41 protein-coding genes and 1 pseudogene (2 of these 42 only partly in view) are annotated in these 57,671 nt (G+C 61.3%); 25 read left to right on the top strand and 17 right to left on the bottom strand.

Translation table 11 applies throughout. From position 1 onward, the window contains the following. From mscK to JFT66_RS30145, 4 genes and pseudogenes are all read right to left on the bottom strand, one after another. Positions 1-2,638, bottom strand: the 5' portion of a protein-coding gene (mscK, locus tag JFT66_RS06610) for a mechanosensitive channel MscK (protein WP_198859007.1). The gene continues 746 nt to the left of window position 1, outside the view; 2,638 of the gene's 3,384 nt are visible here — the first part of the coding sequence; it begins with the start codon at positions 2,636-2,638; its stop codon lies beyond the left edge, outside the window. A gap of 49 nt (positions 2,639-2,687) precedes the next feature. Continuing rightward, a complete protein-coding gene (locus JFT66_RS06605; protein ID WP_005784108.1) occupies positions 2,688-4,430 on the bottom strand; it encodes a potassium/proton antiporter in 1,743 nt (580 codons plus the stop codon). A 257-nt stretch (positions 4,431-4,687) separates the two neighbouring features. Then, on the bottom strand, positions 4,688-5,551 hold the full coding sequence (locus JFT66_RS30150) for a methyl-accepting chemotaxis protein (protein WP_411829016.1): 864 nt from the start codon (positions 5,549-5,551) through the stop codon (positions 4,688-4,690). Beyond that, positions 5,543-6,298 (bottom strand): annotated as a pseudogene (locus JFT66_RS30145) (MCP four helix bundle domain-containing protein); the annotation flags it as partial. The gene JFT66_RS30150 and the pseudogene JFT66_RS30145, both read right to left, overlap by 9 nt. Positions 6,299-6,580: 282 nt before the next feature. Between JFT66_RS30145 and JFT66_RS06595 the strand changes: the two are divergent. Together JFT66_RS06595 and JFT66_RS06590 are read left to right on the top strand one after the other, a co-directional pair. Beyond that, complete coding sequence (locus JFT66_RS06595) at positions 6,581-6,811, top strand: hypothetical protein (RefSeq protein WP_003187970.1); 231 nt, start codon at positions 6,581-6,583, stop codon at positions 6,809-6,811. Next, entirely contained in the window at positions 6,808-7,101 is a 294-nt protein-coding gene (locus JFT66_RS06590) for a cell division protein ZapA (RefSeq protein WP_043047201.1), read from the top strand. Before JFT66_RS06595 ends, JFT66_RS06590 begins: the two co-directional genes overlap by 4 nt. On the opposite strand, the gene JFT66_RS06585 is transcribed toward JFT66_RS06590, so the two are convergent. Further along, positions 7,098-8,900, bottom strand: a complete 1,803-nt coding sequence (locus JFT66_RS06585; protein ID WP_198859006.1) for an acyl-CoA dehydrogenase — start codon at positions 8,898-8,900, stop codon at positions 7,098-7,100. The genes JFT66_RS06590 and JFT66_RS06585 overlap by 4 nt on opposite strands. 212 nt (positions 8,901-9,112) lie before the next feature. Next, positions 9,113-13,066, bottom strand: coding sequence for a trifunctional transcriptional regulator/proline dehydrogenase/L-glutamate gamma-semialdehyde dehydrogenase (gene putA / locus JFT66_RS06580; protein ID WP_198859005.1), 3,954 nt, complete (start codon positions 13,064-13,066; stop codon positions 9,113-9,115). A 461-nt stretch (positions 13,067-13,527) separates the two neighbouring features. Here putA and putP point away from each other — a divergent pair, with 461 nt between their 5' ends. Next, positions 13,528-15,012, top strand: coding sequence for a sodium/proline symporter PutP (gene putP / locus JFT66_RS06575; RefSeq protein WP_034117383.1), 1,485 nt, complete (start codon positions 13,528-13,530; stop codon positions 15,010-15,012). Between the two features lie 82 nt (positions 15,013-15,094). Here putP and JFT66_RS06570 read toward each other — a convergent pair whose 3' ends face one another. Then, positions 15,095-15,583 (bottom strand): DUF2165 family protein, encoded by a 489-nt coding sequence (locus tag JFT66_RS06570; RefSeq protein WP_034117384.1) that lies wholly within the window; start codon positions 15,581-15,583, stop codon positions 15,095-15,097. A 178-nt stretch (positions 15,584-15,761) separates the two neighbouring features. On the opposite strand from JFT66_RS06570, the gene JFT66_RS06565 reads away from it, so the two are divergent. The 3 genes from JFT66_RS06565 to JFT66_RS06555 all read left to right on the top strand — a co-directional run bounded on the left by JFT66_RS06565 (position 15,762) and on the right by JFT66_RS06555 (position 19,442). After that, positions 15,762-17,783, top strand: coding sequence for a type VI secretion system Vgr family protein (locus JFT66_RS06565; protein ID WP_198859004.1), 2,022 nt, complete (start codon positions 15,762-15,764; stop codon positions 17,781-17,783). Continuing rightward, entirely contained in the window at positions 17,783-18,508 is a 726-nt protein-coding gene (locus tag JFT66_RS06560) for a DUF4123 domain-containing protein (protein WP_198859003.1), read from the top strand. Before JFT66_RS06565 ends, JFT66_RS06560 begins: the two co-directional genes overlap by 1 nt. Before the next feature lie 97 nt (positions 18,509-18,605). After that, positions 18,606-19,442: a 23S rRNA (adenine(2030)-N(6))-methyltransferase RlmJ gene (locus tag JFT66_RS06555; protein ID WP_034117387.1), complete on the top strand. Its 837-nt coding sequence runs from the start codon at positions 18,606-18,608 to the stop codon at positions 19,440-19,442. A gap of 71 nt (positions 19,443-19,513) precedes the next feature. Here the strand turns inward: JFT66_RS06555 and msrA are convergent, their stop codons facing one another. From msrA to aceE, 4 genes are all read right to left on the bottom strand, one after another. Beyond that, positions 19,514-20,161 carry a peptide-methionine (S)-S-oxide reductase MsrA gene (gene msrA, locus JFT66_RS06550; RefSeq protein ID WP_198859002.1) on the bottom strand — a complete coding sequence of 216 codons (648 nt, stop codon included), beginning with the start codon at positions 20,159-20,161 and terminating at the stop codon, positions 19,514-19,516. A 72-nt stretch (positions 20,162-20,233) separates the two neighbouring features. Further along, entirely contained in the window at positions 20,234-22,927 is a 2,694-nt protein-coding gene (locus tag JFT66_RS06545; protein ID WP_034117389.1) for a putative bifunctional diguanylate cyclase/phosphodiesterase, read from the bottom strand. Positions 22,928-23,258: 331 nt separating this feature from the next. After that, the gene (gene aceF, locus JFT66_RS06540) at positions 23,259-24,899 is read right to left on the bottom strand and encodes a dihydrolipoyllysine-residue acetyltransferase (protein ID WP_162524895.1); all 1,641 of its coding nucleotides are present in this window, start codon (positions 24,897-24,899) and stop codon (positions 23,259-23,261) included. A gap of 11 nt (positions 24,900-24,910) precedes the next feature. Beyond that, a complete protein-coding gene (aceE, locus tag JFT66_RS06535; RefSeq protein ID WP_198859001.1) occupies positions 24,911-27,556 on the bottom strand; it encodes a pyruvate dehydrogenase (acetyl-transferring), homodimeric type in 2,646 nt (881 codons plus the stop codon). A 383-nt stretch (positions 27,557-27,939) separates the two neighbouring features. Between aceE and glnE the strand changes: the two genes are divergently transcribed. From glnE to JFT66_RS06495, 8 genes are read left to right on the top strand one after another with little or no spacing between them, the layout of a single operon-like run. Next, the gene (gene glnE / locus JFT66_RS06530) at positions 27,940-30,879 is read left to right on the top strand and encodes a bifunctional [glutamate--ammonia ligase]-adenylyl-L-tyrosine phosphorylase/[glutamate--ammonia-ligase] adenylyltransferase (RefSeq protein ID WP_198859000.1); all 2,940 of its coding nucleotides are present in this window, start codon (positions 27,940-27,942) and stop codon (positions 30,877-30,879) included. A 54-nt stretch (positions 30,880-30,933) separates the two neighbouring features. Continuing rightward, positions 30,934-31,968 carry a lipopolysaccharide heptosyltransferase II gene (waaF, locus tag JFT66_RS06525; protein WP_198858999.1) on the top strand — a complete coding sequence of 345 codons (1,035 nt, stop codon included), beginning with the start codon at positions 30,934-30,936 and terminating at the stop codon, positions 31,966-31,968. A 1-nt stretch (position 31,969) separates the two neighbouring features. Further along, positions 31,970-33,031, top strand: coding sequence for a lipopolysaccharide heptosyltransferase I (gene waaC, locus JFT66_RS06520; RefSeq protein ID WP_198858998.1), 1,062 nt, complete (start codon positions 31,970-31,972; stop codon positions 33,029-33,031). Beyond that, positions 33,031-34,155: a glycosyltransferase family 4 protein gene (locus tag JFT66_RS06515; protein WP_198858997.1), complete on the top strand. Its 1,125-nt coding sequence runs from the start codon at positions 33,031-33,033 to the stop codon at positions 34,153-34,155. The genes waaC and JFT66_RS06515 overlap by 1 nt, the downstream gene beginning before the upstream one ends. Beyond that, positions 34,152-34,958, top strand: a complete 807-nt coding sequence (gene rfaP, locus JFT66_RS06510; RefSeq protein ID WP_034117396.1) for a lipopolysaccharide core heptose(I) kinase RfaP — start codon at positions 34,152-34,154, stop codon at positions 34,956-34,958. Before JFT66_RS06515 ends, rfaP begins: the two co-directional genes overlap by 4 nt. Beyond that, positions 34,958-35,692 (top strand): lipopolysaccharide kinase InaA family protein, encoded by a 735-nt coding sequence (locus JFT66_RS06505; protein ID WP_034117397.1) that lies wholly within the window; start codon positions 34,958-34,960, stop codon positions 35,690-35,692. The genes rfaP and JFT66_RS06505 overlap by 1 nt, the downstream gene beginning before the upstream one ends. Then, positions 35,689-36,441, top strand: coding sequence for a lipopolysaccharide kinase InaA family protein (locus JFT66_RS06500; protein WP_153838718.1), 753 nt, complete (start codon positions 35,689-35,691; stop codon positions 36,439-36,441). The genes JFT66_RS06505 and JFT66_RS06500 overlap by 4 nt, the downstream gene beginning before the upstream one ends. Further along, positions 36,441-37,907: a lipopolysaccharide kinase InaA family protein gene (locus JFT66_RS06495; RefSeq protein ID WP_198858996.1), complete on the top strand. Its 1,467-nt coding sequence runs from the start codon at positions 36,441-36,443 to the stop codon at positions 37,905-37,907. Before JFT66_RS06500 ends, JFT66_RS06495 begins: the two co-directional genes overlap by 1 nt. A gap of 23 nt (positions 37,908-37,930) precedes the next feature. On the opposite strand, the gene JFT66_RS06490 is transcribed toward JFT66_RS06495, so the two are convergent. Further along, positions 37,931-39,985: a TonB-dependent receptor family protein gene (locus JFT66_RS06490; protein ID WP_198858995.1), complete on the bottom strand. Its 2,055-nt coding sequence runs from the start codon at positions 39,983-39,985 to the stop codon at positions 37,931-37,933. Between the two features lie 176 nt (positions 39,986-40,161). On the opposite strand from JFT66_RS06490, the gene JFT66_RS06485 reads away from it, so the two are divergent. The 7 genes from JFT66_RS06485 to JFT66_RS06455 all read left to right on the top strand — a co-directional run bounded on the left by JFT66_RS06485 (position 40,162) and on the right by JFT66_RS06455 (position 47,226). Continuing rightward, on the top strand, positions 40,162-40,503 hold the full coding sequence (locus JFT66_RS06485) for a YceK/YidQ family lipoprotein (RefSeq protein WP_198858994.1): 342 nt from the start codon (positions 40,162-40,164) through the stop codon (positions 40,501-40,503). 54 nt (positions 40,504-40,557) lie between these two features. Beyond that, entirely contained in the window at positions 40,558-40,914 is a 357-nt protein-coding gene (locus JFT66_RS06480) for a YceK/YidQ family lipoprotein (protein WP_034117402.1), read from the top strand. A gap of 142 nt (positions 40,915-41,056) precedes the next feature. Then, entirely contained in the window at positions 41,057-42,814 is a 1,758-nt protein-coding gene (locus JFT66_RS06475; protein ID WP_124365589.1) for a carbamoyltransferase family protein, read from the top strand. Next, positions 42,815-43,711 (top strand): GNAT family N-acetyltransferase, encoded by an 897-nt coding sequence (locus JFT66_RS06470; RefSeq protein WP_153838723.1) that lies wholly within the window; start codon positions 42,815-42,817, stop codon positions 43,709-43,711. Continuing rightward, the gene (locus JFT66_RS06465; protein WP_198858993.1) at positions 43,708-45,114 is read left to right on the top strand and encodes a PIG-L deacetylase family protein; all 1,407 of its coding nucleotides are present in this window, start codon (positions 43,708-43,710) and stop codon (positions 45,112-45,114) included. The genes JFT66_RS06470 and JFT66_RS06465 overlap by 4 nt, the downstream gene beginning before the upstream one ends. 85 nt (positions 45,115-45,199) lie before the next feature. Then, positions 45,200-46,348: a glycosyltransferase family 4 protein gene (locus JFT66_RS06460; protein ID WP_034117406.1), complete on the top strand. Its 1,149-nt coding sequence runs from the start codon at positions 45,200-45,202 to the stop codon at positions 46,346-46,348. Continuing rightward, the gene (locus tag JFT66_RS06455) at positions 46,345-47,226 is read left to right on the top strand and encodes a glycosyltransferase (RefSeq protein ID WP_034117407.1); all 882 of its coding nucleotides are present in this window, start codon (positions 46,345-46,347) and stop codon (positions 47,224-47,226) included. The genes JFT66_RS06460 and JFT66_RS06455 overlap by 4 nt, the downstream gene beginning before the upstream one ends. A gap of 48 nt (positions 47,227-47,274) precedes the next feature. Here JFT66_RS06455 and JFT66_RS06450 read toward each other — a convergent pair whose 3' ends face one another. Beyond that, positions 47,275-49,116, bottom strand: coding sequence for an O-antigen ligase family protein (locus JFT66_RS06450; RefSeq protein ID WP_198858992.1), 1,842 nt, complete (start codon positions 49,114-49,116; stop codon positions 47,275-47,277). Positions 49,117-49,274: 158 nt separating this feature from the next. Between JFT66_RS06450 and msbA the strand changes: the two genes are divergently transcribed. Together msbA and hldE are read left to right on the top strand one after the other, a co-directional pair. Beyond that, positions 49,275-51,080 (top strand): lipid A export permease/ATP-binding protein MsbA, encoded by a 1,806-nt coding sequence (msbA, locus tag JFT66_RS06445; RefSeq protein ID WP_034117910.1) that lies wholly within the window; start codon positions 49,275-49,277, stop codon positions 51,078-51,080. A gap of 210 nt (positions 51,081-51,290) precedes the next feature. Then, positions 51,291-52,712: a bifunctional D-glycero-beta-D-manno-heptose-7-phosphate kinase/D-glycero-beta-D-manno-heptose 1-phosphate adenylyltransferase HldE gene (gene hldE / locus JFT66_RS06440; protein WP_034117409.1), complete on the top strand. Its 1,422-nt coding sequence runs from the start codon at positions 51,291-51,293 to the stop codon at positions 52,710-52,712. 33 nt (positions 52,713-52,745) lie between these two features. Here hldE and JFT66_RS06435 read toward each other — a convergent pair whose 3' ends face one another. From JFT66_RS06435 to JFT66_RS06420, 4 genes are read right to left on the bottom strand one after another with little or no spacing between them, the layout of a single operon-like run. Then, positions 52,746-53,705 carry a hypothetical protein gene (locus JFT66_RS06435; RefSeq protein ID WP_034117410.1) on the bottom strand — a complete coding sequence of 320 codons (960 nt, stop codon included), beginning with the start codon at positions 53,703-53,705 and terminating at the stop codon, positions 52,746-52,748. Between the two features lie 41 nt (positions 53,706-53,746). Then, on the bottom strand, positions 53,747-54,559 hold the full coding sequence (locus JFT66_RS06430) for an aldo/keto reductase (protein ID WP_034117411.1): 813 nt from the start codon (positions 54,557-54,559) through the stop codon (positions 53,747-53,749). Then, positions 54,556-55,731 carry an NAD(P)/FAD-dependent oxidoreductase gene (locus tag JFT66_RS06425; protein ID WP_034117412.1) on the bottom strand — a complete coding sequence of 392 codons (1,176 nt, stop codon included), beginning with the start codon at positions 55,729-55,731 and terminating at the stop codon, positions 54,556-54,558. Before JFT66_RS06425 ends, JFT66_RS06430 begins: the two co-directional genes overlap by 4 nt. Before the next feature lie 55 nt (positions 55,732-55,786). Next, the gene (locus JFT66_RS06420) at positions 55,787-56,122 is read right to left on the bottom strand and encodes a DMT family transporter (RefSeq protein ID WP_034117413.1); all 336 of its coding nucleotides are present in this window, start codon (positions 56,120-56,122) and stop codon (positions 55,787-55,789) included. A gap of 104 nt (positions 56,123-56,226) precedes the next feature. Here JFT66_RS06420 and JFT66_RS06415 point away from each other — a divergent pair, with 104 nt between their 5' ends. Beyond that, a complete protein-coding gene (locus tag JFT66_RS06415; protein WP_198858991.1) occupies positions 56,227-57,117 on the top strand; it encodes a LysR family transcriptional regulator in 891 nt (296 codons plus the stop codon). Between the two features lie 23 nt (positions 57,118-57,140). Then, a protein-coding gene (waaA, locus tag JFT66_RS06410; protein ID WP_198858990.1) for a lipid IV(A) 3-deoxy-D-manno-octulosonic acid transferase crosses the window boundary here: on the top strand, positions 57,141-57,671 show its beginning. Its footprint extends 747 nt past the window's final position; the window shows 531 of its 1,278 coding nt (coding positions 1-531); its start codon is at positions 57,141-57,143; the stop codon falls past the right edge of the window.

Raw genomic sequence — 57,671 nt, 5'->3', positions numbered from 1 at the left:
CCACGCCGGCAATGATGTAGGACAGCAAGGTGGTGGTGGCGTAGGCGCTGCCTTGGGCCAGGTCCAGCTTGGACAGCACCAGTACCTCAAGCAGGCCGGGCAGGTTGCGCGCCAGGGCGAAGGTGATGCCGATGATGATCGACGCGCCGAGCAGGTCGCCGATGCTGATGGGCACCATGCTGATATTCGCACCTGTGCCGCTGGTGTATTCGTACAGGGTGACGTTATCCAGGTACGAAAACACCGAGATCAGGTCCGACCACACCCAGTACAGCGCCGCGATAAAGCCGCCGAGCAAGGCCAGGCGGATCAGGCGCATCGACTGTTCGTTGACCTGCTCGATGTCCAGGGTCGGCTCTTCGATAACCGCTTCGCCATCACCGGCTTCCTTGGCGGCCTGGCGTTTGGCCAGGGCGCGGGAATAGGCCAGGCGCCGGGCGGCAACCCCTAGGCCACGCACAAAGGTGGCCTCAATCACCAGCCAGAACATCAGCAGGTACAGGGTGTTGATCAGTCGGTCGCTGAGTTTCAGTGCGGTGTAGTAGTAGCCAAAGCACACGGCAATAAACAGCGCGACCGGCAGGGCGGTGAACAGCAGCCCGATAGCCTTGCGAAACAGCGAGGCTTTCTCGTGGGTCGGGCTGTTCAGCAGCAGGCGGCCCAGCAGCCAGGCCATCAGCGCGTAGCAGGTCAGCACCACGCCAATGCCCAGCACGTCGTCGGCCAGCGCCGCCGGCTGATGTTCGGCAATCGCTACGACTGCCACCAACGCCAGCACTACCAGGCCAAGCTTGCGCACCCAGCCTTGCAGGAATTCGACCTGAGGCTTTTCCCAGCGGAAGTGCAGTTCCGCCACGCCGCCCGGCGCGAGGATGCGGTAGGCGGTGTAGAACACCAGCCAGGCCTGGGCGATCTGCAACAAGGCTGCGCCCAGGTTGGCGTTTTGCCCACGGGCATCGATCTGTAGGGCATAGCCGCACAGCGCCAGGCCCAGGGCTACCGGCATGGCCAGCAGGACATTGATCAGGATGGCCTGGGGCGTGTGCCACTGGCTGTCGCGCTTGAAGTGGCCGATGTCCAGGTGAACCTTTTTCAGGCGCACATAGAGCGCATTACGGCGCCACAGCAGCGCGCCGATCAACAGCAGTAACGGCAGGAACAGCAGCGGGCGTTGGGTCAGGCCGTCATACAACTCGCTGACGCTGGAAGCCCAGGGCAGGGTGGTGACTTGCTTGCTCAGGTGCGCCGGCACGGTTTCCAGCCATTCGGTGTCCAGCGGCTTGTTGCTCGGGATCCAGAACATCTGCTCGTCGAGCGTTGCACGCAGGGTAGTGGCGGTGCTCAGCAGTTGTTTCTGGTTCAGTTGCAGGGTGATGGATTCGTTGAGCAGTGCGCTCAATTCGCGGCTCAGGCGCTCCAGCAGGTCGCTGCGGGTGATCGCCAGTTCCAACAGGGTGCGGCGCAGTTGCGGGGTGACCTCATCCGGCGGCTGGTCCGCCAGCAGTTTATCCACATAGGCGCTGGGAGAGCTGATCAGCTCGCGCTGCTGGTTGACCTCGAACTGGTACAGGCGAATGTTGGCAATATCGTCGGCCAGGTCTTTGTCCACGGTGAGGCGTGGCAGAGCTTGTTTCTGTTTATAGAGAATCTTGGACAGCAGCAGGCTGCCCTTGAGTACATTGATCTGCTCGTCCAGGGCCGAATCGCTTTGGGTCACGGTGTCCAGTTGCTGCTTGGTCTGCAGGTTTTTCTGGGTCAGGTCGTTAAGACGGTCGGTGCTTTTGAGCAGGTAGTCGGAGAGCTTCAGGTTCGCTGCGCTTTCCGTGGCCAGCAGGCTGCTGCCGCCGGCTTTCTGTGCTTCGATGGATTGCTGGGTGACCGTTTGTTGCGACTGGGCCAGGCGTTTCTGGTTGATCAGGGTTTGCAGGTCCTGGATTTCCTGCTCCAGGCGCGCGGTTTTTTCCTGGATCAGGTCATGCTGGCTGTTGCCCAGGTCTTGCAACTGGCTGTTGCCGGCCAACTCCTGTCGGCGCAGCGGGATCAACGCATTCAGGGCCGCCAGTTCGGCGTTCAACTGGTTGCGCTGGTCGCCGCTGAGGGCCTTGCCATTGTCCTTGCCGAGCTTGAGCGTCGCGTTGATCTGCTGGATGCGCGTCTGGCTGCTGCTGATTTCGGTCTGGGCGCGTTCGGGGCGGGTCTGGGCGGCGATGGTCAGGCTGTTGGCCTCGGCCAGCTCTTTTTGCAGGTCGCCTTGCTGGGTGGTGCGTTGCACCAGCAGTTGCTCGAGTTGCGGTACTGGTAGCGTGGCGTAGCGCTGGGCCACCGGAATGACCTTGGTGGCCTTGAGCCGGGTGAGCTCGCGCTGGTTGTCAGTGGTCTGGCGTGGCGCCTCTTCCAACTGGCGCTTGAGGTCCGCCAGGCGCTGCTCGTAATCCTGCTTGTTGCCCAGGTAGGTCAGGGTCTGTTGCAGGATCGCCTGCAGCGCCTTCATGTCGGCGTCAGGCAACTTGCGATCGGGCAGTTTATCCAGGGTTTGCTGGATGGCGTCGGCGCTGGGCGGGTCGGCGGCGTGTACGCTGCCGACACAAAGGGTCAGGCCCAGCAGGGCAGTGGCGAGAAAAGTGCGCAGAGTTGGCATAGAGACCGGTCTTGCAAGGTGAAGAATCGGGGCGTCATCGCCCCGCAGTTTAGAGGAAGAGCCCGGGGCCCGGGCGACTTCCTTCGGGGAATCTGACGCCGACTTTGCCAATCTTGTTCCCGTCCATGACCGCGACGGTCCAGATAGTGTTGTTCCACTCTACCTGGTCGCCCACTACCGGGGCGCCGCCGACTTTCTGGGTGATGAAGCGGCTCAATGGCATGTCCGGGTCGATGCCCTCCAGCTTGAGCCCGTACAGGGCCGAAACCGCGCCCAGTTGGGCGTCGCCTTCAAGCACGAAGTCGCCGAAGAAGCGCAGGTCGAGGCCCCGTTGCGGTGCCTGGCTGAACAGTTTGCCCAGGGCCGGCAGGTTGTGTTCATGGCCGATCACGCAGAGCAAATCGTCGACTTCCAGCACCGTACTACCCGACGGATGGAGCAGTTGCTGGCCACGAAACAGCGCAGCGATACGCGTGCCTTCGGGCATTTTCAGCTCGCGCAGGGCCGCACCGATGCACCATTTTTCCGCACCCAGGCGGTAGACGAACAGCTCCCACTCGCTGGTGACGTGTACTTCCAGGGCGGCGCGGGAGATTGGCGCGGGGTCTGGCGGTACGGTGACTTTCAGCAGCTTGGCCACCCACGGCAGGCTCGTGCCCTGCACCAGCAGCGACACCAGCACGATAAAGAACGCCAGGTTGAAGTACAGCTGCGCATGGGGCAGGCCGGCCATCAGCGGGAACACCGCGAGGATGATCGGCACCGCGCCGCGCAGGCCGACCCAGGCGATAAAGGCTTTTTCGCGACCGTGGAACGCTTTGAATGGCAGCAGGCCAACCATCACCGACAGCGGCCGTGCAAACAGGATCATCCACAGCGCCAGGCCCAGGGCCGGCAGGGCAATCGGTAGCAGGTCATGGGGCGTGACCAGCAGGCCCAGCACCAGGAACATGCCGATCTGCGCCAGCCAGGCCATACCGTCGAGCATATGCAGGATGCCATGGCGGCTGCGCACCGGGCGGTTGCCGATCACCAGGCCGCACAGGTACACGGCGAGGAAGCCGCTGCCGTGCAGGGCGTTGGTCAGGGCGAAGACGAACAGGCCGCCGGCGATCACCAGGATCGGGTACAGGCCGTTGGCCAGGTTGATGCGATTGACCAGTTGCAGCATCAGCCAGCCGCCGCCGAGGCCCACCAGGCCACCGATGCCGAATTCGCGGATAAGGTGCGTCAGCAGGCTCCAGTGCAGGCCGGTCTGGCCGCTGGCGAGCATGTCGATCAGGGTGACGGTGAGGAACACCGCCATCGGGTCATTGCTGCCGGATTCGATTTCTAGGCTGGCGCTGACCCGCTCGTTGAGTCCCTTGCCGCCAAGCAGCGAGAACACCGCTGCGGCGTCCGTGGAGCCGACAATGGCGCCGATCAGCAAACCTTGAATGATGTTGAGGTCAAACAGCCAGGCTGCGGCCATGCCCGTCAGGCCGGTGGTAATCAACACCCCCACTGTAGCCAGGGACAAGGCCGGCCACAGCGCCACGCGAAAGCTCGCCACTCGTGTACGCAAGCCGCCGTCGAGCAGGATCACGGCCAGCGCAAGGTTGCCCACCAGGTAGGCGGTCGGATAATTATCGAAAATGATGCCGCCGCCATCGACACCGGCGGTCATGCCCACGGCCAGGATGATCACCAGGATCGGGATGCCCAGGCGGGACGAAAGGGAGCTCACCAGAATGCTCGCACTCACCAGCAACGCGCCGATCAAGAACAGGCTGTTGATGGTCGTCGCATTCAAAGGCAGTACTCCAAAGCAGGGAAGACGGGGCGCAAGCTGACCATGCAGTCTGCGTGCCAGGGATTCTAACCTGTTGAATTGCTGCGCTGTCAAAAAGCTTTTTCTGATTTTTCCACAAGCAGCAGAGGCAAATGTGGGAGGGGGCTTGCTCCCGATAGCGGTGGGTCAGTTACTGATGAGCTGACTGACAGACCGCTATCGGGAGCAAGTCGAATCGTCGCACCGCCCCTCCCACATTTTTAAACCAGTGCAGTCAGTTAGAGGCGGAAGCGCCCTACCATCCCGTTCAGATCCACCGCCAGGCGCGACAATTCGCTGCTCGCGGCGCTGGTCTGGCTGGCGCCGGTGGCCGATTGCACCGACAAATCACGGATATTCACCAGGTTGCGGTCCACTTCCCGCGCTACCTGGGCCTGTTCTTCTGCAGCGCTGGCGATCACCAGGTTGCGCTCGTTGATCTCGACAATCGCGGTGTTGATGGTATCGAGCGACATGCCCGCGCCTTTGGCGATATTCAGCGTCGATTCGGCCCGCTCGGTGCTGTTGCGCATCGAATCCACTGCGTGCTCGGTACCCGTCTGGATACTGCCGATCATGCGCTCGATCTCGCTGGTGGACTGCTGGGTGCGATGGGCCAGCGCCCGCACTTCATCGGCCACCACGGCGAAACCACGCCCGGCTTCCCCGGCCCGCGCGGCTTCAATTGCCGCGTTCAAGGCCAGCAGGTTGGTCTGGTCGGCCAGGCCGCGAATCACGTCCAGCACCTTGCCGATATCCCGCGATTCATTGGCCAGGTCGCCAATCAGGGAGGCGGTGGCTTGCACGTCGGCGCTCATGCGTTCGATGGCGCTGACGGTTTCCTGCACCAGGTCACGGCCGTCACCGGCAGAGGTGGTGGCGTTGCGCGAGGCTTCGGAGGTGCTCACCGCATTGCGGGCGACTTCTTCGACCGCACTGGTCATCTCGTTGACCGCGGTGGCGGCTTGTTCGATTTCGTTGTTTTGCTGGGTCAGGCCACGGGCGCTTTCGTCGGTGACGGCATTCAGCTCTTCGGCGGCGGACGCTAGCTGGGTGGCGGAGCCGGCGATGCGTTGCAGGGTGTCGCGCAGTTTGGTTTGCATCTTGGCCATGGCGGCGAGCAGGCGGCCGGCTTCATCGTTGCCGTCTACGGTGATCGGGCGCGTCAGGTTGCCTTCGGCCACTTCTTCCGCAGCTTCGAGGGCGCGGGCGATGGGCAGGGTGATGCTGCGGGTCAGCAACCAGGCGAACAATAAGGTCAGTGCCGTGGCAACCACCAGCAGGCCCACCACCAGGTTAAAGGCCATGTCGTATTGGTCTTTGGCTTGCTGGTTGGTGGCGTTGGCGTCGTCGTTGTTGATATCCAGCAAACGGGTCAATACGGCGTTGACCTGCTCGGAGTTGTTCAGCAACTCGGTGTTCAGCAGGTTGCGCAGCTCGTCGATTTGATTGGCGCGCGACAGACTCTTCATGCGCTCTTCAATCTGGTGGTACTGGCCCAGCAGGCGCACGTACTCGTCGTAGGCATTGCGTTCTTGCGTACTGGTGATCAGTTTTTCGTAGATACCCTGGGCCGTGCGAATCTGCTGATTACGCAGCTCAAAGGCTTCCAGGGTATTTTGCTGTACATCCGGCTCGCGGTTGGTCAGCAAGCGGTACGACAGCACGCGCAGGCGCAGGGTCAACTGGGTGAAATCGTCGAGGGCACGAATGCTGGGCACGCTGGCCGAGGTGATGTCTTCGGTGGCTGCGCGAATCTTGCTCATCTGGTTCAGGGCGAACACACCCAGCAACAACATCAGGGCGCCAATAAACGCGAAGCCGAGGAAGGCCCTCGGGGCGATATTCATATTACGAAGAGACATGCTGGAATCCTGGGGGAGAGCGCGACCCATGCGGTCATGAGACGAGGTATACATCCGCTATCGGCCATGGGACGAAAGTCTTAAGGGGCCGTGCGTTTTTGTCGCATCTGACGAGGGGTTGGGCGGATTCAGGAACCAGATCGGGTAAATGCAGTCACTAAGTGCGGCCCGGCCCTGAGTAATCGGGCTGCGCGCCGGGGATAACCCTGGCATCCGAGGTGAATTTTCTTTATCGTCACCGCCCTTTTAAAAGCCCGAGAAATCAAAATGTTAGAAGCATCCCTCAGCCAACTGGAACAACTGGTCAGCGACCTCGTACAGCAGAATCAAGAGCTGCTGGGCAGCAACGAATCCCTCAAGGCCGAACTGGCCCGTGCCAAGGATGAAAACGACAGCCTGCAACTGAACCTGATGGAGCAGGAAGAAAAGCACGGCGCCACCGCCGCCCGCATCCAGGCACTGGTTGAGCGTGTGAGTGCAGGGCCTGTCAGCGCATGAACGAGGGGATAAAGGTCGTTTCGATTCTCGGAGAGGATTACTCGATCAAGGCACCGGCCGGCGAAGATCAGACCCTGATGCATGCCGTGACCATGCTCAAGGCCTCCCTGGCGGTTACCAAGAAAAAGTACCCGACCCTGATCGGTGACAAATTATTGGTATTGGCCGCGCTGAACCTGTGCGCCGAGCAGATCGAAATGCAGCAGGCGCACCAGCAGGAACTCGACCGTTACCAAGAGCAAGTCAGCGCCACGGTCGATGTGATTTCCAAGGTGATCGGGCAGCCCTAGAACCAGTCGTCTTGCATCCCCAGGCACGTATCATCCCGTGCCTCCAGAATCGCCAGTTCATGATGGCAACCCGGTACTTCCCACGTCAGGAAATACCGGGCGGCCTGGAGCTTGCCCTTATAGAAGGCCACGTCGGCCGCGTCACCCTTGGCCAGCCCTTCTTCAGCGCGGATTGCCTGTTCCAGCCAGCGCCAGCCAATCACCGTATGCCCGAACACTTTCAAGTACAGCGCCGAGTTCGCCAGGCTGCTGTTGACCTTGCCCTGGGCGAGATCGGTCAGCAGGCCAATGGTGACGCTTTGCAGGCGATTGACCAATTGCTCCAATGGCTCTCGTAGTGCCGTGAGTGACGGGTACTGCTGTGCCCGTGCGCCTGTCTCGGCGATCAAGCGAATCAGCTGTTTCAAGCCGGCGCCACCGTTCTGCGCCAATTTGCGCCCGAGCAAGTCCAGGGACTGGATACCGTGGGTGCCTTCATGGATCGGGTTGAGTCGGTTGTCGCGGTAGTACTGCTCCACCGGGTATTCACGGGTGTAGCCGTGGCCGCCGAGGATCTGGATCGCCAGTTCGTTGGCCTTGAGGCAGAACTCCGACGGCCAGGATTTGACGATAGGCGTGAGCAGGTCCAGCAGTTCTTGGGCTTGCTTTCGCTCGGCGTCGGTGTGCAGGGTGGTGGTGTCGTCGAATAGCCGCGCCGCGTACAGGCCGAGGTCGAAGGCGCCTTCCACATAGGCTTTCTGGGTCAGTAGCATGCGCTTGATGTCGGCGTGCTGGATGATCGCCACCGGTGCGGTGCTTGGGTCCTTACTGTCGGGCAGGCGGCCCTGGGGGCGTTCCCGGGCGTAGTCTAGCGAGTAGAGGTAGCCGGCGTAACCGAGCATCACCGCCCCCATGCCCACGCCAATGCGTGCCTCGTTCATCATCTGGAACATGCAGCTCAAGCCCTGGTGCGGCTTGCCCACCAGATAGCCGACACAGTTACCGCTATCGCCGAAGTTAAGCGCCGTTGACGTGGTGCCGCGCCAGCCCATCTTGTGAAACAGTCCGGCCAGCAACACATCGTTGCGAGCGCCGAGGCTACCGTCATCGTTGACCAGGAACTTCGGCACGATAAACAGCGAAATGCCCTTCACCCCAGCGGGAGCGTCCGGCAATTTGGCCAGCACCATGTGCACGATGTTTTCCGACAACGAGTGATCGCCACCGGAGATGAAGATCTTGTTGCCCTTGAGTCGATAACTGCCGTCAGCAGCCGGTTCGGCGCGGGTACGAATATCCGACAAGGAGGAGCCAGCATGGGGCTCGGTCAGGGCCATGGTGCCGAAGAAACGCCCGTCGATCATCGGTTGCAGGAAGCGCTGTTTCTGCTCCTCGGTGCCGAAGTTTTCGATTAGATTGGCGGCGCCCATGGTCAGGAACGGGTAGGACGTTGATGCGGCGTTGGCCGATTGAAAGTGCGCGAAACACGCCTGCGACAACAGCGTCGGCAGCTGCATGCCACCGGCTTCGAAACTGCGCGCAGCGTTGAGAAAGCCGGCTTCCAGGAAGGCGTCCACGGCCGGTTTGACGTCCGGAATCAGGATCGCCTGGCCGTCTTCATAGCGCGGTTCGTTTTCATCATTCTTGCGGTTGTGGGGGGCGAAGTACTTCTCTGCGATGCTGCGCGCCGTGCTGATGGCTGCATCGAAGGTTTCGCGATTGTGTTCGGCAAACCGCTCGCGCTGGGTCAGACCCTCGGCATCGAGGACTTCGTACAGCTCGAAAGCCAGATTGCGGGAACTGAGCAGCGACTCGGACATGGCGGCTTACCTTTGGAGGGATTGGCCTGAGTCTAAGTGTGCGAATAGAGGCTGGATAGCAAGATTGATCTGGGTGATGGAAGGGCAAAACGCAGGCAGGGAATTGAAATGCAATCAAATGTGGGAGGGGGCTTGCTCCCGATAGCAGTGTGTCAGCGTCCAATGTGCTGACTGACACTCCGCTATCGGGAGCAAGCCCCCTCCCACAGGTTTTAGCCGATAGTCATCAGGCTGGCGTTACCGCCTGCCGCAGCGGTGTTGACGCTCAGGGCACGCTCGATCACCAAACGCTCCAGGGCAATGGCCGTCTCACCCTGAGACATCCCATGCACCCCAACGATCGCCCCGCCACGTTGTGCCACTTGCTGGCACACCGCACGCAGTTGGTCGGAATCACCGTGGTGCAGGACGGCGTCGAACACCACGTCGTCCTTGGTCCAGTCAGCCACACGCTTGATCTTCGCCTGAACATCCTTCGGCAGGCGTGGGAACAACGCCTTGGTCAGCTCGGTTTCCGGCCATACCGCCGAACCGCCTACTGCCAGTACCGCCGCCAGTTGAGTCAGCAGGTCGCCTTCTACTTCAGCCAGGCACAGTACGTGCTCGCGAGGCAGGATGGCATAGCTGTTGCGCTCACCGGTCGGGCCGGCCAGTTGGCGGGTGATACCGCTCTGGGACTGCGCGGCGAATTGGGTGCACAGGGCGCTCAGTTCACTGAACTTGTTGCTGTCGGCCCAGGTTTTCAGGGCGGTCAGCGGTTGGCTCATGGCATCACGCAGGCGCACATCGGGTGCAGCCAACTTGTCGCCGCGTACGAAGGATTGCTCGATCGCGTCGGTAGGACGAGTCGACAGCAGGCGGTACAGGTACAGCGGGCCACCGGCTTTCGGGCCAGTGCCCGACAGGCCTTCGCCGCCGAACGGTTGCACGCCGACCACGGCACCCACGATGTTGCGGTTGACGTAGACGTTGCCGGCATTGACGTTGTCGATCACCTTGGCGATGGTCTCGTCGATACGGGTGTGCACGCCCAGGGTCAGGCCATAGCCCGACGCGTTGATCTGGCCGATCAACTGGTCGATTTCTTTACGCTTGTAGCGCACCACGTGCAGCACCGGGCCGAAGATCTCCCGTTGCAGCTCGTCGAAGCTTTCCAGCTCGATCAGGGTTGGCGTCACGAAGGTGCCGCGCTTGATCTCTTCGCCGTCGGCAATCGCCACCTGGTACACGGTGCGGCCTTTGTCACGCATGGCCTGGATGTGTTTCTCGATGCCAGCCTTGGCTTCGGCATCGATCACCGGGCCGATATCCACCGACAGACGCTCCGGATTGCCCAGGCGACATTCAGCCATGGCGCCCTTGAGCATTTCGATCACGCGGTCTGCCGAATCTTCCTGCAGGCACAAGACGCGCAAGGCCGAGCAACGTTGGCCGGCGCTGTCGAAGGCCGAGGACACCACGTCGATCACCACCTGTTCGGTGAGCGCCGACGAGTCAACGATCATCGCGTTCTGGCCACCGGTTTCGGCGATCAGTGGGATTGGGCGGCCCTGGGCGTCCAGGCGACCGGCGACGTTGCGTTGCAACAAACGCGCGACTTCGGTGGAACCGGTGAACATCACGCCTTTGACGCGATCATCACCCACCAGGCGGGCACCGACGCTTTCGCCCTGGCCCGGCAGCAGTTGCAGCACGCCTTCCGGAATGCCGGCTTCGAGCAGGATGCGCACAGCTTGGGCGGCGACCAGCGGAGTTTGTTCGGCAGGCTTGGCCAATACCGGGTTACCGGCGGCCAATGCTGCAGCGACCTGACCGCTGAAAATGGCGAGCGGGAAGTTCCACGGGCTGATGCACACCACCGGGCCAAGTGGGCGGTGGGCGTCGTTGGTGAAATCGTTGCGTGCCTGCACCGCGTAATAACGCAGGAAGTCCACGGCTTCACGCACTTCGGCGATAGCGTTGGCGAAGGTCTTGCCGGCTTCACGGGCCAGCAGGCCCATCAGCGGCTGGATCTCGCCCTCCATCAGGTCGGCGGCACGCTCCAGGATGGCGGCGCGTTCGGCGGGCGGGGTGGCCTGCCAGATCGGCGCGGCGCTGATGGCGCACTGGATCGCGTTGTCGACGTCTTCGACGGTGGCTTCCTGCACGTGGCCGACCACGTCACGCAGGTCGGACGGGTTCAGCACCGGTTGTGCCGCTTCCTGGCTGGAGGCGCAACCGAGCATCGGCGCGGCTTTCCAGTTGTTGTGGGCGGTAGCCAGCAAGGCGCAGGACAGCGACGCCAGACGGTGTTCGTTGGCCAGGTCGATACCGGCCGAGTTGGCGCGGTCGCTACCATATAGGTCACGCGGCAGCGGGATACGCGGGTGCGGCAGGCCGAAGCCGCCTTCCAGCGTCGCCATTTGTTCGATGCTGGCCACTGGATCGGCCACCAGCTCCTGGATCGAGATGGATTGGTCGGCGATACGGTTGACGAACGAGGTATTGGCGCCGTTTTCCAGCAGGCGGCGTACCAGGTAGGCCAGCAGTGTTTCGTGGGTGCCGACCGGTGCGTACACACGGCACGGACGGTTCAGCTTGCCTTCGGAAACCTTGCCTACTACCTGTTCGTACAACGGTTCACCCATGCCGTGCAGGCATTGGAACTCGTACTGGCCGGGGTAATAGTTCTGGCCGGCGATATGGTAGATGGCCGACAGGGTGTGGGCGTTGTGCGTGGCGAACTGCGGGTAGATGGCTTCCGGCACCGACAGCAGTTTGCGTGCACAGGCGATGTAGGAAACGTCGGTGTACACCTTGCGGGTGTAGACCGGGTAGCCTTCCAGGCCCTCGACCTGGGCGCGCTTGATCTCGCTGTCCCAGTACGCGCCTTTTACCAGGCGGATCATCAGGCGATGGCGGCTGCGGCGTGCCAGGTCGATGACGTAGTCGATCACATACGGGCAACGCTTCTGGTAGGCCTGGATCACAAAGCCGATGCCGTTCCAGCCGGTCAATTGCGGCTCGAAGCACAGGCGCTCGAGCAGGTCCAGGGACAGCTCCAGGCGGTCGGCTTCTTCGGCGTCGATATTCAGGCCGATGTCGTATTGCTTGGCCAGCAAGGTCAGCGACAGCAAGCGCGGGTACAGTTCATCCATCACGCGTTCGTACTGCGCACGGCTGTAGCGCGGGTGCAGGGCGGAGAGCTTGATGGAGATGCCCGGGCCTTCATAGATCCCACGACCGTGGGAGGCTTTGCCGATTGAGTGAATGGCTTGTTCGTACGAGGCCAGGTACTTCTGCGCATCGTGTTCGGTGAGTGCGGCTTCACCGAGCATGTCGTAGGAATAGCGGAAGCCCTTGGCTTCGAATTTGCTCGCGTTGGCCAGGGCTTCGGCGATGGTCTCGCCGGTGACGAACTGCTCGCCCATCAGGCGCATGGCCATGTCGACGCCCTTGCGGATCATCGGCTCGCCGCTCTTGCCGATGATGCGGCTCAGGGACGAGGTCAAGCCCGCCTCGTTATGGGTGGCGACCAGCTTGCCGGTCAGCAGTAGGCCCCAGGTGGCGGCGTTGACGAACAGCGAGGGGCTGTTGCCCAGGTGCGGCTGCCAGTTGCCGGTGCTGATCTTGTCGCGGATCAGCGCGTCACGGGTGCCTTTGTCCGGGATGCGCAGCAGCGCTTCGGCCAGGCACATCAGTGCCACGCCTTCCTGGGACGACAGGGAGAATTCTTGCAGCAGGCCCTGGACGATACCGGCACGGCCACCGGCGCTCTTCTGGTTGCGCAGTTTTTCGGCAATCGAGGCGGCGAGCTTGTTGGTAGCTTCGGCCATTTCAACCGGCAGGCGCGCCTGCTCGATCAGCATTGGCACCACTTCCGGCTCTGGGCGGCGGTAAGCGGCGGTGATCGAGGCGCGCAGTACCGATTGCGGCAGGATGCTCTCGGCGAACTCCAGGAAGCACTGGTGGGCGTGGTCGGCCTGAATTTCGCCAGCGTCTTCGGCGTCCTTGCTGCTCAAGCCATTGAGCTCGGACAGGGTTGCACCACCCTCAAGTTTCTCCAGGTAATTGAAAATCGCCTGCTTGATCAGCCAGTGCGGCGTGCGATCAATGGAGGTCGCGGCTGCCTTCAGGCGTTCGCGGGTCGGGTCGTCGAGTTTGACCCCAAGGGTGGTCGTTGCCATCTTTTTATCCTCATGGGTGCCACTACCGAGTGGCATCTGCTGGCGGCAAGATTAGCTTTGCCCATGCGCAGGTGCAACCGGGTGCAACCCTTTTGTTCAGGAAATTTTCGACGGTTGATCGGAAAAAAATTGGCCCTCGACAGAATCTGCTTCGCCTTGGTGCATTTGCTTCTGAGATCGGCTGTTCTTGCTCCGAAAAGGAGCAAAAACGCGGTGTTTGTCTTAAAACACACCTGGGTGCAACTTATTCGCAAGAAACTGGTTGCACCTTATTTGCTTTGTTGAATAGCATTCGCCAACCAAGGTGCAACCACCTCTACGGTTTGGTTCATCGGCTGGCGGCTTTCCTGGGGAAACGCCAGTCATAAATGCGCGGCATGCAGGCTCGTCTATCCGGTAATCCACGGGTGGCTGTCCAAATGACCGTCGCTACATAAAAACAAAGCCAGGGCGTCACTCCTATGAGCGTTAGTAATCCAACCCTGATCACGTTCGTGATCTACATCGCAGCAATGGTGCTGATCGGCTTGATGGCCTATCGCTCCACCAATAACCTTTCCGATTACATCCTCGGCGGTCGCAGCCTCGGTAGCGTGGTGACAGCCTTGTCGGCCGGTGCTTCCGATATGAGCGGCTGGTTGTTGATGGGCTTGCCGGGCGCGATCTACATGTCCGGCCTGTCGGAAAGCTGGATTGCCATCGGCCTGATCGTCGGTGCTTACCTCAACTGGTTGTTCGTGGCCGGCCGCCTGCGGGTGCAGACCGAACACAACGGCGACGCCCTGACCCTGCCGGATTACTTCTCCAGCCGCTTTGAAGATAAAAGCGGCCTGCTGCGGATCATCTCCGCCGTGGTGATCCTGGTGTTCTTCACCATCTACTGCGCCTCCGGCATCGTTGCCGGGGCCCGCCTGTTTGAAAGCACCTTCGGCATGCCCTACGAGACTGCGCTGTGGGCCGGTGCTGCGGCGACTATTGCCTACACCTTTATCGGTGGTTTCCTGGCAGTCAGCTGGACCGACACCGTACAAGCCACGCTGATGATCTTCGCGTTGATCCTGACGCCGATCATCGTGCTGCTGGCGACCGGCGGTGTGGACACCACGTTCCTGGCCATTGAAGCCAAGGACCCGACCAACTTCGACATGCTCAAAAACACCACCTTCATCGGCGTTATCTCGCTGATGGGCTGGGGCCTGGGTTACTTCGGCCAGCCGCACATCCTCGCGCGTTTCATGGCGGCGGACTCGGTGAAGTCGATCGCCAAGGCGCGTCGCATCTCCATGACCTGGATGATCCTGTGCCTGGGCGGCACCGTGGCGGTGGGCTTCTTCGGTATTGCTTACTTCTCGGCGCATCCGGAATTGGCAGGCCCGGTGACTGAAAACCCTGAGCGTGTGTTTATCGAACTGGCCAAGATCCTGTTCAACCCATGGGTTGCCGGTGTATTGCTGTCGGCCATTCTGGCGGCCGTCATGAGCACCCTGAGCTGCCAACTGCTGGTGTGCTCCAGCGCCCTGACCGAAGACTTCTACAAGGCGTTCCTGCGTAAAGGCGCTTCCCAGCTTGAGCTGGTGTGGGTAGGCCGGATCATGGTGCTGGTGGTGGCCTTGATCGCCATCGCCATGGCCGCCAACCCGGAAAACCGCGTACTGGGCCTGGTCAGCTACGCCTGGGCCGGCTTCGGCGCCGCGTTCGGGCCTGTGGTGCTGATCTCGGTCATCTGGAAACACATGACCCGCAACGGCGCACTGGCCGGCATCCTGGTCGGCGCAATCACCGTGATCGTGTGGAAGCACTTCTCGCTGCTGGGCCTGTACGAAATCATCCCAGGCTTCATCTTCGCCAGCCTGGCGATCTACTTCGTGAGCAAGATGGGCGCACCGACTGCAGGTATGGTCGAGCGCTTTGATGCGGCGGAGAAAGACTACAACCTCAACAAGTAATTCGATGGGCGTTTAACGCCTGTCTAGCGAGTAAAAAAGGCCCACGTCCTCAGGATGCTGGGCCTTTTTTGTGGGGATTGATTCAATCCCTTTCCGTCTGATTGAGAAAAATCAGCACCCCCAGAATCGCCATGTAGAACTTGAACGCGGCTTCCTGGCCATTCCATTGATGGGATTGCCACATCAGGAACCACTCGCCACCGACCACCATAAAGCCAAAAAACCACACCACGAAGCCGAGGGTAAGGCCTGCGATGGCGCATGTCTTCGCGTGGTTGAAGTCGGTGCCGCTGGCGTGGCGTGCACGCCACAACGACAACGCGCCCCGTGCGAGCAACAGCGCGGTCAGCAATTCACCGAGGATGATCAGCGCGTAGGCGGCGTGCCACGCCCAGGGGGCGGTGATTGCGCGGTACATGGCGGCGTTGCCGGGGAAGGTGGTGTCCATGCTCAGCACATGTTTGACGAAGGCGAAGTTGGAGCCGTAGTCGGTGATGTTATTGAACGCGACCAGGGTGGCGAAGGTTGCCAGGACCAGGGTCAGGATGATTTTTGCGTAGCGGGTCGCCATGCTGTTTCCCGTGTTATGTCGAGGAAAGAAGTTATTACGCTAGCACGGCTCGCTATGCGCCCTCGACGACGGATAGAGGAAGACTGCGGTAGGACCTTACTGATTTACCTGCGATGCGCCCAGGCCGGCAACAAGCTGGTGCAGAATCGGCCGCCCACCCTTCGCGGAGAAACACCGGATGTTCGCTCCTGCCAATCAAAGTGCATTTACCCTGGCCCTTGACGGGGTTCCCAGTGACCTCAAGGTATTCGCGTTCAGTGGCACCGAGGCGATCAGCCAGCCTTACCGGTTTGAACTTGAGCTGGTCAGCGAGCAGCCAGACCTTGACCTGGAGAGCTTGCTGCATCGCCAGGTGTACTTGGGTTTCGATGAGCAGGGCCATGGTGTTCACGGCCTGGTTTATCGGGTCGCCCAGGGTGACTCCGGGCGGCGCCTGACGCGCTACCAGATCAGCCTGGTGCCGCACTTGGCGTATCTGGCGCACAACAGCCACCAACGTATTTTCCAGCACAAGACGGCTCCGCAGATTGTTGCGCAGGTACTGATGGGGCAGGGGATCCATGGCGATTGCTTCGAATTCCGTCTGAGCGGTCAGTACCCTGAGCGCGAGTATTGTGTGCAGTTCGGTGAGACCGATCTGGCCTTCATCCAGCGCCTGTGTGCCGAGCTGGGCATTCACTATCACTTCCAGCATTCTCCCGAAGGGCACCTGTTGGTGTTTGGTGATGACCAGACAGTGTTTGCCCAGGCGGATCACCCCACGCCTTACCGGCCCGGTTCTGGAATGGTTGCCGATACCCCGGCGATCAAGCGCTTCACGCTGCAATTGGCAACCTGCACCACGGCCGTCAATCTGCGCGACTACGATTTCCGAAAACCCCACCTGGAGCTGCAAAGCACGGCCGTCGACGAGCAGTTGCCAAAGCTTGAAGAGCAGCAATACCCCGGCCGGTTTTCCGACCGAGCCCATGGCAAACACCTCGCCCAGCGTAGCTTGGAGCGGCATCGCAGCGACTATCGTGTCGCCCATGGCCAGGGTGATGAGCCGACCTTGGCCAGTGGCCGGTTTCTGCAGTTGAGGGAGCACCCGCGCGAGGACTGGAATGACTTGTGGCTGGTGACACAGGTGACCCATGAAGGTAAGCAGCCCCAGGTGCTGGAGGAGGCGGTCACCGAGGTGGCGGGTGAGGAGTTTCGCCAGGGGTATCGCAATGCATTTGTCGCTACGCCATGGGATGCAGTCTTTCGCCCGCCCTTGCCTGAGCAGCCGCGCCCGACGATATCGGGTTACCAATGCGCAGTGGTCACTGGCCCGGTTGGCAGTGAGATCCATTGCGACGAATACGGACGGATAAAGGTGCAGATGGCGTGGGATCGCATCGGCGAGCTCAACGATCATTCCAGTTGCTGGCTGCGGGTGGCCAGCGGCTGGGCCCATGACCGCTATGGTGTGGTGCTGATACCCAGGGTCGGCATGGAAGTGCTGGTGGGCTTCGTCAATGGTGATTTGGATATGCCGCTGGTGGTGGGGTGCCTGCCTAATGCCGCCACACCGATGCCCCTCGACCTGCCGGCGGACAAGTCCCGCAGTATCCTGCGTAGCCAGAGCAGCCCGGGTGGTGGGGGCTACAATGAGCTGCGAATCGAAGACCGCAAGGGCGCCGAGGAAATCTACCTGCGGGCCCAGCGGGACTGGACCCAGCATGTGCTCAATGACCAACAGGTGCAGGTCGATAACCAGCGTCGTGTGCGGGTGGGCGGAGAGTCGCACCACGAGTTGCAGGGCGAAGAGCAACGCATCACCCATGGCAACCGCCTGACTGAACTCAAGCAGGATGATCATCTGGTGGTCGGCGGTTCGCAGCATATGCGTGCCGGGCAGACCATCCAGCTGGGGGCGGGGCAAAGCATCGTCATTGATGCGGGCGCCAGCGTGACGATTCAGGCGGGCGGGCAGTCGATCACGCTGTCGGCGGGCGGGATTTTCAGCAGTGTGCCGATCCAGCTCGGCGGGGCGCCTGCTCCAGCGGCGGCGCCGTTGATGCCAGGGTTGAAGGAGACGTTGCTGGCGGTTATTCCCGCACCGTTAAGCGCTGTGCAAGTGGCCAGCCTGAAGCGTAGCGCGCCATTTTGCGAAGAATGTGAACGCTGCAAGAGCGGACAGTGCGATATCAGCACTCATGCACGGAGTTTCCCTTGATGCCTGCACCCTTGACTCCCCGCGCCTGGCTGGCGCAATACCCACTGCATCCTAATGAGCAAATGTACGCCGTGCTGGGCAGTGCCAGCGACGCCAAGCCGTTTGCTGCCTGGCAAGCCATGGCGGCGGGCAAGCCACCGCAACCAGTCTGGGCAGGCACGGCCTACGCCGATTGGAATGAGGTCATGCCTTACGTTGCAGTCGTCGAACCGGGCAGTGCCTTTCTCGATTGGATAGCCACCACCCAGGCATCGGATTGGGGTTGGCTGGCGGTAGCGTCCTGCCCGCTGGAAACCGTGATCGAGCACTTGCAGGGCTTGACCCAGGTGTACGTGCCCGAAGACCAGCCGGTATTTTTGCGCTTTTGGGATGGGGCGCATTTTTTGCCGATCTTGCAGCAGTTGGGTGACGAGGCGGGGAGTCTGTTACCGGTCTTCCAGCGCTATCTGATCAACGGCCGGCCGCTGTCAGTGACGCCGCGGCCGGTCACGCCAGCCAAGACCAGCCCTTGGTGGCGGGTGCCGGAGCCATTGCTGGTACACCTGGCACAGCAGTCACCGCAGGTACTGGTCGACAACCTGCTGCAATGGCTCCACGAGCAGCGGCCCGACCTGTACACCGCGCTTACGCCAAGCACCTTGCAGCACAAGGTTGCCTACTTCGCACGCAGGCCGGATATCAGCCCGGCCGCACTGGCTGACCACCTTGCCTTGGAGTTGAGTTGAGCCCATGGCAATCGTGTGGCATCGACGCGGCCCGCCATGCGGCCCTGCACCTTTGCGCCGGTAGCAGGTAAACTTCGCCCCCTGCGCAGGAGCAACCATGAATTATCGTCACGCCTTTCACGCCGGCAACCATGCCGATGTCTTCAAACACCTGACCTTGACCCGCCTCATCGCCCTGATGTCGCGCAAGGAGCAGCCGTTCGCCTACCTCGACACCCACGCCGGCATTGGCCTGTACGACCTGCAGGGCGACCAGGCGAACCGCACCGGTGAATACCTGGAAGGCATCGCTCGCCTGTGGGGCGCAAGCGACCTGCCACCGCTCACCGCCGACTACATGCGTGTGCTGCACGAGATGAACCCGGACGGCCAGTTGCGCTACTACCCGGGCTCGCCGGAACTGGCGCGACGCCTCACACGGCCTCAGGACCGTGTGCTGCTCAACGAGAAGCACCCGGAAGATGGCGTGCTGCTCAAGGACAACATGAAAGGTGATCGCCGCGTCAAAGTGCACCTGGGCGAAGGCTGGCATGTGCCACGCGCCCTGTTGCCGGTGCCGGAAAAGCGCGCGTTGATGCTGATCGACCCACCGTTTGAACAGCTCGATGAAATGCAGCGTTGCGCGGCGTCCCTCAAGGAAGCGGTCAGCCGTATGCGCCAGACGGTCGCGGCGATCTGGTACCCGGTGAAGGACCAGCGCATGTTGCGCCGCTTCTACCAGGACCTGGCCGGCACTGGTGCGCCGAAGTTGCTGCGTGTGGAGTTGCTGGTGCATCCCCTGGACACCCCCAACACCCTGACCGGCTCGGGGCTGGCGATTGCCAACCCGCCGTGGGGCCTGGAAGAGGAGTTGCGTGAGCTGCTGCCGTGGCTGTCCAAGAAACTTGGCCAGACCCAGGGTGGGTGGCAGATGGATTGGCTTATCGCTGAATAGTCAGCTCTCAGGCCACACACAAAACTAAATGTGGGAGGGGGCTTGCTCCCACATTTGGTTCTATGTTGACCTTAGATCGGGCAGGTCACACCGGTACCGCCGATCCCGCAGTAACCCTGCGGGTTCTTCGCCAGGTACTGCTGGTGGTACGCCTCGGCGAAGTAAACCGTCGGGGCTTCTTCGATTTCCGTGGTGATCTCACCTACACCGGCCTTGGTCAGCTCTTGCTGATAAGCCTCGGCACTGGCTTTGGCCGCCGCCAGTTGTTCAGGCGTGGTGGCGTAGATCACCGAACGGTACTGGCTGCCAATATCATTGCCCTGGCGCATGCCCTGGGTCGGGTTGTGCAGTTCCCAGAACATCTTCAACAGGTCTTCGTACTTGATCTTGGCCTGGTCATACACCACCAACACCACTTCGCTGTGGCCGGTCAGGCCGGAGCAGACTTCTTCGTAGGTCGGGTTCGGTGTGAAGCCACCGGCGTAGCCGACCACGGTGCTGACCACGCCATCGCGCTGCCAGAATTTGCGTTCCGCGCCCCAGAAGCAGCCCAGGCCGAAGATCGCGAAACCGACGTCATCAAGGAACGGACCCAGCAGCGGGTTGCCGTTGACGAAGTGGGTCTCTGGCAGCGCCATTGGGGTTTCACGGCCAGGCAAAGCTTGTTCTTGAGTAGGCAGCACGTTTTTGTTCACCAGAATTTCCGAGCGCAAGACCATGATCAGTCCTCTCGTCAGGTTGAGTAACAGTAAATTGTCAGACAGCCAGTGTGCCCGAGTGTTACAGCGCTGTCAGGCGATTGGCCCGCGCGGATAGCGTTTGAGCTTCTCCAGCAGCTCTGCACCGGGGATCGGCCGGTCGAACAGGTAGCCTTGGCCTACATCGCAGCGGTGCCGGCGCAGGAACGCCAACTGCTCAGCGGTCTCGATGCCTTCGGCCACCACCTTGAGCTTGAGGTTGTGGGCCATGGCAATCACCGCCGAGGTAATTTCCATGTCGTCCTGGTTATCCGGGATTTCGTGGATAAAGCTGCGATCAATCTTAATGATGTCGATGGGGAATTTTTTCAAGTAGCTCAGCGACGAGTAACCGGTGCCGAAGTCGTCCATGGCCAGGGTCAGGCCAAAGCTCTTCAGTTGGTCCAGTTGCAGGCGCGTGTCTTCGGTGGCTTCCAGCAGCAAGCCTTCGGTCAGCTCCAGCTCCAGCAAGTTGGCCGGCAGTTGTTCTTCCTTGAGGATCGTAGCGATCGAGGCCACGAGGTCCGGGTCGGAAAACTGCTTGGGCGACAGGTTGATCGCCACCTGCAAATTGCCCATGCCTGCGGCGCTCAACTGCCGGCTCATGCGGCAGGCCTGGCGGGCGATCCATTTGCCGATAGGGATGATCAGCCCGGTTTCTTCGGCCACGCTGATGAACTGGTCCGGGCGAATCATGCCCTTTTCCGGGTGGTTCCAGCGCAACAGCGCTTCCATTCCCAGCAAGCGACCGCTGCGCAGGCACAGCTTGGGCTGGTAGAACACGTCCAGTTCGTTCTGGGTCAGGGCGCGGCGTAAGTTGTTTTCCACGAACAGCTTGTAGCTGGCCTCGGCATTCAGGGCCTCAGTAAATACCTGCACCTGATGTTTACCGTTGGCCTTGGCCTTGTGCAGGGCCAGCCCGGCGTTGCGCATCAGGGTTTGCGGGTCGCGACCATGCAGCGGCGCGCAGGCCAGGCCCACGGAGCCGGTGACGCTGATCAACTGGTTGTCGACGAACATTGGCTTGTCGAGGGTGGCGAGCAACTGGCAGGCGACCTGCTGGCCCGTTTCCAGGTCGGCATCGTCCAGCAGCACCGCAAATTCGTTACTGGCAAAGCGCGCCAGGCTGCCGCCGGTGCTCAAGCTGTTGCGCAGGCGGCGGGCCAGGCTGATCAGCAGTTTGTCGCCAGTCTGGTGGCCGAGGCTGTCGTTGATCCGCTTGAAGTTGTCGATGTCCACCAGCAGCAGGCTGATGGGGCTGTCGCTGTCGCGGGCAAACCGCTCGTCGAGGTTGCGGATAAACGCCGGGCGGTTGCCCAAGTTGGTCAGGTTATCGGTGTAGGCCAGGCGTTCGATGCGCTGTTGCGCCAGTTTGGTCTGGGTGATGTCTTCGTAGATGCCGATGTAGTGGGTCAACTCGCGGTTGTCACCATACACCTTGGAAATCGACAACTGGCCCCAGTAGGGTTCCAGGTTCTTGCGACGGCTTTTGAACTCACCTTGCCAGCTATTGCTTTTGGCCAGGGCCGACGGCGCGTCGAACAGCAATTCACTGAGGTTTTCCAGGGCCGGCAGTTGGGCCAGGCGATGACCGTGGACCTCTTCGGCGCTGTACTGGGTAATCGCGGTGAAGCTGGGGTTGACGTACTCCACCACGCCGTCGCAATTGACCAGCAAAAAGGCGTTGGCACTTTGTTCCACCGCTCGCTGGAACAGGTGCAGGGCACTGGTGGCGGTACGGCGGTTGTGGTTGTTGATGACCTGGGCGAACTGGTCCGCCAACTCGCCGGCAAATGCGATCTCATCGGACTGCCATGCACGCGAGCTACCCCGTTGTTCCAGGCACAGCACACCGACGACCTGGCCATCCACACGAATGCTGGCGTCGAGCATTGCGTGAATATCCTTGGCGCGCAGGCTTTCGGCCATTTCCCGGGTACGCGGGTCACGCAGGGCATGGGTGGCATCGATGGCACGACTGGAGTGCAGGGCTTCCAGGTAATCCGGGAAGTCACTGGCGTCGATGGCGTCGGGCAGGTGGTGCTGTTGGTCGGCACGGTGGTACGCCGAGATCGGTACCAGGCGTTGGTCTTCGAGGTTCCAGATGCTGGCGCAGTCGATCTGGTAGATGTCGCATGCGCTGCGGGTGATCAGCTCAGCGGCTTCTTGCAGCGAATTAGGCATGGTGTAGCGCTGGCGGGCCAGCAGCAGGATCAACTCTTGCTGGGCGCGTACCCGTTCCAGGTGCAGCAACTGTTCCTGCTGCGCACGCTGGTTGAGTTCCAGGGCGATCTGCAGGCGGCTGTTCTGGTTTTCCAGGTCGGCGGTCGGGGCGGGCGCGGTGGTTTCACTGAACAGCCCGTCAACCACCATCAGGTAGCCGCGCAGCAGGTGGCGGTTGTGTTGTTTATAGGCCTCGCCCATTTCCAACAGGCTCAGCGGGCCGTCGCTGGTGTGCAAGGTGTAGCGCACCAGATAATGGGGGCTTTGAGTCAATTGCTGCTGGATTGCATCGTGCAACTGATACCGCACTTGCGGTTCCATCAGGCTGGCGTAGGGCGTACCGATCAAGGCACAGAGCTCTACCGCCGGCCAGCCGAATTGGCGCTCGCAATTGGGGTCAAGGTAGAGCATGGCCCAGCTTGCCTCATTAAGCCGCTCGAAACGCAGCATACCGAGGCGCGAAGGCACCGGTAATTGCGTCACTACCTCGGCCGCCATACGGGCGACATCGGGTTGGCTTTTCATGGGGAAACTCGCTTGGAAAATTGCGCACTGCGCTGGGCTCTCGCCCTCTTTACTGTCGCCTGCGGCAAGGTTGCATCATGCAGCACGCACTGACAAGAGAGGATGAAGGCTAAGTGCTATAAGGGGGTTATCGGCGGTGTGGAGGATTTCTGCAATCGGGGTGATCGGTGGTTATTGAGGCATGCTCGACGCCCCTGTGTGTGGCGAGGAGGCTCGCTCCTGCAAATTGCTGGCAAAAAAAGCCCCGCCAAGTGGCGGGGTTGAGGTACGAGCGTGGCGCTCGGAAATCGCTGCGGCAGGGGCCTTCCCGGTGAAAGGAAGACCCTGCGGCTTACAGCAGGATGGTGCGGATGTCGTTCAGCAACTGGCTCAGGCGCTGGGTGAAGCGTGCCGCTGCGGCGCCGTTGATCACACGGTGATCGTAGGACAGCGACAGTGGCAGCATCAGCTTGGGCTGGAACGCTTTACCGTCCCACACAGGCTGGATGGTGGCCTTGGAAACGCCCAGGATCGCCACTTCCGGCGCGTTGACGATTGGCGTGAAGCCAGTGCCGCCAATGTGACCGAGGCTGGAGATGGTGAAGCAAGCGCCCTGCATGTCGTCCGGGGTGAGCTTCTTGTCGCGGGCCTTGGCAGCCAGCGCAGCCGCTTCAGCAGCGAGCTGCAACAGGCTCTTCTGGTCGACGTTCTTGATGACCGGTACCAGCAGGCCATCCGGGGTATCGACCGCAAAGCCGATGTGCACGTACTTCTTGCGAATGATTGCCTTGCCGCTTGGCGCCAGCGAGCTGTTGAAGTCCGGCAGTTCCTTGAGCAGGTGTGCACAGGCCTTGAGCAGCAGTGGCAGCACGGTCAGTTTCACGCCGGCCTTTTCGGCCACGGCTTTCTGCGCAACGCGGAAAGCTTCCAGGTCGGTGATATCGGCCTGGTCGAACTGAGTCACGTGCGGGATGTTCAGCCAACTGGCGTGCAGACCTGCCGCGCCGATTTGCATCAGGCGGGTCATCGGCACTTCTTCGGTTTCGCCGAAGCGGCTGAAATCCACGGTACGGATCGGCGGAATGCCCGAGCCACCGGTAGCGCCACCGGCAGCCGGCGCTTCCTTGGCTTTGTTCATCATGGCTTTGACGTAAACCTGTACGTCTTCTTTCAGCACGCGGCCGTGAGGACCGCTGGCAGCCACTGCGCTCAGCTCAACGCCGAACTCGCGGGCCAACTGACGCACGGCTGGGCCTGCGTGAACCTTGGCACCGCTTGGCGCAGGTGCGGCAGCAGCAGGGGCCGCAGTGGCCTCGGCTTTTGCAGCGGGTGCAGGCGCGGCAGCGGCCGGAGCAGCTTCAGCCTTGGCAGCCGGAGCAGCAGCCGCTACTGGAGCGGCGGCAGGCGCAGCGCCTTGTACTTTCAGCTTGAGGATGAAGTCACCGGTGCCGACTTCGTCTTCCAGCTTGACCGCGATGCTTTCCACCACGCCGGCAGCCGGCGATGGGATCTCCATGGAAGCCTTGTCGGACTCCAGGGTGATCAGCGACTGGTCGGCTTCGACGGTGTCGCCGACCTTGACCAGCAGCTCGATGATCTTGGCCTTGCCCGACGAACCGATGTCCGGGACATGAATGTCCTGGACAGTCGCGGCGGCCGGTGCAGCAGCCGGAGCGGCAGGCGCTTCGGCTGGCTTTTCAGCAGGCGCGGGTGCAGCCGCGGCAGCAGGAGCCGCCGCCGCAGGGGCCGCATCAGCGGCGCCTTCGATTTCCAGCTCCAGCAGTTCGTCGCCTTCTTTCAGGCGGTCGCCCAGCTTCACTTTCAGGCTCTTGACCACACCGGCCTTGGGAGCAGGGATTTCCATGCTCGCCTTGTCCGACTCAAGGGTCAGGATGCTCTGGTCGGCTTCGACGGTGTCGCCGACCTTCACAAACAGCTCGATTACTTCACCTTCACCGCTGCCGATGTCAGGTACGCGAATGAGTTCGCTCACAAAAAATCTCCTCAGCAGTCCAGTGGGTTGCGTTTTTCCGGGTTGATCCCGAACTTGACGATAGCGTCAGCCACTACCTTAGGTTCGATCTCACCACGGTCAGCCAAGGCTTCCAGGGCTGCCAACACCACGAAGTGACGGTCGACTTCGAAGAAGTGACGCAGCTTCTTGCGGCTGTCACTGCGGCCGAAACCATCGGTGCCCAGGACTTTGAATTCCTTGGACGGGACCCACTGGCGAATTTGTTCAGCAAACAGTTTCATGTAGTCGGTAGAGGCGATGACTGGACCCTTACGGCCAGCCAGGCACTCTTCGACGTAGCTCAGCGCAGGCTTCTGGCCTGGGTGCAGGCGGTTGCTGCGCTCTACGGCCAGGCCGTCGCGACGCAGTTCGTTGAAGCTGGTAACGCTCCACACGTCGGCGCCGACGTTGAACTCGTCACGCAGGATCTTCGCCGCTTCACGCACTTCACGCAGGATGGTGCCGGAGCCCATCAGTTGTACGTGGTGTGCCGCTTCCTTGGTGTCTTCTTCGAGCAGGTACATGCCCTTGATGATGCCTTCTTCCACGCCGGCCGGCATGGCAGGCTGCTGGTAGGACTCGTTCATCACGGTGATGTAGTAGAAAACGTCCTGCTGTTCTTCGGTCATCTTCTTCATGCCGTCCTGGATGATCACCGCCAGCTCATAGCCGTAGGTTGGATCAAAGGTGCGGCAGTTCGGGATGGTGGCGGCCAGGATGTGGCTGTGACCGTCTTCGTGTTGCAGGCCTTCGCCGTTCAACGTGGTACGGCCGGCGGTACCGCCGATCAGGAAGCCACGGGTACGGCTGTCGCCTGCTGCCCAAGCCAGGTCGCCGATACGCTGGAAGCCAAACATCGAGTAGAAGATGTAGAACGGCAGCATCGGCTGGTTGTGGCTGGAGTACGAAGTACCGGCAGCGATGAAGGAGCTCATGGCGCCCGCTTCGTTGATGCCTTCTTCGAGGATCTGGCCCTTCTTGTCTTCCTTGTAGAACATCACCTGGTCTTTATCGACTGGCTCGTAGAGCTGGCCGACGGAAGAGTAGATGCCCAACTGACGGAACATGCCTTCCATACCGAAGGTACGGGCTTCGTCCGGGATGATCGGGACGATGCGCGGGCCGATGTCCTTGTCCTTGACCAGTTGCGCGAGAATCCGCACGAAGGCCATGGTGGTGGAGATCTCACGGTCGCCGGAGCCGTCAAGGATTGCCTTGAGGGTGCTCAGGTCCGGCGTCGGTACGCTGAAGCTGTTGGCACGGCGCTGTGGCACGAAACCGCCCAGTGCAGTGCGACGCTCGCTCAGGTAGCGGGCTTCGGCGCTGTTTGGTTCTGGCTTGAAGAACGGCAGGTTCTCCAGCTCTTCGTCCTTGACCGGGATATCGAAGCGGTCGCGGAACAACTTCAGGCTGTCGACATCGACTTTCTTGGTGTTGTGCGCGGTGTTCTTCGCTTCGCCGGCACCGGTGCCATAACCCTTGATGGTCTTGGCCAGGATGACGGTAGGTTGTTCTTTGTGGTTGACCGCTTCGTGGTACGCCGCGTAGACCTTGTACGGGTCGTGGCCGCCACGGTTGAGTTTCCAGATCTCGTCGTCGGACAGGTCGGCAACCATCGCCTTGAGTTCAGGCGTGTTGAAGAAGTGCTCGCGAACGAACGCACCGTCCTTGGCCTTGTAGTTCTGGTACTCGCCGTCGATGACTTCGTCCATGCGACGTTGCAGGATGCCGTCGATGTCCTTGGCCAGCAGTGGGTCCCAGAAACGGCCCCAGATGACCTTGGTCACGTTCCACTGGGCGCCACGGAACACGCCTTCGAGTTCCTGGATGATCTTGCCGTTGCCGCGAACCGGGCCGTCGAGGCGCTGCAGGTTGCAGTTGATGACGAAGATCAGGTTGTCCAGCTTCTCGCGGCCGGCCAGGGAGATGGCACCCAGGGATTCCGGCTCGTCGCACTCGCCGTCGCCGAGGAAGCACCAGACTTTCTGCTTGCCTTCCGGGATGAAGCCACGGGCTTCCAGGTACTTCATGAAGCGCGCCTGGTAGATCGCCTGGATCGGGCCAAGGCCCATGGAAACGGTCGGGAACTGCCAGAAATCAGGCATCAGCCAAGGGTGCGGGTAGGACGACAGGCCCTGACCGTCGACTTCCTGGCGGAAGTTGTTCATTTGCTCTTCGCTGATGCGACCTTCCATGAACGCACGGGCGTAGACGCCTGGCGAGGTGTGGCCCTGGAAGTAGATCAGGTCGCCGCCGTGTTCGTCGGTCGGGGCCTGGAAGAAGTAGTTGAAGCCGATGTCATACAGGGTTGCGCTGGAAGCGAAGCTGGAGATGTGACCGCCCAGGTCAGAATCTTTCAAGTTCGTGCGCATTACCATCGCCATGGCGTTCCAACGTACCAGCGAGCGAATGCGGCGTTCCATGAACAGGTCGCCAGGCATGCGTGCTTCGTGGGTAACGGGGATGGTGTTGCGGTACGGCGTGGTGATGGCGTAGGGCAGTTGCGAGCCGCTGCGGGTCGCGAGTTCGCCCATACGGGTCATCAGGTAGTGAGCACGGTCTTCGCCTTCTTTGTCGAGAACCGATTCCAGGGCGTCCAGCCATTCCTGGGTTTCGACGGGATCGAGGTCTTGCATGGCTTGCTCCAGGGCGGAAAGGCTACCAGAATCGGTTGCCTGAAGTTTGCGACTGGCCTTGTGGGCAGACGACATAAATTCTTGGATGGCCGAAGGTTGCTTCGGCGTCCTGTAGTTTTACTACAAATCGTCGGCCATTTCAGCCTTTCGAATGTATATACGAGTAGTAAAACTACACAAGACTGAGCGTATGGCTCGGTCTGGCTGGTGAGCATAATCGTTATTGTTGATCTTTTGCGAACAAGAAAAGGTGAAAGTTTGATGCTGTCTGCCAAGATTAATTTAATTTCAGCTATTTATAACCTTTGTTCGACAGTCCATCACCGGGCGCGGTTCTTGCGTTCACAGCCACAGGCCAATTACGCGCCGCACAAGGATAGACCATGAGCCTTCCAACGCTGGCCGAACTGCCGGCCATTCTCTTGCCTTACGCCAGTCGGGCCGAGCAGTCATTTCGTGACGCAGTGGCCGCGCTGGGCAACGATCATGGCCTTTCTGCGTGGACGCCGCAACGGTGGGCCGACTTCGCCCGCGTGTGCGCCGCCAGTGATTTCGTCATTGAACAGAGTGTTCGTGACCCTTTGATGTTGCTCGAGCTGGTGGCCTGGGGCGAGCTGGACCGAGGCTTTGCGCCCGGCGAGCTGTGCAGCCAGATTGCCGGTGCCGTGCAACAGGCCGAAACAGAAGATGAGTTGGGCCGCGTACTGCGTCGCCAGCGTACGCGCCAGCAGGTGCGCATCATCTGGCGCGACCTGACTCGCCAGGCCGATCTGGTGCAAACCTGTCGCGACCTTTCTGATATGGCCGACGCCTGCATCGATCAGGCCTATCAATGGTTGTACCAGCGCCACTGCACCCAGTTCGGCACACCCACCGGGCGACGCAGCGGTGACGCCCAGCACATGGTTATCCTGGGCATGGGCAAGCTCGGTGCCGTGGAATTGAACCTGTCGTCGGATATCGACCTGATCTTCGCCTACCCCGAAGGCGGCGAAACGGTAGGCGTGAAGCGCTCACTGGATAACCAGGAGTTTTTTATCCGCCTTGGTCAAAAATTGATCAAGGCTCTCGACCCGATGACCGTCGACGGCTTTGTCTTTCGCGTGGATATGCGCTTGCGTCCCTACGGCTCGGCCGGCGCTCTGGTGCTCAGCTTCAACGCGCTGGAGCAGTATTACCAAGACCAGGGCCGGGATTGGGAACGCTACGCCATGATCAAGGCGCGCGTGGTGGCCGGCGATCAAGTGGCAGGCGCGCAACTGCTGGATCTGCTGCGGCCGTTCGTGTACCGCCGCTACCTCGACTTCTCGGCGATCGAAGCGCTGCGCACCATGAAGCAGTTGATTCAGCAGGAAGTACGACGCAAGGGCATGGCCGACAATATCAAGCTGGGCTCGGGCGGCATTCGTGAGGTGGAATTTATCGCCCAGGCGTTTCAATTGATCCACGGTGGCCGCGACCTCAGCCTGCAACAGCGTCCGCTGTTGAACGTGCTTGGCACCCTGGAAGGCCAGGGTTACCTGCCGGCGGCGGTGATTACCGAGCTGCGCAATGGCTACGAATTCCTGCGCTACACCGAACATGCCATCCAGGCGATTGCCGACCGCCAGACGCAAATGCTGCCAGACAGCCCCGAAGACCAGGCGCGTATCGCCTTCATGCTGGGCTTTAGTGACTGGGCCGCGTTCCACGAACGTTTGATGTACTGGCGTGGTCGCGTGGACTGGCACTTCCGCCAGGTGATTGCCGACCCGGATGAAGAAGAAGGCGAAGAAAGCGAACTGGTCGTCGGTGGCGAGTGGCTGCCGTTGTGGGAAGAGTCCCAGGATGAAGACGCCGCTTGCCGACAACTGACCGAAGGCGGTTTCACCGATGCGCCCAAGGCCCTCAAAGCCCTGGCCGGCCTGCGCGGCAGCCCGCAACTGCGCGCCATGCAGCGCCTGGGGCGTGAGCGCTTGGACGCGTTTATCCCGCGCTTGCTGGCCCAGGCCGTCGAGCACGCGAATCCAGACCTGGTGCTGGAGCGCGTGTTGCCCTTGGTGGAAGCCGTCGCCCGGCGTTCGGCCTACCTGGTGTTGCTCACCGAGAACCCGGACGCCCTGCGCCGCCTGCTGACCCTGTGCGCCGCCAGCCCATGGATCGCCGAGCAGATCACCCGTTTCCCGTTGTTGCTGGATGAATTGCTCAACGAAGGCCGCCTGTTCAAGCCGCCGCTGGCGCCGGAACTGGCCGCCGAGCTGCGCGAACGCCTTACGCGCATTCCCGAAGATGACCTTGAGCAACAAATGGAAGCCCTGCGGCATTTCAAGCTGGCGCACCGCCTGCGAGTGGCCGCCTCGGAAATCGCCGGCAGCCTGCCGTTGATGAAGGTCAGCGACTACCTCACCTGGCTCGCCGAAGCGATTCTCGAACAAGTGCTGGCCCTGGCCTGGCGCCAGACCGTGGCGCGCCACGGTTCACCGCAACGACTGGACGGCACCCTGTGCGATCCTGGGTTCATCATTGTCGGTTACGGGAAAGTCGGCGGTATCGAACTGGGGCATGGTTCGGACCTGGACCTGGTATTTATCCATGACGGCGACCCGCAGGCCGAGACCGATGGCGCCAAGCCGATTGACGGCGCGCAGTTCTTCACGCGCCTGGGCCAGCGGATCATTCACTTGCTGACCACCCAGACCAACTCCGGCCAGCTCTATGAAGTGGACATGCGCCTGCGACCTTCCGGCGCATCCGGCTTGCTGGTGAGTTCCCTGGGCGCATTCGACCGTTATCAACAAAATGAAGCCTGGACCTGGGAACATCAGGCCCTGATACGCGCGCGGGTGCTGGTGGGCAGCCAGGATGTAGGCCATGCGTTCGAGCAAGTACGCGCTAACGTCCTGAGGCGTGAACGGGACCTGGCCAAGTTGCGCCAGGAGGTCAGCGAGATGCGCGCCAAGATGCGCGATAACCTGGGCACCAAGGCGACGACGGCCGGCAGGGGCGCCAATGCCTTCGAGGCCACGGCAGTGTTCGACCTCAAGCAGGACGCCGGAGGTATCGTCGATATTGAATTTATGGTGCAATACGCGGCTTTGGCGTGGTCTGCGCAACATCCATCGTTGCTGCGCTACACCGACAATATCCGCATCCTGGAGGGCCTGGAGCAGGTCGGGCTGATGCCCGCCGCCGATGCCCATTTGTTGCGCGAGGTGTACAAGGCCTACCGTTCCGCCGCGCACCGCCAGGCCTTGCAGAACGAGGCCGGCACGGTAGCCGGGGATCAATTTGCAGACGAGCGGCGTCAGGTGATGCGAATCTGGCAGTCGCTGGGTTTGAGCTGAAACACTATTAGGGCGGGGAGGCATAAGCCTCCCCGCATCGTTTGTGGAAACTACATGAATATTCTGATCGTTGGGCCCAGTTGGGTCGGTGACATGGTGATGGCACAGACACTGTTCCAGTGCCTGCGGCAGCGCTATCCAGACTGCCAGATCGACGTGCTCGCCCCTGAGTGGAGCCGGCCGATCCTCGAGCGCATGCCCGAGGTGCGCAAGGCCTTGAGCTTCCCGCTCGGCCACGGCGCCCTGGAGCTGGCCACTCGTCGGCGCATTGGCAAATCCATGGCCGGCCAGTACGACCAGGCGATCCTGTTGCCCAACTCGCTCAAGTCGGCGCTGGTGCCGTATTTTGCCGGCATCCCCAAGCGCACCGGCTGGCGCGGCGAGTTTCGCTACGTGCTGCTCAATGACGTACGCACGCTGGATAAAGCCCGTTACCCGTTGATGATCGAACGCTTCATGGCCCTGGCGTATGAGCCGGGCGCAGAGTTGCCCAAGCCGTATCCACGCCCCAGTTTGCAGATCGATCCGGTCACCCGCGATGCAGCGCTGACCAAGTTCGGCCTGACCCTGGATCGCCCGGTGTTGGCGTTGTGCCCAGGCGCGGAGTTTGGCGAGTCCAAGCGCTGGCCCTCGGAGCACTACGCCAAAGTCGCCGAGACCAAGATCCGCGAAGGCTGGCAGGTATGGTTGTTCGGCTCCAAGAACGATCATTCGGTGGGTGAAGACATTCGCCAGCGCCTGATCCCCGGCCTGCGCGAAGAAGCGGTGAACCTCAGTGGCGACACGTCCCTGGCCGAGGCCATCGACCTGCTGTCCTGCGCCGACTCGGTGGTGTCCAACGACTCTGGCCTGATGCATGTGGCGGCGGCGCTGAACCGCCCGCTGGTGGCGGTATACGGCTCAACTTCCCCGGGTTTCACGCCGCCCTTGGCCGACAAGGTCGAAGTGGTGCGCCTGGGCCTGGATTGCAGCCCATGCTTTGACCGTACCTGCCGTTTCGGCCACTACAACTGCCTGCGTCAATTATTGCCGCAGCCGGTAACCGATGCTTTGCAGCGGTTGCAGGGCGACGTGGTCGAGGTTCACTGAGTTGCGGGTACTGGTAGTCAAGACCTCATCCCTGGGCGATGTGATCCACGCCTTGCCGGCGTTGACCGATGCAGCGCGGGCAATCCCCGGCATCCGCTTTGATTGGGTGGTAGAAGAAGGCTTCGCCGAAATCCCGACCTGGCACCCGGCCGTGGACCAAGTGATCCCGGTGGCAATCCGCCGCTGGCGCAAGAACCTCTGGCAAACCTTCAAGAGTGGCGAGTGGCGACGCTTCAAGCAGCGTGTGCAGTCGACCAAATATGATTTGGTGATCGACGCCCAGGGCCTGCTGAAAAGCGCCTGGCTGACCCGTTACGTGCGGGCGCCAGTGGCCGGGTTCGACAAGCACTCGGCCCGCGAGCCGATCGCTGCGCGCTTTTATTCGCGGCGCCTGGCCGTGGCCCGTGGGCAACATGCGGTGGAGCGCTTGCGCCAACTGTTTGCCGTGGCCTTGGGCTACGACCTGCCCAAAGGCTTGGGCGACTATGGCCTGAGTGTCGAGAAGCTGCTCGGCCTGCCGCCGAAAAAACCTTTTGTGTTGCTGTTGCACGGCACCACCTGGGACACCAAGCACTGGCCCGAAGCTTACTGGCGCGAGCTGGCCGAACGTATGGGCCGCCTGGGCGTAGATGTGAAGCTGCCGTGGGGCAATGCCGCCGAAAAGGCCCGGGCCGAACGCCTGGCCCAGGACCTGCCCAACGCCGAAGTGTTGCCCAAGCTCAACCTGGCCGGTGTGGCCCGTGTATTGGCCGGCGCCCGTGCCTGCGTGGCAATGGACACTGGCCTCGGCCACTTGGCGGCCGCGCTGGATGTGCCGACCATCTCCCTGTTCGGCCCCACCAACCCCGGCCTGACGGGTGCCTATGGCAAGGGCCAGATTCACCTGGCCAGCGATTGGTCCTGCGCGCCGTGCCTGCAGAAAAACTGTACCTATCAACCGACGGCCGACGACTTGCGTCGGTTCGACATCCTGCGTGAGTCGCCCCTGTGCTTCACACGCCTGAACCCCGAGCGTGTAGCAAGCCGGCTGAGCACGTTGTTACTGGCCGAGGAGCAGCACTGATGCAACTGGCTTTTGTTCTGTACAAGTATTTCCCCTTCGGTGGCTTGCAGCGCGACTTCATGCGCATCGCCCTGGAGTGCCAGCAGCGCGGCCACCAGATTCGTGTGTACACCCTGATCTGGGAGGGTGATATCCCGCCAGGTTTTGAGGTGCTGGTGGCGCCGGTCAAGGCGTTGGTCAACCATCGCCGCAACGAAAAACTCTATGCCTGGATCCAGGCCGACCTGGCCAAGCGCCCGGTGGACCGTGTGGTGGGGTTCAACAAGATGCCGGGGCTGGATGTGTACTTCGCCGCCGACGGTGTGTTCGAGGACAAGGCCCAAAACCTGCGCAACCCCATGTACCGCTGGTTCGGGCGCTACAGGCACTTCGCCGAATATGAGCGCGCGGTGTTCGATAAAGACGCCAAGACCCAGATCATGGTGTTGTCCGAGCATCAGCAGAAGCTGTTCACCCAGTATTACGGGACCCAGGCCGAGCGCTTCCACTTGCTGCCGCCCGGCATTGCCCGTGACCGACGCGCGCCGCCCAACGCGGCTGACATTCGCGCCGAGTTTCGCGGTGAGTTCGGCCTGGCCGACGACGACCTGCTGCTGGTTCAGATCGGTTCGGGCTTCAAGACCAAGGGCGTCGACCGCAGCCTCAAGGCCGTGGCCGCATTGCCCTCGAAGCTGAAGAAACGCACCCGGCTGTTTGTAATCGGCCAGGACGACCCCAAAGTATTCCAATTGCAGAGTGCCGCATTGGGGCTGGGTGACCAGGTGCAGTTCTTCAAGGGCCGCAGCGATATTCCGCGCTTCCTGCTGGGCGCAGACCTGCTGATTCACCCTGCGTACAACGAGGCGGCCGGCATGGTGCTTGTCGAAGCGGTGGTCGCCGGCCTCCCGGTACTGGTGAGCCGGGTGTGCGGCTACGCGTTCTACATCGACAAGGCCCAGAGCGGCCGGGTGTTGGACGAGCCGTTCGAGCAAGCCCAGCTCAACCAGTACCTGGTCGATATGCTCGACGACCCACACGCGCGTGCGACCTGGAGTCGCAATGGTCTGGCCTTCGCCGAGACGGCCGACCTCTATAGCATGCCGCAGTACGCTGCGGACCTGATTCTGGCGGAGCCAAACCGATGAAGTTGATTCTTGCCGAACCCTTCAAGACCCTCTGGGCCGGGCGCGATGCGTTCGCCGAGGTCGAGAAGCTGCAAGGCCAGGTGTTCCGAGAGCTGGCCGCCCGTCGTACGTTGCGTACGATGGTCGAAGGCCAGCCTTATTTTGTGAAGATCCACCGTGGCATCGGCTGGGGCGAAATCCTCAAGAACCTGGTCACGGCCAAGTTGCCGGTGTTGGGCGCGGGCCTGGAGTGGCAGGCGATCCAGCGTTTGCAGGAGCTCGGCGTGCCGACCATGACCGCCGTGGCGTTTGGCGAAAAAGGCAGCAACCCGGCCGACCAGCATTCGTTTATCGTCACCCAGGAGCTGACCCCGATTGTCAGCCTGGAAGACTTGACCCTCGACTGGGTCAAGCAACCGCCAGTGCCAGCCATCAAGCATGCCTTGACTGTCGAGTTGGCCCGCACCGTCGGCGCGATGCACCGCGGCGGCGTCAATCATCGCGATTGCTACCTCTGCCATTTCCTGTTGCACACCGACCAGCCCATCACCGTCGACAACCTCAAGCTGTCGGTGATCGACCTGCACCGGGCCCAAGTGCGTTCGACCATCCCCATGCGTTGGCGCAACAAAGACCTGGCCGGCCTGTATTACTCTGCACTGGAGATCGGCCTGACCCAGCGCGACAAACTGCGCTTTCTCAAGGCTTACTTCCAGCAGCCGCTGCGCCAGATCCTGGCGGAGCAAACCGCGCTACTGTCTGAGTTGGAACGCATGGCCGCGAAGCTTTATGCGCGCAAGCAACGATACGGGGATGCGCTCTGATGGCGGGTTGGAACCTGGAACCTGCCTACGCCGCCCTGGCGGATGACTTTGGAAGCCTGGACGCGGTCTTCGCCTTGCAAGGCGAACGGCTGACTCGCGACCCGCTATCAGAAGTGATCCGAGTAGAGCGCGGCGGGGTCAATTATTACGTCAAGCGCTACGTAGGTGCCGGCAAAGGCCTGCGCCGTTACCTGGGCAGGCCACGGGTGAAATCCGAATGGCAGAACCTCAAGCGCTTCGCCAAATGGGGTATTCCTACGGCTGATGTGATCGCCTGGGGCCTTGATCGCAAGGGCCTGGCCTATAACCGTGGCGCCATGATCACTCGCGAATTGCCCAAGACCGAAGATTTGTCGGTGCTGGCCGAGCGTAATGATGAGCGCCTGAAAGACCCCCAGTGGGTCGATGGCATCAGCCGCCAGCTCGCCGAATACACACGGACCATGCACGACCACCGCTTCACCCATAACGACTTGAAGTGGCGCAACCTCCTGGTGGATGACCAGCGAACCCTGTACCTGATCGATTGCCCCAATGGCGATTTCTGGCGCGGTTTCTGGCTCAAGTACCGTATCACCAAGGATCTGGCTTGCCTGGACAAAGTCGCCAAGTATCACTTGTCGGCCACCCAGCGCCTGCGCTTCTACCTGCAATATCGCCAACGCACGCACCTGACGGCGTCGGACAAACAGCGAATTCGCCATGTGGTGAAGTTTTTCGAGGGACGCGAATGAGTGATTTCCTGGCGGCCGAAGACCGCGCTTTGCTTGAGCGCAACGGTCTCGCGACGTTCGATGCCCTGTGGGCCAAGCAACTGGACGCGGTGGACGAGCCCAATACCAGCCAGGGCGGCTGGAGCAGTGTGTATCGCCTGGAACTTGAAGGTCAGGGTTACTACCTCAAGCGCCAGAGCAACTACCTGACGCGCACCTTGCACCGGCCGTTTGGCGAACCGAGTTTTGCTCGCGAGTTTCGTAACATCAGCCTGTATCGAAAGCTGGGCATTCCCGCGTTGCAGGCGGCGTTTTTTGGTGAGCGCAAGGTTGAAGGCGAGCGCCGTGCGATGTTGCTGACCCGTGCCCTGGATGGTTGGAATGACCTGGATTCGCTGCTGGAGCAGTGGTCGCAATTGAGCGATGCCCAGCACTGCGCGATCCTGTTGGCCTGCGGCAAACTGGCGCGCCATCTGCACAGCGTGGGGCAGGTACATGGCTGCTTTTACCCCAAGCATATCTTCCTGCAGGCCACCGTTGATGGTTACGCTGCGCAGTTGATCGACCTGGAAAAAACCCGTCCGCTGTTGTTTGGCTGGCGTGACCGGGTCAAGGATCTGGAGCCGTTACTGCGTCGTGCGCCGCAATGGTCAGACGCGCAGGTGCGCCAACTGCTGGCGGCGTATCTTGAGCAGGCTGAGGACAGTGCCTTGGTGTCCACTTGGCTCCAGCGCTTGACCGCCCGCCGCAGCCACAAGGAGAACCGCTGATGCGTCTGTCCGAGCTGAAAAATGCCGGCCGTTCCCCCAGCCTGCCGTTGACTATCGACTTGGCAGATGCTGCAGGCCCGGGGCAGTTGCAACTGCTGAGCCTGTTGCGAGTGTTGCCGGGCCAGCGCTACGTGGGCGCGGCGGTCTGGCGCGGTCGTCCGGTGTTGGCCAAATTGTTGGTCGGCAGCAAGGCGGCGCGGCATTTTCAGCGCGAGCTCAAGGGTGTGCGTTTTTTGGCCGAGCAGGGCCTGACTACGCCTTTATTGCTAGCCGATGGCTTGCAGGAAGGCGAGGGCGGCTGGCTGCTGTTTGAGTTTATCGAGGGCGCCCAGAGCCTGGGCGACGCCTGGCTCGCCGTCGAAAGCCTGCCACCGTTGGCGGATGAGCAAACCGCCGTACTCGCCGAAGCGCTGGGTGCGATTGCCCAAATGCATGCCCAAGGCCTGTGGCAAGAAGACCTGCACCTGGACAACCTGCTGCGCCAGGACGGCAAGCTGTATTTGATCGATGGCGCGGGCATTCGTGTCGAGCAGCCGGGCAAGCCGCTGTCGCGCAATCGAGTACTGGAAAACCTCGGGGTGTTTTTTGCCCAGTTACCGAAAAACCTCGAGCCATTTACTGAAGAATTGCTGGTGTACTACCTGCTCGGTAACGGCGAGCACGCCTTGCCTCTGGAAGCCCTGGAAAAGCAGGTATGCAAAGTCAGCGCCTGGCGCTTGAAGGACTTCCTGGACAAGACCGGCCGCGAATGCACGCTGTTCAGCGTGGTGCGTGGCGCCTTTGGCTTGCGTGCAATCCGTCGCGAAGAAGAAGCGGCCATGTTGCCGGTGCTGGAGCAGGCGGATGCGTTGCTCGACCAGGGCCACCTGTACAAGACCGGCGGTGCGGCCAGTGTGGCCAGGGTCGAGGTGGCCGGTCGGCCGCTGGTGATCAAGCGCTACAACATCAAGGGCTTTGCCCACTGGCTCAAGCGCTTCTGGCGCCCGAGCCGAGCCTGGCATTCCTGGCGCGAAGGCAACCGCCTGGCGTTCCTCGGCATCGCCACGCCCAAGCCGCTGGCCGTGCTGGAAAAGCGCTGTTTCTGGTTGCGCAGCCGCGCCTACCTGATCACTGAATACCTGCCGGGGCCGGACATCATCGAGCGCTTCGCGCCCTATGTTGAGCGTGGCGATGTGCCAGAAAGCGAGCTGCTGGCGCTGGATCACCTGTTTGCGCAGTTGATTGGCGAGCGCATCAGCCATGGAGATTTCAAGGGCCACAACCTGTTCTGGAGCGACGGCCGCTGGGCGATGATCGACCTGGATGCCATGTGCCAGCACCGTTCAATCGCCAGCTTTGCCCCGGCGTATGCCAAGGATCGTGCGCGGTTCATGCGTAATTGGCCGCAAGACAGTGCGCTGTATCGGGTGATCGATCAGCGGTTGCCCAAAGAGGTAGGCGCACCGCCCCTCCCACATCAGAATTGATATTCAGCCCCAGCGCCTGCATACTAGGAGCGCCCCGGCGCTGCTTCGTAGTAGCGCCCGTTGCCGTCACCCACGATCACCGATCCCACGTACTGGCGATTCAGCAAGTTATCCAGGCGCAACGTCTGGTGAAAGGTCCAGTGCTCCACCTTCTGCTCAAACCGCGCGCGCCAGTTGAAGACGCTATAGCCCGGTGCGGCATGTTGAGTGTTGGTGTCTTCGACATAGACCTTGCTGCGGTACAGGCCCTCGATGGCAGTGCTGACCCAGTCTCGCGGCTTCCAGTTCAGTTCAGCGAACAGGGTGGTTTGCGGTACGCCGGGGAGGTAGTTGCCTTTGTCGATGGTATTGGCGCCGCTGGTGTAGTCGCTGTCGTAGGTTGCCTGCAGGCGGGTGTAGGCGAGGTTGGTGCTCCAGTGCTCGCTGAGCTGACTTTCCACGCCCAACTCGAAGCCACGGCGCAGGGTGCGGCCGGCATTTTGGTAGCTGGTGCGGCCACCGATGGATTGCTGTACGACCAACTCGTCTTCAGTGGTGATCTGAAAAACCGCTGCGTTAACCCGCGTGTTGTTCAGTTGCGCCTTCAAACCTATTTCATATTGGGTGCTTTCAGACGGCTTCAAACCGAAGTTGAAACCTTCGACGTTGCCCGGTGCGTAAGCCAGTTCGGCCTGGGTCGGCGTCTCGAAGCCTTTGCCAGCGCTGACGTAACCGTGCAGCTCTGGTGTGAATGCATACATCACGCTCATCGACGGCGTATTTTTCTGGTAAGTCTTGTTGCCGCTGGCGTCGCCATTGCTCAGGAATTGATCGTCGACGTCCATTTGCAGGGTGCTGTGGCGGATACCGGCTTGCAGGGTCCAGCGGTCGAGGGCCCAGTTGGCCTGGATATACGGGTCAAGGCTGCGAGCCGTGTCGATTTCATCACGACGGAGCTGGCCTTTCACGCCGAGGGTGCCGCCGCTGTAGTTCTGGTAGCCGTGGCGGCTGTCTTCGCTCTGGTCGAAGTCCAGGCCGGTGATAATCATCAAGTCGCCGGGAGCGCTGTCGATGGGCTGCATCCAGCGCACGCTGCCGCCGTAGAATTTGCGGTCGAATTGCACCACGCCGCCGCCGCGTTCGTTAGCCGGCGTGCCTTTGGGGATCGACAGGTACTGAATCACACTGCGCCGTCCGGTATAGGCATTTACCTGCAACGTCGCATTGCCGATATACCGCTCGTAATTCATCCCCAACTGCTGATGATCGATGCTTTTACGCGTGTTATAGGTCAGCGCATTAGCACTCACCGAGCGCGGGTCGGCCTTGTATGCCGCCCAGGTCTGCCCCAGCGGGTCCTGCGTGCCGTTCTGCTCCAGGCTGCTATAGATCAACGCCAGTTTGCTGTCGTCATCGGGCTGGAAGTTGAGCTTGGCGAAGGTCTGGTCACGACGGGCGCTGCTGTGGTCGCGATAGCCGTTGGTGTCCATGCGCGAGGCGTCGAGTACAAAACCGGCGCCATTGGCCGCGCCCTCGGCAGTAAGGTGGTTCTTGTTCAGGCCGTCGCTGCCCACCAGGGTTTCGGCGCCGATGCGCGGAGGGCCTTCGCCGTCGCGGGAGAACATCTGGATCACCCCGCCGGCGTTGCTGCCATACAAAGTCGCCGCCGGGCCGCGCAGCACTTCGATGCGTTCGGCGGTGTCGAGGTTGAAGGTGGCTGCCTGGCCCTGGCCGTCCGGGGTGCTGGCAGGGATGCCGTCGGCGATCAGCTTGATGCCACGCACACCAAACGCCGAACGGGCGCCGAAGCCTCGGGAAGAAATCTGCAAGTCCTGTGCGTAGTTCTGGCGGTTCTGCACCACCAGGCCAGGCACGCGGGACAGGGCTTCGGAGGCGTTGATGCCCAGTTGGCCGTCGCTGATCTGTTCGCGGCTGATGCCGTCCACCGAATAGGGCAGGTCGAACGTCGGGCTGGCGCTGCGCGAGCCGGTGATCACGCTGGGGTCGAGGATCAGTGGCGAATCATCGCCCTGAACGGTGCTGCTCAAGGCCAGCAATCCAGGCAGCAAGAGGGAAAAGCGAGCGTGCGTTTTTTTCATGGGGCAGCCAGAGTCCTCGGCACGCGCAACAAAGGGCGCGCAAAAGATGCGCGAGTTTAAAGATTTAGTCAGGTTTTACCATTTCGGATTTTTCCCACGCAATGTAGCGGTGTTTCTCGGGTGAATAAGCGAATCTGCCGGTGATAGCGTGGAACACCGTTTACGAGGCGTAGGCCATGACAAGAAAAATAAAAGCTGCACTGGGTGTCAGTCTCGCAGCACTGCTATTAAGCGGCTGTGGAACGGTTAATAGCGTCATTCGCAAAGAGGGCGACACGGCGCGTGAGCTCAGGCTCGTCAAAACCTATTGCCAATCCATTCCCCGCGTTTACAGTGGAGTGGCCTTTGATTTCTGCACGTTGCACGCGGCCCCGGACCCCACCGGGTTTCTCATACCCTTCGTGCTCGTAGATATTGCGGTGTCCGCGGTTGCCGACACGGTGGTTTTGCCCTATACGGTTTATCGACAATCGGCCGACGGCAATATCAGCATCTATTGGCGTCCGGGCCGCTCATGAGCTGGGGGATAAAAGTACCCGGCCCTCCCATCTACAAGGCGAAAGGAGTTGTCCGTGAGTCGTGGTTTCAAAGTCCTGCTGGTTTCAACCTTGTTATTGGCTTCCGGTTGCGGAACGATCAACACCGTCTTTCGTCCGGATGCTGTGGCCAGCCAGAATCTCAAGGAGTCGCGCAGCCACTGCGAAAACGTGCCGCGTATCTACAGTGGGGTGATCTACGGTTTTTGTACCCTCAATGGCGAGCCTGCACCGGATAAAAGCCTGAAGGACCAAAGCCTGCTGGATAGCCAGGGCAATGCCTTCCCGATCATCGCGATTGAATTTGTCGCCTCTGGCGTCATGGACACCCTGGTGCTGCCCTATACGATCTACCGCCAGAACAAGGACGGCAGCATCGAGATCTTCCGCTAGTCCCTCACGGCGCTTGCCGCTAACAGCTTCCCCCTGCTTTTAAGCTATAATCCCGCCCTTTAGCTGTTTCTCGCCCAGGCGAGAGGCACACTTTTTTCAGGCGCGACCCGCCTGCATGCAGACTAAAAGAGGCTAGACCCCTGTGGCATTGACGATTCTTGGCCTGTCCGGCGCCCTTAGCCATGATCCTTCCGCAGCCCTGTATATCGACGGCAAGCTGATCGCGGCCGCCGAAGAAGAGCGCTTCGTACGCGACAAACATGCAAAGAACCGCATGCCCTACGAGTCGGCGAAGTTCTGCCTGGAGCAAGCCGGCATCAAGCCTTCCGACGTTGACGTGGTGGCGATTCCGTTCGCCCCGATCAGCTTGTTCGGCGAGGCGCGCTGGCACTACGCCAAGCGCTACTGGTACGCCCCGGACCGCGCCCTTGATGCGATCCTGATGGGCAACCGTCGCTACAAGCGCTATCGCAACAAGATCGTCTGGTGCCTGGAGCAACTGGGCTTTGATCCGAAGAAAATCAAGATCGAACCGGTTGAACACCACCTGGCCCACGCTTCCAGCGCCTACCATTGCTCCGGTTTCCAGGAAAAAACCGCGATCCTCGGCATCGACGGCAAGGGTGAGTACGCCACCACCTTCTTCGGCTACGGCGAAAACGGCAAGATCCACAAGATCAAGGAATTCTACGACCCGGATTCCCTGGGCGGGCTGTACGGCGCAATCACCGAGTTCCTCGGTTTCGAGATGCTCGACGGTGAGTTCAAGGTCATGGGCATGGCGCCGTATGGCGATGCCAGTAAGTATGATTTCTCGCGACTGGCCTCGTTTGAAAACGGCGAGTTGGTGATCAACACCGACTACGCCAACGTCATCGGCTTGCGTCGTTATAAAGAGAAGGGCAAGGGTTTCTACTTTTCGCCAAAACTGATCGAGTGGCTGGGGCCCAAGCGTGAAGGCGACATCGCCGACGAGCCGTACATCCACTACGCGGCCAGCATGCAGGCGCTGTTCGAGAAGCTGGCCCTGCAGATGATCGACCACTACCTGGGCGACATCCTCAAGGACACCGGGAAGCTGGCCTTCGCCGGTGGCTGTGCACTGAACGTCAAGCTGAACCAGAAGATCATCGCCCGTGACGACGTGAAAGAGCTGTTCGTACAGCCCGCTTCCGGCGATGCAGGCACCGCCGTCGGTGCGGCCGCGTACGTGTCCCACGCCCGTGGTGTACCGGTGGAGAAGATGGAACACGTCTACCTCGGCCCGTCCTACAGCAACGAAGACGTGATTGCCGCCTGCGCCAAGCACGCGAGCAAGCCGAACTGGCGCAAGATCGAAAACATGCCCAAACGCATTGCCAAGATCATGGTCGATGGCAACCCGGTGGCCTGGTTCCAGGGTCGCATGGAGTTCGGCCCGCGTGCCCTGGGTGGTCGTTCGATCATCGGTTGCCCAAGTGCTACCGGCGTGGCTGACCGCATCAACCACCAGATCAAGTTCCGCGAGCGCTGGAGGCCTTTCTGCCCGTCGATGCTCGACACCGTGGCCCCGCAGATGATCAAGGTCGATCACCCGGCGCCATTCATGACCTTCACCTTTGAAGTCTCGGAAGAGTGGAAGACCCGCGTGCCGGAAGTGGTGCATGAAGACGGCACCTCCCGCGCCCAGGTGCTCAAGCGCGAATACAACCCGCGCTACTACGACATGATGAAAGAGCTGGAAGTACTGACCGGCAACGGCGTATCGCTGAACACCTCGCTCAACCGTCGTGGCGAAGCGATGATCTGCTCGCCGACCGACGCGCTGAACATGTTCTTCGGCTCGGACCTGCAGTACCTGATCATGGAAGACATTCTGGTCGTCAAGGACGGCGTGGACCCCTATGACGCCGTGGTTTAAATGCTGAACCGCTTCCAGGGCTGGCGTGAACGTGGCTGGGCGCCTGTCGAGGCCGAGGTTTACGCCCAGGCCTGGCAGCGTTACGGCGGCAGCGTGGCGACCCATCCGCAGGTGATCGAGCGGCTGGCCGGGTTGGCGCAGATTCCGGTGCGTTACCTGGGCTGGGAGCAAGGTGGTGAGCTCAAGGGGGCGATAGCCACCTGGGGACGCGACCTGGCCCTGTCCAAGGACGTACTCAAGCGCACCGGCAAGAAAGGCCTGTTTGACCTGGGCAATGCCGAGATCATCCTGCCGATTGCCGCCGATGCGCAGGTACCGCTGCGTCATCGCGCGCGCTATCTGTCGGCGCTCAATGAAGGGCGCGTGAGCACCCTCAAGCCCCAGGCCGAGCAGTTGGCCATGGCGCGCACCCCCGAAGAACTGTCGAAGAAGTTTCGCTATAACCAGCGCCGCGAATTGCGTCTGCTGGAAGAGGCGGGTGGCGTGGTGCGGGCGGTGAGTGAGTTTTCCAGCGTGGAGCTGGCGGCAATTTATTGCGACCTGTTCCAGCGCCGTTGGGGCTTCCCGGCAGCAGGCGCGGCGCGTCTGGCCGAGGTGCTGGAGCTGCTCAAGGAGTTTCTGTTCGGCTCGGTGCTGTTTCTCAATGACGCGGCGATTGCGGTGCAGTTGGTGTATCAGGTGCAGTCCAGCGAATGGTTCAGCGCCGAGTATGTCAACGGCGGCGTCGACCCTGAAACCCGCGCCTTCAGCCCCGGCAGCGTGCTGAGTTTTCTCAATACCCAAAGCGCGTGGGAACAGGCGCGGGCGGCGAACAAGTCGTTGCGTTTCTCCTTCGGTCGTTCCGACCGTGAATACAAGGAGCGCTGGTGCAATCCGGTGCCGGTGTTCAGCGTATGAGCCGCAAACAGCAACTGCTCAAGCGCCATCGGCGCAACAAGCGCATTGCGCTGTTGATCGGCTTGCTGATGCTGGTGGTAACCGGCGTACTGGTGGCTTGGTGGTTGCCGCCGGTGCTGGCGGTGCTGCTGTGGGCGGCCCATGAAGCCTGGTTTGCCGATCACCTGTTTTACTCGCCCAAAGACAGCTACGAGTATGCATTTCCAGTCGGCAGCGAACAGCCCGGTTTGCGTCTGGAGGCGGGACAGTTGCTGTGTGACACGCCTTTGGCTGCGGACGAAACCCTGATCGTCGGTGTCGAGTTGAAAAGCTCTTGGCTGGGACGGTTCCTCGACCCCGCAGTAGACGTTTTGGGCCTGGAGATACCGGATCGGCAAGTCTTCGAGCGCGGCGTGGCCGGGCGGCGTTACCTGAACCTGACCGGCGCGGCCGAAGCACTGTCGGCGGGCAGTGTCAGGCTGCGCGCACGTTTTTGCCGGATCAAGGGGCAGCCGACACTGTGGCGCTTGCGTCAACCGGATTATCGCCAGCACCGCGTGATGGTGATTGCGCCCCATGCCGACGATGCCGAACTGGCTGCGTTCAGCCTTTACAGCCAGGCAACCGAAAGCTGGGTCGTGACCCTGACTGCCGGTGAAATCGAGGCCGAGCATTATCAGCAAATGGGCCTGCCCAGGGCTGAAGCCGCACGCCTCAAGGGGCGTCTGCGTGCCTGGGACAGCATCGCCGTGCCGCGTTGGGCTGGCGTACCCGAAACGCAGTGCGTGCAACTGGGTTACTTCTGCATGCAGTTGCAGGCGATGCAGGCCGCACCGGATCAACCTATGGCCTCCCGCGAAGCCGACCTGAGCGATACGCGGCTGTTTCGCCAGTTCAACGGCTTTGCATTGCCGGGGGACGTGGACGGCGCGCCGACCTGGCATAACCTGATCGCTGACCTTCGGGCACTGCTGCTCAAGGCGCGTCCCCAGGTGATCGTGTTGCCCACGCCGTTGCTCGACCCCCACGCGGACCACATCTGTGCCCATGCGGCGGTGCTTGAAGCGTTGCAGGGCCTGGAGTGGCAGCCCGACACATTGCTCGGCTACGCCAATCACCTGCATGATAACGACCGCTGGCCCATGGGCGATTCGGGGGCTGGCGTGGCGTTGCCGCCGCGTTTCGATGCAGCGGTCGAGATGGTGCCTTGCAGCTTCCCGCTCAGCCTGAGCCAGCAGCAGGACAAGGCCATGGCCCTGGGCATGATGCATGACCTGCAGCCGCCAGCGCCGTTCAAGCGTCGCGTGCGCAGGTGGTTGCAGCAACTGTTGGCAGGCCGTAAGCCATCGCCTTATGGCGAGAACGAATTTTTTCGCAAAGCCGTGCGCCGTCACGAGCTGCTGTGGGTCCTGAAGCAGGACTGAGCGCCTATTGAAGACAGGCCGGTATTTGCCTGTCGCCCTTTTTACCGGGCTGCGTGCCCGTAGCCAGATCGCTGCATGGAGAGTTATGAAGCCGCGTTTCAAGGTTCTGCAGTTACAGCCAGACTACAACGTCAAGACCAATGACTTCGCCGACCTGGGTGAGCAAATCGTCAAGTCCTTGCCGGCTGAGCGTTTCGAGGTGACGTCGGGGTTTCTCAGCGGGCGCCCGCTGCCGGGCCAGCCCCTGAGCGTGGCTGAACACTCTCACTATTTCGAGCTGCCAGAGAAGTCCCTCAAGGGCATTCGTTTTGGCGCCATGTGGCAGATCTACAAGTATTGCCGCGAGCAGAAATTCGACGTGGTCATCTGTAACCGCTTCAAGTCGGTGAACATGATGCTGTCGCTCAATCGCTGGTTGAAAATCCCGCTGTGCATCGGCATCTCCCACGGTTTCGGCGAGTATGCCCGTGGCTATCGTCGGCGCCAGACCCAGCGTTGGGTCAGCCCGGCGTGGCGATTTGTCGGGGTGTCGGAGGCGGTGAAAGACTACCTGGTGGACCTCAATTGCGGGTTTACCCGCGAAAACACCACCTATGTCACCAACGCTATCGATATTCCCCAGGCCGAAGCCTTGCAGTTGACCCGTGAGGACGCGCGCAAGGCTCTGGGCCTGCCAATGGACGCACGGATGATCGGCGCGCTGGGTCGCCTGGTGCCGATCAAGGGCCACACTCATCTGCTGCAAGCCTTCGCCACCCTCAAGGACAAATACCCTGAGGCGCAGGTGGGCATCATCGGTTCCGGTCGTGCCGAAGCTGATCTGCGTGCGGACATCGAACGCCTGGGCCTGACTGGCCGTGCACACTTGCTGGGCTTTCGCGAAGACGGCATGAAGTACGTGCGAGGCTTCGACATCTGGACCATGCCGTCGCTGTTCGAGGGCTTGGGCCTGGCCCTGCTGGAAGGCATGAGCGGCCATCTGCCGGTGATCGCCTCCAACGGCCCGGCGATGCTGCCATTGGTGCAGGGCGCGGGCGGTTTGTCCCATGATCCGGGCAACGTCGAGCAATTGGCTGCGGCTCTGGATACTTATCTGGCATTGAGCGATGAACAGTTGCGCGCCAAGGGTGAGGAGGTGTTCCGCTATCTGGAGGCCAATCACACCCTTGACGAGTTCAAGCACAAGTACCTGACCCTGATTGAAACCGGTTTGCGTGAAGTAGGTAGAGCATGAATCAGCAACAACCCCTGGTGTCGGTGATCATCGCCTCCTATAACCATGGCCAGTACATCGAGCAAAGCATCTTGAGCGTGCTGGGGCAGACCTACCCCAATATCGAACTGTTGGTGGTGGATGATGGCTCCAAGGATGACAGCGTTGAGCGCATCCGGCGTTTGCAGGCCGAGCACGGTTTTGATTTCCAGGTGCAGCAGAACCAGGGGCTCAGCGCCACCTTGAACGGCGCTATTGCGCGCGCCAAGGGCAGCCTGATCGCACCGTTCGGTTCGGATGACATCATGCTGCCGGACCGTATCGCTACCCAGGTAGCGTATATGGAGGGCAAGCCGAAGGTGGGGATGTGCGCCGGCAATATCGAGCTGATCGATGCTGACGGCAACCTGCATCCGGAGAAAAAACAACGTCGCGACGTGCCGTTTCGCAGTCTCGACTTCGACGACATGTTCCTGGACCGCAAACCCTTCCCACCGGCGCCGACCATGCTGATTCGTCGGCAGGTGCTGGAGGAAGTCGGAGGGTTCGACCCGCAGATTCCCCTGGAGGACCTGCTGATCCAATTGAAGATCACGGCGGCGGGCTACACCATCGACGCCCTTGACGTGGTGATGGCCAAGTACCGGCAGCATGCCAACAACACGTACAAGAACCACCGCTACATGATCCAGAATATTCTCAAGACCTATGCCAAGTTCAGCGACCACCCGGCCTACGACGCGGTTCGCTACAACTTTTTGAACTCGATGTTCCTCAAGACCGCTGACCGTGATCGCCCACTGGCGCGGGAGATTCTCAAGCAGATCCCGCTGAAGTTCTGGGGGCGCAAGACATTGCGTGGGTTGGTGCGGTTGTATCTGGCACCGCTCAAGGGCTGAAACTGCGCCTCACCCTGTAGGAGCGAGCAAGCTCGCTCCTACAGATGTTTAAAGGCTCTGGACCTGCTCGCGAATTTTCGCGGTAGCCGATGGGCTTGCCACTGAGGCGTAACCTTTGACCAGTTGTTCGAAGTGCGTTTCGAATAGCCAGTTACGGTCCTGTGGATAGCGCTGCATGTGGCGCAGGTTACGCTGGCGCAGGGCGTAGCGCAGTGAAGACGGGTAGATGCGCAGGTCGGCCACGTCGATCAGGCCGAACTCGCCGTCATCCATCAACAGTACGTTGCCCAGGTGCAGCGAGCGGAAGTACACGCCGCGCTCGTGAAGCTGCGCCATGAACCGGCCAAAACGCTCGACCAACGATTCGCGCAAGCTGCTGTCCAGGCTTTGCAACGCCTGACGCAAGGTCAGGCCGGGCAGTGGCGTATAGCTGACGGCGCTGCTGGCGTCGCTCAAGCGATACAGCCCGAGGATTTGCGGCGTGGGAATGCCCAGGGTACGCAACTGTTCGCTGTTGCTGGCAAAGCGCTCGGAGTAGGGGTTGAAGCTGCCGGAGGTGTACCAGCGGCGAGGGCGGAACAGCTTGAGGAAACTGCCGTCTTCCAGGCGCAGGACTTTCGGCCCCAGGCCGTCGGCTTCAATGACATGGGCATTGCTGCACAGTCGGTCAAAGGCTTCGTTCTTGATCGATCGCACCGGCATGCGCAGCAGGCTGCGGTGCCGCTGGGCAATGCTCAGGCCAGCAATGATTGCCAAGGGGATCCACAACAGGAACCAGTGCTCCTTGGGCCGCGACAGGATGCCGCCGCCTTCGGTGAGGCCGGCGCCGATGCCGTAGGCGAGCAGGGACGAGGCCAGGATGAACAGCGGCTGTGCGCGTTCCTTGAAACTTTTGTACAAGGCCCAACCGAGCATGAATATCCACGGGATAAAGCCGATGATGCCGACGTAGTACAGCACGCCGAGGGCGAAGCTATGCGGCTCGCGCAGTTCGGTGGTATTGGCCAGTGTCAGGTATAGCTCGGAGTCGTAGCTGTGGCCGATCCAGGGGTGTTCGGCGATACGCTGCAGCGAGAGGCCCCACACTTCCAGGCGAAACGAGGTGCCGCGCTCAGTGACCAGTTCGGGGGCGATGAGCAAAAGGGCTGCCGCGCCTAGGAACATGCAGCTGATCAGCACTGCTGCACGGCGATTACGGCTGACGAAACCCATCCACAGGGTGGTCAGGGTCAGTGCCAGCAGTGGTGTGCGGGAGCCGGTCGCCAGGATCGCCGCTGCCATGACCGCCAGGGCCGGCAAGCTGAACCACAGCACGCGCAGTCGATCGGTGGTCATGCACACATATAGCCAGTAGACGCAGAAAAAGCCGAAGATGTGGGAGCTGAGCAGAGGATTATCGAGGGCTCCAAGGCCACCGATCATGCGCATGCCGGGTTCAAAGCCTTTGGCGAATGCCACCAGGTTACAGAGGCACACTACCAGCGCAATCACGGCGGCACTGAAGAAGATCGGCTTGAACAACTCGTTGCGGTAATGCAGCAGCAGCCCGCAGCCACCAAAGAGCATGAAGGTGTTCAGCGGTCGCTTGAACAGGTCGGTGTCGGTGCTGTGTTCCGGGCTCCAGAGCAGGCTGATCAGGGCCCAGGCGGAGAAGGCCAGGAACGCGAGCGCCAGGGGCTCGCGCAACAGATCCTTGAGTTCCCGGGGGCGCATGCACAACAGGAACAAGGTCGGCACGCTGAACAGGATGTAGACAATCCGGTGCAGCACATTGCGATTGCCGACGAAGAACAGAGCACTCAGGAGCAGCAACAAGCCAACAGGCAAAATCCATAGGACCAGGAAGTCGAAAACGCGATTTGAGCCATAATTAAGGCGCTTGGAGTGCATACAGTAGAGCCATTCCAGAAAGAGAAAGCCGACCATCTTAAGCTAGTGGCTATGTAATGTCGCCCGTGGGATCCAACCGGGCCGCGGGCTACACCGGGTGCAAGTACAACAGAGAAGCTGTGCTAAAGTCAGCCTCCTTTTTCAAAACGCCGCGTGATATGACCGACTCCAGTCCGAGCGCAAGCCCTTCGAGCTTGAAAATATACTTCCGTCTGCTCAGTTACGTTAAGCCCTATATGGGCTTGTTCGCATTGAGTATTCTCGGATTTCTGATTTTCGCGTCGACCCAGCCGATGCTGGGTTACATCCTCAAGTACTTTGTCGACGGCCTTTCCAACCCGGAAGCCGTGCTGTTCCCGACCGTGCCGGTTTTGCGCGACCTGCAACTGCTGCAGGCCGTACCGCTGCTGATCATCCTGATCGCGGCCTGGCAGGGCTTGGGTTCGTTCCTGGGCAACTACCTGTTGGCCAAGGTCTCCCTGGGCCTGGTCCATGACCTGCGGGTACAGTTGTTCAACAACTTGCTGACGCTGCCCAACCGTTACTTCGACAATCACAACTCCGGGCACCTGATTTCCCGTATCACCTTCAACGTGACCATGGTCACGGGGGCGGCAACCGATGCGATCAAGGTAGTGATCCGCGAAGGCATGACGGTGATCTTCCTGTTTGCCTCCCTGCTGTACATGAACTGGCGCCTGACGCTGGTGATGATCGCGATCCTGCCGTTGATTGCCGTGATGGTCAGTACTGCCAGCAAGAAATTCCGCAAGCAGAGCAAGAAGATCCAGGTGGCCATGGGCGACGTGACCCACGTGGCTTCGGAAACCATCCAGGGCTACCGTGTGGTGCGCAGCTTCGGCGGCGAAGTCTACGAAGAGAAGCGCTTCCTCAAGGCCAGCCAGAGCAACACCAACAAGCAACTACGCATGACCCGCACCGGGGCGATCTACACCCCGGCGCTGCAATTGGTGATCTACTCCGCCATGGCGGTGCTGATGTTCCTGGTCCTGTACCTGCGTGGCGATGCCTCGGCGGGTGACATGGTGGCCTACATCACCCTGGCCGGCTTGTTGCCCAAGCCGATCCGTCAGCTCTCGGAGGTCAGTTCGACCATCCAGAAAGGTGTTGCGGGCGCAGAAAGCATCTTTGAGCAGTTGGACGAAGACGTTGAGGTCGACCACGGCACCATCGAGCGCGACAAGGTCAATGGCCGCCTGGAAGTGCGCAATCTGAACTTCACCTACCCAGGCACCGAACGCCATGTGCTCAAGGACATCAGCTTCACTGCCGAGCCTGGGCAGATGATCGCCCTGGTGGGCCGTTCAGGCAGCGGCAAGTCGACCCTGGCCAGCCTGATCCCGCGTTTCTACCACCATGAAAGCGGTGAAATCCTGCTCGATGGTGTAGAGATCGAAGACTACAAGCTGCTCAACCTGCGCAAGCACATTGCCCAGGTCACCCAGCACGTGACCCTGTTCAGCGACACCGTGACCAACAACATTGCCTACGGCGACCTGGCTGGTGCGCCTCGCGCCGACGTTGAAGCGGCGGCGGCAGATGCCAATGCCAAGGACTTCATCGACCAGTTGCCCAAGGGCTTCGATACCCAGGTCGGCGAGAATGGTGTGCTGTTGTCCGGCGGCCAGCGCCAGCGCCTGGCGATTGCCCGTGCATTGCTCAAGAATGCGCCGCTGCTGATTCTCGACGAGGCCACTTCGGCCCTCGACACCGAGTCCGAGCGGCATATCCAGGCGGCCCTGGACAAGGTCATGCAAGGCCGTACGACCCTGGTGATCGCGCACCGTTTGTCGACCATCGAGAAGGCTGACCTGATTCTTGTGATGGATGACGGGCGGATTGTCGAGCGCGGTACCCACGGCGAGTTGTTGGCGCAGAACGGCTATTACGCTCGCCTGCATGCCATGGGCCTGGACGCACCGGTGCCAGCGGATATCACCTGATCTGACAGGTGCGCACCGGGCTATTGTGGGAGGGGGCTTGCCCCCGATCGCGAAGGGTCAGCTTGCAGAAATGCGGCTGACCCACCGCCATCGGGGGCAAGCCCCCTCCCACATTTGCCCTGCAATGGATTCAGCGTCGCGCCAGTCGCAAGCCATCGCAAACCCTGTGCTAATATCGCGCCCCTGTTCATTTTGTATGTGGGTTGCTCCATGAAGTTGTCCATGCCGCGATTCAATCAAGCCGCTGTCTTGGTGGTCGGCGATGTCATGCTCGACCGTTACTGGCATGGCGGTACCTCACGGATTTCCCCTGAGGCGCCGGTACCGGTAGTCAAGGTCGAGCAAATCGAAGACCGCCCAGGTGGCGCTGCCAACGTCGCCCTCAATATTGCCGCCCTCGGCGCCCCGGCCTCCCTGGTGGGTGTGACCGGCGACGACGAAGCTGCCGACAGCCTGGCCAACAGCTTGCATGGTGCCGGCGTGCGCGCACTGTTCCAGCGCATCGCCCATCAGCCGACTATCGTCAAGCTAAGGGTCATGAGCCGTCACCAGCAGTTGCTGCGTATCGATTTCGAAGAACCGTTCGCCACCGACGCCCTGGCCCTTGGCAATCAGGTCGACGCATTGCTCGAAGGTATCAAGGTGCTGGTGTTGTCTGACTACGGCAAAGGCGCCTTGCAGAACCACCAGGTGTTGATCCAGGCCGCCAAGGCTCGCAACATCCCGGTGCTGGCCGACCCCAAGGGCAAGGACTTCTCGGTTTATCGAGGCGCCAGCCTACTGACGCCGAACCTCAGCGAGTTCGAAACCATCGTTGGCGGTTGCGCCGATGAGCACGAGCTGGTGAGCAAGGGGGCCGCATTGATGACCGAACTTGACCTGGGCGCCTTGCTGGTGACCCGTGGTGAACACGGCATGACCCTGTTGCGCCCGGACCATCCGGCGATGCACCTGCCGGCGCGTGCCCGTGAAGTGTTTGACGTTACCGGTGCCGGCGACACAGTGATTTCCACCCTGGCGGCGTCTATCGCGGCCGGCGAGGAACTGCCCCACGCCGTGGCCTTGGCCAACCTGGCGGCGGGTATTGTGGTGGGCAAGCTGGGTACCGCGGCGATCAGCGCACCGGAATTGCGCCGTGCGATCCAGCGCTCCGAAGGTTCGGAGCGCGGCGTGCTGGGCCTGGAGCAATTGCTGCTGGCGATTGACGACGCCCGTGCCCATAACGAAAGCATTGTGTTTACCAACGGCTGCTTTGACATCCTGCACGCCGGTCATGTGACTTACCTGGAGCAGGCGAGTGCCCAAGGCGATCGCTTGATCGTCGCGGTCAACGATGATGCTTCGGTCAGTCGCTTGAAAGGCCCGGGCCGTCCGATCAACAGTGTCGACCGGCGCATGGCGGTGCTGGCGGGGCTGGGCGCAGTGGACTGGGTGATCAGCTTCTCTGAGGGCACTCCGGAAAACCTGCTGGCCCAGGTCAAGCCAGACGTGCTGGTCAAGGGCGGTGACTATAGTGTCGACCAGGTGGTCGGTGCGGATATCGTCAGTGCCTACGGCGGTACGGTCAAAGTGCTGGGGCTGGTTGAAAACAGTTCTACCACGGCTATCGTCGAAAAAATCCGCAACAACTAATACGCGCGACAGCCGGGGCGAGGCTGCTCGCCCCTAACTCTTTTTCGGCACGATCTTGCGCAGCATCTGCCGCGCCTTGCCGGTCAAACGCTTGAGTTTCGAATCCTTTTCCGGCTCTCCCAGGCCCTGTTGCCTGAGCCAGTCCTTCCAGCGAATCCGCTCATCGCGCACCAGCCAGCCTTCTTGCTGGGCAAAGCTTTCCGCCAGGTACAAACCGCGTGTGCTGGCCGGGTACAGCTGGTCTTTCTTGACGGTATACAACTCGGCGAGTGGCTCTCCGTCTTTCAACGGCATCAGGTACAGGTCCGGCCGCTGGCGATCCAGGCGCGCTACCAGTTGGTCACCCTCCAGGCGTTCGTCCACATGGAACAGGCTCAAGGACTTGGCTTCCTTCGGCACTTCCAGGCGCAGGTCATAAATCAATTGCAGCGACGCCGTTGGCAGGTGCACATAGGCCCGCGGGCGCTCGATCAGTTGGGTAGTGGCGCAGCGCACCGGGCGAGCTGCGCCAGACAAAGGGCTCAGGCGAAATGGCAGGGCTTCGCGGTAATGCAGGGCGGAGGAGTAGGGGGCAGGCAGCCAAGTGTCGTTGAAGCGCCCGCCGAGCCAGCCTTCCGGGGTTTCGAGCAGGCATTCCTCGGCAATTTCCTGGATGGCGGTGTGCAGTGGCAGGTTCAGCTCATGGGCCGGTACGTAGCCTGAGATCAGCTTGAGCACCACATCGCCGCGGTCCTGGCGGCGTTGGCGCACCAGTACCCAGTAATCCTTGTTTTGCCAGTGCAGGGTCAGGCGCACCGAGACGCCGAGATTCGCCAGCTCCAAGGCGAAGCGTTCGGCGTCTGGCACTTCTACCGGCTTGCGCCGTTGCAGGGTCTGGGCGAAGTTGAGCGGCATGCCGACGCTCTGGTAGCTCAGGCCCTCGGGCGTGGCTTCGACGTGCAACGGTAGTGTCTTGAAGTTACTCGGGTTTTTTCGAATCAGCGTGCGCGACATGTCGGCTCCTTCTTGCGACGGGGTCGGCCGCGTCGGCGGCATCAGAGTTGACGGATGACCCGGGCAGCGGTCGCCACGTTATGGGCCAGGTGCAGCGGATTAATGGTCCCGACAATAGCACTGGCGACGCCCGTTTGCGCAAACAACAACATGAAACTGGCATGAATTGGATCCATTCCTGGCTCCAGGCACACGTGGCCGCTGGCCAGGGCTTTTTTCACCAGGATGCCCTTGCCATGGGCTGCCGCATAATCGATCACGGCTTTCTCAGCCTGTTCGTTGAGGTTGTAGGTGACCATCGCGCAGTCACCCTGTTCCAACGCCTTTACGCCGCCTTCCACGGTTTTGCCGGAGAAGCCGAAACCGCGAATCTTGCCTTCTTGCTTCAGCTCCGCCAGGGTCTGGTAAACCTCGCAATCATTGAGGATATGCAAGTCGTTGCCGTCGGAATGCACCAGCACCAGATCGATAAAGTCCGTTTCAAGGCGTTTCAGGCTGCGTTCGATCGACATCCGCGTATGGGCTGCGCTGAAATCGTGATGAGATACGCCGTTAACAAACTCTTCGCCGACTTTGCTGACGATCACCCAGTCCTTGCGTTGGTCACGCAGCAGTGGGCCCAGGCGCTCTTCGCTCATGCCATAGGCCGGCGCGGTGTCGATCAGGTTGATGCCCAGCTCGCGCGCCTGGCGCAACAGCATCCGCGCCTCGTCGTCGCCAGGGATCTGAAAGCCGTTGGGGTATTTCACTCCCTGGTCGCGGCCCAGCTTGACGGTGCCCAGGCCCAGCGGTGATACCAGCAGGCCAGTGCTGCCCAGTGGGCGATGCAAGTCGTGCAGGGTTGGCAGGCTCATGGCAACAATTGCTCCCAGGCAGGTTGGCCGATAGCTGGTTTTGGCAGGTCGGGCAGTGGGGCGCTGGCGCTGGGGCGGATGCCGTCGCGCTCGAGGGCGTTGAGTACACGGTCGGCGAAGTCCGGCGCCAGGGCCAGTTTGGTCGGCCAACCCACCAACAGGCGGCCGTCTTCGGCGAGGAAGGCGTTGTCGGGACGCGTCAGCCCCGATTGCAGCGGCTCGGCGCGATCCACCCGCAGGGTAGCCCACTGGGTCTGGCTCATGTCGATCCAGGGCAGCAGTTGCGCCAGCTCTTTCTGGGCGGTGGCAATTTGTTCTTCAGGTGTGCGCGCTACGCCATCCGCCTCGGCGATATCGCCGCCCATGTACCACACCCAATTGCCGTCGGCAGCCGGGTGGGTGGTCACGGTGATGCGCGGCTTGGTGCCGCCACCCAGGCAATGGGCGTACAGCGGCTTGAGGCCCGGGCCTTTGGCGATGATCATGTGCAGCGGGCGAGTTTGCATGGCCGGCTGGCTCAGGCCCAGGGCCGTGAGCAAGTCAGCGGTGCCAGCGCCGGCGCTCAATACAATGCGCTGGGCACGAATTTCACGGCCATCGACCTTCAAGCCCACCAGCGTGTCACCGTCTCGTAGCGGTTCGATATGCTGGCCAGCGAGCAAGCCGTCACCCGCCAATTGCGCCAGGCGTTCGATCAGGCTCGGCACGTCTACCACCAATTCCGCCAGGCGATAGACCTTGCCCTTGAAGCGGCGGTCTTGCAGGGCAGGAGGAAGCTCGTCGCCCTTGACCTGATCGACGCGGCCACGCACGGCCTTGCTGGCGAAGAAGCTGGTGAGGTTGCCGGCGAGAGTGCCCGGCGACCACAGGTAATGGGCTTGGGACAGCAGGCGTACGCCGGACAGGTCCAACTCGCCGCTGCCTGTGAGGGCTTCACGCCAGCGGCGCGGCATGTCGGCAATGGCTTCGGAGGCGCCGGTGAGGGCGCCATGCAGGGCGTATTTCGCACCGCCGTGAATGATCCCTTGGGACTTCACACTTTGCCCGCCGCCCAGGGTGGCGCTTTCCACCAGCACCGTGGCAAACCCCTGGCGGCGCAGGCGCGCATTGAGCCAGAGGCCGGCAACCCCGGCGCCGACAATCAGAACGTCGGTGGAAATAACGGATGGCATCGGCGACCTCAGTGTTCAAGACAAGAGGCGCAGTATACAGGCTGTTGAGGAGCGGTCAGTGCCCGACGGTTTTCGAGAACAGCTGAATCACCACCACGCCCAGCACAATCAGGGCCATGCCCAGCATCGCCGGTACATCCAGCTTCTGCCCATAGATGAACAGCGCTGCAACACTGACCATCACAATCCCCAGCCCTGCCCAGACCGCGTAGGCCACGCCCACCGGCACGGTGCGCACCACCAGGGTAAGCATCCAGAACGCTACGCCATAACCCACAATCATCAGCAGCAGCGGGATCGGTGTGCTCAAGCCCTTGACCGCTTTCATGGAGACGGTCGCGACCACTTCCGAGCAAATGGCAATGGCCAGGTAAATATAGGCGGCATTCATGGGGGTAATCCTCGGTGTGTTAGGTGCTCGATAAGGTCGGCATTTTAGTCGTTTGCCAGATGGGGTAAAGTCATTACCTATCTGGATTGGAGATAGGTTGAGCCATGAGTGTGCAATGGAACCTGGAACAGATGCGCCTGTTTGTCAGCGTCGCCGAGCAGCGTTCGTTTTCGGCCGTAGCCCGCGGTCAGCGCAAGGCACAATCTGCGATCAGCAATGCAATCGCCTTGCTGGAAGCGGACTTGGGCGTAAGCCTGTTTGAGCGTAGCAGCGGCCGCCAGCCGAGTTTGACCGAGGCTGGCAGCGTGTTACTGGAGGAAGCGCGTGAAGTGCTGCGCCAGTGCGAGCGGCTCAACGGCCGGGCGCTGTCCTTGACCCGCGGTGAGGAAGCCTGCCTGCGCCTGGCCCAGGATGAGGCGATGTTGTTCCAGCCGGTGCTCGATAGCCTCGAGGCGCTGGCGGTGCAATACCCGTTGTTGGAAGTGCAACTGTCCAGCGCCGCTCAGGGCGATGTGGCGCGCAAGCTGGTGGAGCGCAAGGCAGACCTGGGGCTGTTGTTTTTCCACGACCAGATCCCCGAGGCCCTGGAGCGACGGGTGGTGGGCAGTGTGGAAATGGTCACGGTGTGCGGCGTGAATCACCCGCTGGCCAAGGAGCAGTACGTGACGTGCCAACATTTGGCCCAGTATCGGCAGTTGCTGATGTCGACCCAGACCAGCGTCTACCCCGGCAGCGAAGCGGCCAGCCCCCTGGTGTGGCGCGCCGACAGCTTCTATGTATTGGCCGAATGGTTGATGAGCGGCCTGGGCTGGGCCTGGTTGCCTCGGCATATCGTGCAATACCCGACCTACCAACAACAGATGGTCGAATTGGCCAGCGAATGGACGCCGCCGGCGCTGGTGGTGGAGTTGGTATGGCGCCGCGATGAACACCTTGGGCCCGCCGCCCGTTTCCTGGCCAAACGTTTTGCCGAGTGCTTGCAGGCGATCGACTGAAAAAGCCGATAAACTCCGCCGCCATGAATAGAACTCTCTACAGCTGTCTGTTTTACCTGGCGCTGCCGTTGGTGGCCTTACGTCTGTGGTTGCGTGCGCGCAAGGCGCCGGCCTATGCAACGCGTGTTGGCGAGCGGTTTTCCTATGGCCTGCCGCAGATGCGCCCCGGCGGCATTTGGGTGCATGCCGTGTCGGTGGGCGAAAGCATTGCCGCCGCGCCGATGATTCGCGGTTTGTTGGAACGTTATCCACAACTGCCGATCACCGTCACCTGCATGACGCCCACCGGTTCGGAGCGTATCCAGGCGCTGTTCGCCAACGAACCGCGCATCCAGCACTGCTACCTGCCGTACGATTTGCCCTGCGCCGCCAAGCGTTTTCTCGACCGTGTGCAGCCCAAGCTGGCGGTGATCATGGAAACCGAACTGTGGCCCAACCATATCCATGCCTGCGCCCGGCGCGGCATCCCGGTGGCGCTGGCCAATGCACGGTTGTCGGCGCGTTCGGCCAAGGGTTATGCACGTTTCGCCAAGTTGACGGCGCCCATGCTCTCG

It is taken from the genome of Pseudomonas sp. MF6755, assembly GCF_016405635.1.
Taxonomy (GTDB): Bacteria; Pseudomonadota; Gammaproteobacteria; order Pseudomonadales; family Pseudomonadaceae; genus Aquipseudomonas; species Aquipseudomonas haemolytica.
The sequence above is the reverse complement of the archived record's forward strand: the minus strand, read 5'-3'. Positions and strand labels throughout refer to the sequence as shown.

Bases quoted from the DNA above. Each gene is read 5' to 3' on its own strand.
- JFT66_RS06460 (WP_034117406.1), top strand. From the start codon at position 45,200: ATGAAGCCGCGTTTCAAGGTTCTGCAGTTACAGCCAGACTACAACGTC.
- JFT66_RS06430 (WP_034117411.1), bottom strand. From the start codon at position 54,559: ATGAGCCTGCCAACCCTGCACGACTTGCATCGCCCACTGGGCAGCACT.
- JFT66_RS06435 (WP_034117410.1), bottom strand. From the start codon at position 53,705: ATGTCGCGCACGCTGATTCGAAAAAACCCGAGTAACTTCAAGACACTA.
- JFT66_RS06515 (WP_198858997.1), top strand. From the start codon at position 33,031: ATGCAACTGGCTTTTGTTCTGTACAAGTATTTCCCCTTCGGTGGCTTG.
- JFT66_RS30150 (WP_411829016.1), bottom strand. From the start codon at position 5,551: ATGCAAACCAAACTGCGCGACACCCTGCAACGCATCGCCGGCTCCGCC.
- putP (WP_034117383.1), top strand. From the start codon at position 13,528: ATGAGCGTTAGTAATCCAACCCTGATCACGTTCGTGATCTACATCGCA.
- JFT66_RS06455 (WP_034117407.1), top strand. From the start codon at position 46,345: ATGAATCAGCAACAACCCCTGGTGTCGGTGATCATCGCCTCCTATAAC.
- JFT66_RS06545 (WP_034117389.1), bottom strand. From the start codon at position 22,927: ATGAAAAGCCAACCCGATGTCGCCCGTATGGCGGCCGAGGTAGTGACG.
- JFT66_RS06565 (WP_198859004.1), top strand. From the start codon at position 15,762: ATGTTCGCTCCTGCCAATCAAAGTGCATTTACCCTGGCCCTTGACGGG.
- JFT66_RS06570 (WP_034117384.1), bottom strand. From the start codon at position 15,583: ATGGCGACCCGCTACGCAAAAATCATCCTGACCCTGGTCCTGGCAACC.
- JFT66_RS06450 (WP_198858992.1), bottom strand. From the start codon at position 49,116: ATGCACTCCAAGCGCCTTAATTATGGCTCAAATCGCGTTTTCGACTTC.
- aceE (WP_198859001.1), bottom strand. From the start codon at position 27,556: ATGCAAGACCTCGATCCCGTCGAAACCCAGGAATGGCTGGACGCCCTG.
- JFT66_RS06590 (WP_043047201.1), top strand. From the start codon at position 6,808: ATGAACGAGGGGATAAAGGTCGTTTCGATTCTCGGAGAGGATTACTCG.
- JFT66_RS06415 (WP_198858991.1), top strand. From the start codon at position 56,227: ATGAGTGTGCAATGGAACCTGGAACAGATGCGCCTGTTTGTCAGCGTC.
- JFT66_RS06505 (WP_034117397.1), top strand. From the start codon at position 34,958: ATGGCGGGTTGGAACCTGGAACCTGCCTACGCCGCCCTGGCGGATGAC.
- JFT66_RS06500 (WP_153838718.1), top strand. From the start codon at position 35,689: ATGAGTGATTTCCTGGCGGCCGAAGACCGCGCTTTGCTTGAGCGCAAC.
- rfaP (WP_034117396.1), top strand. From the start codon at position 34,152: ATGAAGTTGATTCTTGCCGAACCCTTCAAGACCCTCTGGGCCGGGCGC.
- JFT66_RS06495 (WP_198858996.1), top strand. From the start codon at position 36,441: ATGCGTCTGTCCGAGCTGAAAAATGCCGGCCGTTCCCCCAGCCTGCCG.
- JFT66_RS06465 (WP_198858993.1), top strand. From the start codon at position 43,708: ATGAGCCGCAAACAGCAACTGCTCAAGCGCCATCGGCGCAACAAGCGC.
- JFT66_RS06555 (WP_034117387.1), top strand. From the start codon at position 18,606: ATGAATTATCGTCACGCCTTTCACGCCGGCAACCATGCCGATGTCTTC.
- JFT66_RS06425 (WP_034117412.1), bottom strand. From the start codon at position 55,731: ATGCCATCCGTTATTTCCACCGACGTTCTGATTGTCGGCGCCGGGGTT.
- JFT66_RS06485 (WP_198858994.1), top strand. From the start codon at position 40,162: ATGACAAGAAAAATAAAAGCTGCACTGGGTGTCAGTCTCGCAGCACTG.
- waaF (WP_198858999.1), top strand. From the start codon at position 30,934: ATGAATATTCTGATCGTTGGGCCCAGTTGGGTCGGTGACATGGTGATG.
- putA (WP_198859005.1), bottom strand. From the start codon at position 13,066: ATGGCAACGACCACCCTTGGGGTCAAACTCGACGACCCGACCCGCGAA.
- glnE (WP_198859000.1), top strand. From the start codon at position 27,940: ATGAGCCTTCCAACGCTGGCCGAACTGCCGGCCATTCTCTTGCCTTAC.
- JFT66_RS06470 (WP_153838723.1), top strand. From the start codon at position 42,815: ATGCTGAACCGCTTCCAGGGCTGGCGTGAACGTGGCTGGGCGCCTGTC.
- JFT66_RS06585 (WP_198859006.1), bottom strand. From the start codon at position 8,900: ATGTCCGAGTCGCTGCTCAGTTCCCGCAATCTGGCTTTCGAGCTGTAC.
- JFT66_RS06490 (WP_198858995.1), bottom strand. From the start codon at position 39,985: ATGAAAAAAACGCACGCTCGCTTTTCCCTCTTGCTGCCTGGATTGCTG.
- JFT66_RS06420 (WP_034117413.1), bottom strand. From the start codon at position 56,122: ATGAATGCCGCCTATATTTACCTGGCCATTGCCATTTGCTCGGAAGTG.
- msrA (WP_198859002.1), bottom strand. From the start codon at position 20,161: ATGGTCTTGCGCTCGGAAATTCTGGTGAACAAAAACGTGCTGCCTACT.
- hldE (WP_034117409.1), top strand. From the start codon at position 51,291: ATGAAGTTGTCCATGCCGCGATTCAATCAAGCCGCTGTCTTGGTGGTC.
- msbA (WP_034117910.1), top strand. From the start codon at position 49,275: ATGACCGACTCCAGTCCGAGCGCAAGCCCTTCGAGCTTGAAAATATAC.
- JFT66_RS06560 (WP_198859003.1), top strand. From the start codon at position 17,783: ATGCCTGCACCCTTGACTCCCCGCGCCTGGCTGGCGCAATACCCACTG.
- JFT66_RS06595 (WP_003187970.1), top strand. From the start codon at position 6,581: ATGTTAGAAGCATCCCTCAGCCAACTGGAACAACTGGTCAGCGACCTC.